This is a genomic window from Archangium sp. (genome assembly GCF_045802675.1).
Lineage (GTDB): Bacteria > Myxococcota > Myxococcia > Myxococcales > Myxococcaceae > Archangium.
Map to the genome: position 1 here is coordinate 1 of NZ_JBJMQO010000046.1, position 57,671 is coordinate 57,671.

At 68.8% G+C, this 57,671-nt stretch carries 42 protein-coding genes and 1 pseudogene (1 of these 43 running past the window's edge); 26 read left to right on the forward strand and 17 right to left on the reverse strand.

Annotation, left to right across the window (positions count from 1 at the left end):
* Positions 1-885: cyanophycinase (locus ACJ8AN_RS13895; protein WP_407755813.1), on the forward strand; the 885-nt coding region annotated here is incomplete at its 5' end.
* On the forward strand, positions 882-1,490 hold the full coding sequence (locus ACJ8AN_RS13900; RefSeq protein ID WP_407755814.1) for a glutathione S-transferase family protein: 609 nt from the start codon (positions 882-884) through the stop codon (positions 1,488-1,490). The genes ACJ8AN_RS13895 and ACJ8AN_RS13900, both read left to right, overlap by 4 nt.
* A gap of 70 nt (positions 1,491-1,560) precedes the next feature.
* On the opposite strand, the gene ACJ8AN_RS13905 is transcribed toward ACJ8AN_RS13900, so the two are convergent.
* Positions 1,561-2,874, reverse strand: coding sequence for a hypothetical protein (locus ACJ8AN_RS13905; RefSeq protein WP_407755815.1), 1,314 nt, complete (start codon positions 2,872-2,874; stop codon positions 1,561-1,563).
* A 239-nt stretch (positions 2,875-3,113) separates the two neighbouring features.
* Here ACJ8AN_RS13905 and ACJ8AN_RS13910 point away from each other — a divergent pair, with 239 nt between their 5' ends.
* On the forward strand, positions 3,114-4,259 hold the full coding sequence (locus ACJ8AN_RS13910) for a nitrous oxide reductase family maturation protein NosD (protein WP_407755816.1): 1,146 nt from the start codon (positions 3,114-3,116) through the stop codon (positions 4,257-4,259).
* A gap of 77 nt (positions 4,260-4,336) precedes the next feature.
* Here ACJ8AN_RS13910 and ACJ8AN_RS13915 read toward each other — a convergent pair whose 3' ends face one another.
* A complete protein-coding gene (locus tag ACJ8AN_RS13915) occupies positions 4,337-5,413 on the reverse strand; it encodes a pectin acetylesterase-family hydrolase (RefSeq protein WP_407755817.1) in 1,077 nt (358 codons plus the stop codon).
* Positions 5,414-6,009: 596 nt separating this feature from the next.
* On the opposite strand from ACJ8AN_RS13915, the gene ACJ8AN_RS13920 reads away from it, so the two are divergent.
* Positions 6,010-6,795 (forward strand): hypothetical protein, encoded by a 786-nt coding sequence (locus ACJ8AN_RS13920; RefSeq protein WP_407755818.1) that lies wholly within the window; start codon positions 6,010-6,012, stop codon positions 6,793-6,795.
* Here ACJ8AN_RS13920 and ACJ8AN_RS13925 read toward each other — a convergent pair.
* Complete coding sequence (locus ACJ8AN_RS13925) at positions 6,758-6,994, reverse strand: hypothetical protein (protein ID WP_407755819.1); 237 nt, start codon at positions 6,992-6,994, stop codon at positions 6,758-6,760. The two genes, ACJ8AN_RS13920 and ACJ8AN_RS13925, sit on opposite strands and share 38 nt — an antisense overlap.
* A 103-nt stretch (positions 6,995-7,097) precedes the next feature.
* Positions 7,098-7,982, reverse strand: a complete 885-nt coding sequence (locus ACJ8AN_RS13930; RefSeq protein WP_407755820.1) for a hypothetical protein — start codon at positions 7,980-7,982, stop codon at positions 7,098-7,100.
* A gap of 86 nt (positions 7,983-8,068) precedes the next feature.
* Here ACJ8AN_RS13930 and ACJ8AN_RS13935 point away from each other — a divergent pair, with 86 nt between their 5' ends.
* Positions 8,069-8,503, forward strand: coding sequence for a hypothetical protein (locus ACJ8AN_RS13935; protein WP_407755821.1), 435 nt, complete (start codon positions 8,069-8,071; stop codon positions 8,501-8,503).
* A 256-nt stretch (positions 8,504-8,759) separates the two neighbouring features.
* On the opposite strand, the gene ACJ8AN_RS13940 is transcribed toward ACJ8AN_RS13935, so the two are convergent.
* A complete protein-coding gene (locus ACJ8AN_RS13940) occupies positions 8,760-10,178 on the reverse strand; it encodes an ATP-dependent nuclease (protein ID WP_407755822.1) in 1,419 nt (472 codons plus the stop codon).
* A 423-nt stretch (positions 10,179-10,601) separates the two neighbouring features.
* Complete coding sequence (uvrA, locus tag ACJ8AN_RS13945) at positions 10,602-13,487, reverse strand: excinuclease ABC subunit UvrA (RefSeq protein ID WP_407755823.1); 2,886 nt, start codon at positions 13,485-13,487, stop codon at positions 10,602-10,604.
* Positions 13,488-13,628: 141 nt separating this feature from the next.
* Here uvrA and ACJ8AN_RS13950 point away from each other — a divergent pair, with 141 nt between their 5' ends.
* The 3 genes from ACJ8AN_RS13950 to ACJ8AN_RS13960 all read left to right on the forward strand — a co-directional run bounded on the left by ACJ8AN_RS13950 (position 13,629) and on the right by ACJ8AN_RS13960 (position 18,798).
* A complete protein-coding gene (locus ACJ8AN_RS13950) occupies positions 13,629-14,525 on the forward strand; it encodes a DMT family transporter (protein WP_407755824.1) in 897 nt (298 codons plus the stop codon).
* Between the two features lie 278 nt (positions 14,526-14,803).
* On the forward strand, positions 14,804-17,770 hold the full coding sequence (locus ACJ8AN_RS13955) for a choice-of-anchor D domain-containing protein (RefSeq protein WP_407755825.1): 2,967 nt from the start codon (positions 14,804-14,806) through the stop codon (positions 17,768-17,770).
* A gap of 119 nt (positions 17,771-17,889) precedes the next feature.
* Positions 17,890-18,798, forward strand: a complete 909-nt coding sequence (locus ACJ8AN_RS13960; protein WP_407755826.1) for a metallophosphoesterase — start codon at positions 17,890-17,892, stop codon at positions 18,796-18,798.
* A gap of 9 nt (positions 18,799-18,807) precedes the next feature.
* Here the strand turns inward: ACJ8AN_RS13960 and ACJ8AN_RS13965 are convergent, their stop codons facing one another.
* Positions 18,808-19,389, reverse strand: coding sequence for a hypothetical protein (locus tag ACJ8AN_RS13965; protein WP_407755827.1), 582 nt, complete (start codon positions 19,387-19,389; stop codon positions 18,808-18,810).
* A gap of 86 nt (positions 19,390-19,475) precedes the next feature.
* Positions 19,476-19,952 (reverse strand): hypothetical protein, encoded by a 477-nt coding sequence (locus tag ACJ8AN_RS13970; RefSeq protein ID WP_407755828.1) that lies wholly within the window; start codon positions 19,950-19,952, stop codon positions 19,476-19,478.
* Between the two features lie 299 nt (positions 19,953-20,251).
* Here ACJ8AN_RS13970 and ACJ8AN_RS13975 point away from each other — a divergent pair, with 299 nt between their 5' ends.
* On the forward strand, positions 20,252-21,052 hold the full coding sequence (locus ACJ8AN_RS13975) for a type VI immunity family protein (RefSeq protein WP_407755829.1): 801 nt from the start codon (positions 20,252-20,254) through the stop codon (positions 21,050-21,052).
* A 15-nt stretch (positions 21,053-21,067) separates the two neighbouring features.
* Here ACJ8AN_RS13975 and ACJ8AN_RS13980 read toward each other — a convergent pair whose 3' ends face one another.
* A complete protein-coding gene (locus tag ACJ8AN_RS13980; protein WP_407755830.1) occupies positions 21,068-21,979 on the reverse strand; it encodes a phosphatase PAP2 family protein in 912 nt (303 codons plus the stop codon).
* Between the two features lie 40 nt (positions 21,980-22,019).
* On the opposite strand from ACJ8AN_RS13980, the gene ACJ8AN_RS13985 reads away from it, so the two are divergent.
* Genes ACJ8AN_RS13985 through ACJ8AN_RS13995 form a run of 3 tightly spaced genes read left to right on the forward strand, consistent with a single transcriptional unit; the run spans position 22,020 to position 28,920 of the window.
* Complete coding sequence (locus ACJ8AN_RS13985) at positions 22,020-25,271, forward strand: PD-(D/E)XK nuclease family protein (protein WP_407755831.1); 3,252 nt, start codon at positions 22,020-22,022, stop codon at positions 25,269-25,271.
* Positions 25,264-26,292 carry a UvrD-helicase domain-containing protein gene (locus ACJ8AN_RS13990; protein ID WP_407755832.1) on the forward strand — a complete coding sequence of 343 codons (1,029 nt, stop codon included), beginning with the start codon at positions 25,264-25,266 and terminating at the stop codon, positions 26,290-26,292. The genes ACJ8AN_RS13985 and ACJ8AN_RS13990 overlap by 8 nt, the downstream gene beginning before the upstream one ends.
* A 39-nt stretch (positions 26,293-26,331) precedes the next feature.
* Positions 26,332-28,920 carry a 3'-5' exonuclease gene (locus tag ACJ8AN_RS13995; protein ID WP_407755833.1) on the forward strand — a complete coding sequence of 863 codons (2,589 nt, stop codon included), beginning with the start codon at positions 26,332-26,334 and terminating at the stop codon, positions 28,918-28,920.
* Positions 28,921-28,929: 9 nt separating this feature from the next.
* On the opposite strand, the gene ACJ8AN_RS14000 is transcribed toward ACJ8AN_RS13995, so the two are convergent.
* Positions 28,930-30,918, reverse strand: coding sequence for a ribonuclease H-like domain-containing protein (locus ACJ8AN_RS14000; RefSeq protein WP_407755834.1), 1,989 nt, complete (start codon positions 30,916-30,918; stop codon positions 28,930-28,932).
* A 177-nt stretch (positions 30,919-31,095) separates the two neighbouring features.
* On the opposite strand from ACJ8AN_RS14000, the gene ACJ8AN_RS14005 reads away from it, so the two are divergent.
* The 4 genes from ACJ8AN_RS14005 to ACJ8AN_RS14020 all read left to right on the forward strand — a co-directional run bounded on the left by ACJ8AN_RS14005 (position 31,096) and on the right by ACJ8AN_RS14020 (position 34,541).
* Positions 31,096-31,827, forward strand: a complete 732-nt coding sequence (locus ACJ8AN_RS14005) for a phospholipase D-like domain-containing protein (RefSeq protein ID WP_407755835.1) — start codon at positions 31,096-31,098, stop codon at positions 31,825-31,827.
* 15 nt (positions 31,828-31,842) lie between these two features.
* Positions 31,843-32,538: an EcsC family protein gene (locus tag ACJ8AN_RS14010; RefSeq protein ID WP_407755836.1), complete on the forward strand. Its 696-nt coding sequence runs from the start codon at positions 31,843-31,845 to the stop codon at positions 32,536-32,538.
* A gap of 120 nt (positions 32,539-32,658) precedes the next feature.
* Positions 32,659-33,969 carry an adenylosuccinate synthase gene (locus tag ACJ8AN_RS14015; protein ID WP_407755837.1) on the forward strand — a complete coding sequence of 437 codons (1,311 nt, stop codon included), beginning with the start codon at positions 32,659-32,661 and terminating at the stop codon, positions 33,967-33,969.
* 209 nt (positions 33,970-34,178) lie between these two features.
* Positions 34,179-34,541, forward strand: a complete 363-nt coding sequence (locus tag ACJ8AN_RS14020; RefSeq protein ID WP_407755889.1) for a PH domain-containing protein — start codon at positions 34,179-34,181, stop codon at positions 34,539-34,541.
* A 3-nt stretch (positions 34,542-34,544) separates the two neighbouring features.
* Here the strand turns inward: ACJ8AN_RS14020 and ACJ8AN_RS14025 are convergent, their stop codons facing one another.
* The gene (locus tag ACJ8AN_RS14025) at positions 34,545-35,435 is read right to left on the reverse strand and encodes an FHA domain-containing protein (protein WP_407755838.1); all 891 of its coding nucleotides are present in this window, start codon (positions 35,433-35,435) and stop codon (positions 34,545-34,547) included.
* A 168-nt stretch (positions 35,436-35,603) separates the two neighbouring features.
* On the opposite strand from ACJ8AN_RS14025, the gene ACJ8AN_RS14030 reads away from it, so the two are divergent.
* On the forward strand, positions 35,604-36,803 hold the full coding sequence (locus ACJ8AN_RS14030; protein WP_407755839.1) for a carbohydrate-binding family 9-like protein: 1,200 nt from the start codon (positions 35,604-35,606) through the stop codon (positions 36,801-36,803).
* Between the two features lie 3 nt (positions 36,804-36,806).
* Here ACJ8AN_RS14030 and ACJ8AN_RS14035 read toward each other — a convergent pair whose 3' ends face one another.
* A complete protein-coding gene (locus ACJ8AN_RS14035; RefSeq protein WP_407755840.1) occupies positions 36,807-37,061 on the reverse strand; it encodes a hypothetical protein in 255 nt (84 codons plus the stop codon).
* Between the two features lie 4 nt (positions 37,062-37,065).
* Positions 37,066-39,579: a DNA internalization-related competence protein ComEC/Rec2 gene (locus tag ACJ8AN_RS14040; protein ID WP_407755841.1), complete on the reverse strand. Its 2,514-nt coding sequence runs from the start codon at positions 39,577-39,579 to the stop codon at positions 37,066-37,068.
* 167 nt (positions 39,580-39,746) lie between these two features.
* Here ACJ8AN_RS14040 and ACJ8AN_RS14045 point away from each other — a divergent pair, with 167 nt between their 5' ends.
* Together ACJ8AN_RS14045 and ACJ8AN_RS14050 are read left to right on the forward strand one after the other, a co-directional pair.
* Positions 39,747-40,241, forward strand: a complete 495-nt coding sequence (locus ACJ8AN_RS14045; protein WP_047859039.1) for a CarD family transcriptional regulator — start codon at positions 39,747-39,749, stop codon at positions 40,239-40,241.
* Positions 40,242-40,298: 57 nt separating this feature from the next.
* Positions 40,299-40,979: a hypothetical protein gene (locus ACJ8AN_RS14050; RefSeq protein ID WP_407755842.1), complete on the forward strand. Its 681-nt coding sequence runs from the start codon at positions 40,299-40,301 to the stop codon at positions 40,977-40,979.
* Between the two features lie 6 nt (positions 40,980-40,985).
* Here the strand turns inward: ACJ8AN_RS14050 and ACJ8AN_RS14055 are convergent, their stop codons facing one another.
* Complete coding sequence (locus ACJ8AN_RS14055; RefSeq protein WP_407755843.1) at positions 40,986-42,377, reverse strand: FHA domain-containing protein; 1,392 nt, start codon at positions 42,375-42,377, stop codon at positions 40,986-40,988.
* A gap of 196 nt (positions 42,378-42,573) precedes the next feature.
* On the opposite strand from ACJ8AN_RS14055, the gene cysS reads away from it, so the two are divergent.
* Complete coding sequence (gene cysS, locus ACJ8AN_RS14060) at positions 42,574-44,061, forward strand: cysteine--tRNA ligase (protein ID WP_407755844.1); 1,488 nt, start codon at positions 42,574-42,576, stop codon at positions 44,059-44,061.
* A gap of 5 nt (positions 44,062-44,066) precedes the next feature.
* On the opposite strand, the gene ACJ8AN_RS14065 is transcribed toward cysS, so the two are convergent.
* Positions 44,067-46,238 carry an ATP-binding protein gene (locus ACJ8AN_RS14065; RefSeq protein ID WP_407755845.1) on the reverse strand — a complete coding sequence of 724 codons (2,172 nt, stop codon included), beginning with the start codon at positions 46,236-46,238 and terminating at the stop codon, positions 44,067-44,069.
* A gap of 114 nt (positions 46,239-46,352) precedes the next feature.
* On the opposite strand from ACJ8AN_RS14065, the gene ACJ8AN_RS14070 reads away from it, so the two are divergent.
* The 6 genes and pseudogenes from ACJ8AN_RS14070 to ACJ8AN_RS14095 all read left to right on the forward strand — a co-directional run bounded on the left by ACJ8AN_RS14070 (position 46,353) and on the right by ACJ8AN_RS14095 (position 55,158).
* Positions 46,353-48,029, forward strand: a complete 1,677-nt coding sequence (locus tag ACJ8AN_RS14070; protein WP_407755846.1) for a M20/M25/M40 family metallo-hydrolase — start codon at positions 46,353-46,355, stop codon at positions 48,027-48,029.
* 79 nt (positions 48,030-48,108) lie between these two features.
* A complete protein-coding gene (uvrB, locus tag ACJ8AN_RS14075; protein ID WP_407755847.1) occupies positions 48,109-50,280 on the forward strand; it encodes an excinuclease ABC subunit UvrB in 2,172 nt (723 codons plus the stop codon).
* Between the two features lie 6 nt (positions 50,281-50,286).
* Positions 50,287-52,224, forward strand: a pseudogene (gene uvrC / locus ACJ8AN_RS14080) (excinuclease ABC subunit UvrC).
* Positions 52,225-52,363: 139 nt separating this feature from the next.
* Positions 52,364-52,882 (forward strand): DUF507 family protein, encoded by a 519-nt coding sequence (locus ACJ8AN_RS14085; protein WP_407755848.1) that lies wholly within the window; start codon positions 52,364-52,366, stop codon positions 52,880-52,882.
* Positions 52,883-52,971: 89 nt separating this feature from the next.
* Positions 52,972-54,744, forward strand: a complete 1,773-nt coding sequence (locus ACJ8AN_RS14090) for a hypothetical protein (protein ID WP_407755849.1) — start codon at positions 52,972-52,974, stop codon at positions 54,742-54,744.
* A 45-nt stretch (positions 54,745-54,789) separates the two neighbouring features.
* Entirely contained in the window at positions 54,790-55,158 is a 369-nt protein-coding gene (locus ACJ8AN_RS14095; protein WP_407755850.1) for a hypothetical protein, read from the forward strand.
* Here ACJ8AN_RS14095 and ACJ8AN_RS14100 read toward each other — a convergent pair.
* Both ACJ8AN_RS14100 and ACJ8AN_RS14105 read right to left on the reverse strand, forming a co-directional pair.
* On the reverse strand, positions 55,148-56,044 hold the full coding sequence (locus tag ACJ8AN_RS14100; protein WP_407755851.1) for a DUF3108 domain-containing protein: 897 nt from the start codon (positions 56,042-56,044) through the stop codon (positions 55,148-55,150). The genes ACJ8AN_RS14095 and ACJ8AN_RS14100 overlap by 11 nt on opposite strands.
* Before the next feature lie 35 nt (positions 56,045-56,079).
* Positions 56,080-57,671, reverse strand: the 3' portion of a protein-coding gene (locus ACJ8AN_RS14105; RefSeq protein WP_407755852.1) for a glycoside hydrolase domain-containing protein. 97 nt of this gene lie beyond the right edge of the window; the window shows 1,592 of its 1,689 coding nt (coding positions 98-1,689); its start codon lies beyond the right edge, outside the window; the stop codon is at positions 56,080-56,082.

Here is a 57,671-nt window from a genome sequence, read left to right on the forward strand (position 1 = left end):
GAAGCGGGTGCGCGCATGGGGCTGATGGACAGGCTGTGGAAGACGGTCGCGGTGCTGGTGCTGGGGGTGTGGTTGGCGGGGTGTGCGGTCCAGCCGCGGGCGCGAGGCGGGCACCTGCTGCTGATCGGCGGAGGCTTCATGCCGCCGGAGGTGACGCAGCGCTTCGTGGAGCTGGCGGGAGGCGGCGAGCGGCCCGTGGTGGTGCTGCCGATGGCGAGCGGTGAGAGCCGGGCAGTGGGTGAGGAGCTCCAGGCGCAGCTGGTGGCCGCGGGGGCGAAGGACGTGCGGGTGGTGCACATCGACGAGCGCCGGGATGCCCTGCAGCCCGAGGTCGTGGAGTTGGTGAGGCACGCGGGCGGCGTCTTCTTCTCGGGGGGAGACCAGAACCGCATCTCCCAGCGGTTGGTGGACACGCCACTGTTGGAGGCCCTGCGCGAGCTGATGGCACGAGGGGGCGTGGTGGCGGGCACCAGCGCGGGCGCGGCCTGCCAGAGCGACGTCATGTTCGTGGGCGAGGGCGATGAGACGGTGCTGCGCGCGGAGAACATCGTCACCACCCGGGGCATCGGGCTCTTGCCAGGTACCATCGTGGACTCGCACTTCGTGGCGAGGCGGCGGCAGGGGCGGCTGATGAGCCTGGTGTTGGAGCACCCGGACCTGCTCGGCCTGGGCATCGACGAGGCGACGGCGGCGTGGGTGAAGCCGGACGGGACGCTCGAGGTGCTGGGGCGGGGGTGGGTGGTGCTCTATGACGCCTCGTACGCGCGGGTGGTGCACACCCAGGACAAGCGGCAGTCCGTCTCGGGGCTGCTGCAGCACGTGCTCGTCGACGGCCAGCGTTTCAATCTCCCCCAGCGGACGGTTCTTCCCTCAGAGACCCGATGAAGCTCTATTACTTCCAGCAGTCCCGTGCCACCCGCGTCCGCTGGATGCTCGAGGAGCTCGGCGTGCCCTACGAGCTGGCGCCGGTGGACATGAGCAAGGGCGAGCACAAGCACCCCGGCTATCTCAAGGTGCACCCGATGGGCTCGCTGCCGGCCATCGAGGACAACGGTGTCCCGATGTTCGAGTCCGCCGCCATCATCATGTACCTGGCGGACAAGTATCCGGAGAAGAGGCTCGCTCCCGCCGTGGGCACTCCCGAGCGCGGCGAGTACTACCAGTGGATCCTCTTCGCCATGACCGAGGCGGAGGCTCCGCTCGTCACCATCGCACAGCACACCCGTTTCCTCCCGGAGGCGGAGCGGTCTGCCGCTGTCATCGAGCGCTCCAGCAAGCGCTTCAAGGCCGTCGCCGCGGTGCTCGAGGAGCGCCTGAAGGGCCGGGAGTACCTCGTCGGCAACAGCTTCACCGCGGCCGACGTCGTGCTCGGCGGCGTGCTCTTCCTGGCCAGCCGGGTCGGTCAGCTCGGTGACGACCTGCCCACGCTGAAGGCCTACTCCGCCCGGATGCTGGCGCGCCCCGCCGCGAAGAAGGGCTACGGCGGATAACCCCGGTTGGCCCGAGGGTCGCTCCCGCGGGGCTGGTGGCGTCTCGAGCTGGCGCGGCCCCGTGGGCACATCAGGGGACGAAGGAAGCCAGGTCCGGGTACAGGGACTGGAACCGGCGCAGGAACTGTTGCTTCCGCGCCGGGGAATATGGCGCCTCTCGGATGGACTGCTGGACCCACTCCCGCTCCTGGGTGGTCGCGGCGAACTGGAGCGCCGCGAACAGCTCCACGGGGCAGTCCATTCGCAGGGTGCGCGGCGCGAGCGGCGGTGACACCGGGCGCGCGGGTACGGAGGCGAGGACGGCGTTGATCGCTGAAACCGCCGCGCGCGCGTAGCGCTCCCCGAGGCGGGCATACTCCGGTGTCCGGAGGAACGCGGGCAGCTCGTTCTCCTCGTGCTGGATGGCCGCGCCGAACGGATGCGCCCCCGCGCTGGCGAGCAGCAGCCGGACGGCCTGCCATGCCCAGCCCGCCCGCAGCATCGGCTCGGCCGAGTCCGAGCTCAGGAACGCATACCGCTGGTGGAGCAGGAAGTCCTCGTCGGGCTCGGGCCTCCATCGCGGGTGCTTCGGACGTTGCGGCGGCTTTCCTCTCTTCGCGCGCCCGGCGTCCACCTTCCGATGCTTCCGCTCCCTCACGTCCTCCTCCGCCTGGAGCCTCGCGTCCATGGCGTGCTTGTCCTCCAGCTCGCGAGCCAGGAAGCGCTCCTCGCGCAGCGACACGGCCGAGCGCAACGCGGGCTCGTCGAGCTCCAGCGTGCGCAGCACCCACTCCGCGCCCGACAGCGAGCCGAGGAACTCCCGGTCGCCCTCCGGAACCTCCGTCCGGAGGTGGCGGGCGAAGTCGGCCGTGGCCTCGCGGAGCTCCGCTTCCGCCACGTCGAGCGCCGGGACCTCGGGCAGGTGGGTGACGGGATGAAGCTGGAAACAGTGCCGCCACAGGCCGGACCCGTGCTGCTCGAAGTACGCCCGCTCCTCCTCGCGGGTGACGCCGAGCGAGTGCGAGTAGCCCTCCACGCGGTCCCCGAGCTCCACCACCACGTCCGGCAGCGGGTCCGGTGATGACCCGGCGTCCTTCCGCCACACGGTGGCGTCGAAGGGGACGAAGGCGCGCAGCCGCGTTGCGCCCCGGGCCCTCAGGTGCTCCACCCAGCCCGCGAACGAGCGGGTGAAGTCGCCGTCCACCGGATAGCCCGGGAAGTACTGGTGCGTCGTGTACGCGAGCAGTCGTGGGAACTCGAGCGGGTCGGGGCACAGCGGCTGACCGGAGAGCCGCTCATTGCCATGGACGACGTACTGGAGCCTCTTGGCGAAGCCGACCCAGTGCGGGCCTCCGCGGCCCGGGACGCGTTCGTAGTAGGAGACGTGCGGCGCGAACGAGCTCATCGCGAGGAACCTCCGCGCGCGAGCGTCGCAGAGGCAGTCCTTCCGAGCCAGCCTCCAGGAGCCCCCAGCCATGAGGAGTGCTCCCGCTTGGGGGGGGCACCTGGCCGGCGTGCGGAGAGGGCGGGCGCCTGGAGAAGCGTCGGCGTGGCGAAACCACCCTCCGCCCCTGGGACGAACTTGGCGTGAGGCCACCGCATCTCCACGATTCCCCGCCGCGCCGACGTGCGACGGGAGGAAATATGTCCAAGAGAGCATTTCAAGCACTGGCCGTGCTGGGGGCGCTGTGGCTTCCACTCACCGTGATGGCCGAGTCCCGGACACGGACGCTCTACGTGGCGAACAACGCCATCGACAGTGCCACCTGTGGAACGAGCAACGCTCCCTGCCGCTCCATCAGCCGTGCGATCGACAATGCTCGCGATGGAGATCGAATCCTCGTCCGTCCCGGGCGCTATGGAGACTTGAACGGCGACGGAGATTTCAACGACCCCGGCGAGGAGGCGGCGGAGCCCGGGTTCGGTTGCAGATGCATGCTCCTGGTCGACAAGCGCCTCGTCATCGAGTCGACGGATGGCGCGGCGGTCACCCTGCTGGACGCTGGCGGTGCTCGGTTGGACGTCGTCAACATCACCGCGAGCCAGGTCGTCTTCGGGGGAAATGACAGGGGCTTCACCCTGACAGGAGCCCGGAAGACTGGCGACGATGACGGTATTGGACTGGATGTCCAGGCAGCTCGTGGCGTGCGAGTGATTGGCAACATCGCCCTGGGCAATCGCAGCTTCGGCTTCAACATCCGGGGAAGCCGTCACACGGTCCGGAACAACATCTCCAGCGACAACGGGCACGGGTTCTCCCTCGCGGCCACCGAGGAAGAGCACCTCATCGTGGGCAATGTCGCCACCTCCAATGGGAATGAGGAGGAGTTCGGTCACGGCTTCCTGATCTCGGGTGAGCGCCAGTCGGTCACGTCGAACAGGTCCATCGGAAATGATGGCGTCGGCTTCTTTCTCTCCACCTCGGACGGCTCGCGCTTCGTCTTCAAGGAGAACGAAGCCCTCGGAAACAGGGGCGTGGGTATCTGGGTGCAGCAAGGCCCTCGGCTCGAGCTCCACGGGAACGACATCTTCGGAAACCTGGGCGAGGCGGTGGGTGGCTTCTTCCCGCCACTTCCCAACTGTGGCCTCGCCAATGACTCCGGCAGCACCGTTGATGCGACCCGTAATTTCTGGGGGGCGCCGACCGGACCCGGCCCGGACCCGGCCGATGATGCGGGGCCGGGATCCATTTGTGACCGGAATGGCACGACGATCGTGACGCCCTTCCAGACCCGGCCGAGCACGCTCAAGGGCGAGCCTCACCTGCTCGGGGATGAGGACAACGGCTGACGCCCCTCGGCGCCGGTTGGGAAGCACCTCGGCTGGCCGAAGTGTCCCAGGAGTTGGCTTCACGGAGATGCGCCGCGCTACGGCTCGAGCGATTGCCAACTCGCGTCGTCCCGGACCATCTGGCCCAGCCAATCGGTGAGCTTCACGCCCTGCGCCGGGTGGGCATCCGGGCTCCCGAGGAAGGTGTGGAACTGGCCCTCCACGACGTAGGCGCGGAAGTTGGGCTGTGGTTCGAGGACGTCCGTCAGTGTGGTGTTCAGCGCGGTCTGGAAGCTGTCGGCGCTGAGCGAGAAGTAACTGCGGATGACCGAGTCCTGGGTCGAGGAGAGCAGCGCGATGCGGTCCTGGGGAAAGCGCTGGGCCAGGTGCTTCATCGCCTGCGACAAGTCATCGCGGCACTCGGGGCAGGTGGGCTCGAGCGCCTTGTCGAGCCGCCACGATTGGTACCACGCCTCCCGGAGGCTGCTCGAGATCGCGTCGCCCTTGAGCGGCGGACCGGAGTCATCGACGAGGTAGCCCTGGGCGTTGGGGAAGGTGGCGCGGAAGAGGTCATGGTCGAAGGCGGCGCCGAACCCGCCGGCGCTGCTCCCGCTCACCACGAGCTTCTCCGGGGAGAAGGTGACGCCGAGCCGCTGGAGGTAGGCGGCGAGGTTGGCGCGGCCGACGTGGTGGTAGGTGCGGGAGGCGCCGGAGCTGCTGTCCTTGTAGTCGATGACATTGTCGCCGGCATGGACATCGCCCGTGCAGTAGGGGACGAAGACCAGGTTCCAATCGGCGAAGGGATTGTTCGGCAGGGCGCGGTTGAGGATGGTGCCGCTCAGTTGGCGGGAGAGCACCTGGAACTGGGCCTTGCCGAAGGGGCCGTGCGAGGCGGTGTTGAGCTGGAAGCAGGTGCTGAAGTCCCAGCAGGCGCCGCCGCCGTTGAGGAACACCAGGAGGTTCTTGCTGTCGCCCTTGTTCACGGCGATGCCCGTCGGCGAGCCGTCGTCGCAGGCCGAGTCGGGAAAGTCGACCCACGTCCAGGTGTTCTTCGGCGTGTCGATGGGCCCGCTGGTGGCCGGGGGCGTGGGGTCGGGCGAGCCGTTGCCGCAGCCAGCGATCGGGGTGGCGGCCAGGGGCAGGAGGAGCAGCGACAAGGCGAGGATTCGGCGCATGGGGGACTCCAGTCGGGAGCGCCAAGTATATGCGTGCCCGCGGGTCCGGCCGGTGCATCGGTGATGTCCGGACGCAAGAGCTTCGCGAACTCCGAAAGACGCTCGGGTTCTCCCAACTTCCCGTCCTTCACAATTTTGGAGAGATGGGTGTCGAGGAAGACGCGGTTGGAGGGGTGCTGCAACGTGTACTCGATGCCAATGGCCTCATGTGCGGCCTTGCCAAGAAATGCGCTCCAGGGCTCCCGGGAGTCCGGTTTGCGGCCTGGAAGCGTGAAGGAGGGTGGCTCCGCATGAGCGACGAGGGCCGCCACGAGCACCAGGAGAAATACCGCCAGCGTCCAGGTGCTCCGCGTTCTGGTTCCATGCTCTCTCCTGGCCAAACGTGCTCCTCCTGGTGCGGTGTGAGGTTGCGGAGGGAACCATGCGGGACTGGCCTGGAAAAGGTGTCAGGAGGGGAGGGCGGGCCGGGAGTGCACCCGGGGGGTAGGAAATCCCGGATGCACCAGGCACCTGCTGGATTCTGGAGTCGGGGCTCGGCTCCATGCGAACAAGAGCCTCGGGCCTCCGGTGGGTGGTGAGGCCAGCGAGGAGCACGCATGGACGAGAAGAAGAAGTCCGAGGGGGAGGCGCGGGAGCAGTTGGGGCCCTACCAACTCGAGGAGCAGATGCCGCAGGAGGATCTCAGCAAGGGGGAACTCTATCGGGCCACGCACGAGAAGAGCGGGGCCACGGCCCTGGTGTTCAAGCCCGCAGCCGAGGAGGACGCCGGGCTGACGGACTGCCGGGTGCGCTTCATCTCCTCGTCCGCGGAGAGCTACATGGCCCTGGAGGCGGAGGACTCCGAGGGGGCCCCCAACAGGAACTCGGTGGAGGCGCTGGTGCTCATGTTCGAGGGAGTGCGCAAGGGAGTGCGGCGCATGGCCCGAGCCTTCGACGATGAGCACGAGTCACGCCGCCGGTGGCGTCTGGGATTGGCGTGGGCGAGTGCCACCATGGTGTGTGTCCTGCTCCTCGCGCTGGTGAGTCGGGTCTCCGTGTCCCCACCGCCGAGTGACCCGGAGCCCCTGGCGAATACTCCGGCGGCGCCCACGAGCGACGAGGTGTCCACGGCAGGTGAGACTCTGGACCAGCCCACCAGTGGGTGGCTCGGCGACACTGCGGATGCTGGGGAATCAGTGGTCACCCGTCCGCTGCCGAAAGGGCCCTTCAAGGGGCAGAAGCGCCCTCCCTGTACTCGCTACACCGAGGTCGAACTCGTCGGCGGCTGCTGGATGACGCACGAACTCAAGGCCCCGTGCCCGGATGATCTCTACGAGCACCAGGGCAAGTGCTACGCGCCCACCTTCAGCGCCAAGCCTCCGCCCCAGTCGGTCGAGCCATGAGTGGAGTGGGTGCCTTCGCTCCTGGCGCCCGGTTTTCGTAGGTGTCGCAGGAGGACGGCTCGGCGTGCCCCTGCTTGTGGATTTCCACGGCCCAGCCGTAGTCCTCCTCGTTCTTGATGACCCTGGCCGTCCAGTCGTTCTTCCGCCAGAACGTGGGCTCCATGACTTCGGGCTCGGCAGGCGTGCGCTCGTCGCTCATGGGCGTTCCTCATACCCTCTGATTGCCATTTATCCTCGCTGCCCACCTTCGAGCACCCCTTTCCCGGCTCGGCCTGCGGGCTTTCAGCCAACCTGACACCCGGTTAGCGGGTCTCCGCCAGGCGGCGCTGCCAGTCGTCGAGCTGCTCCTCGGAGGGCACTTCGTTCTCGAGCAGCTTCGGATTTCGGATGAAGGCGTCCCAGTCCTCGGCTTCCCAGGTGTCAGCGAGGATGGCCTCCAGCCGCCCTTGCAGCTCCTCGTCCGAGGCTTCTCGCTCGACGAGGGCGCTCACCAGATCATCCACCTCGGCGCGGCGCGGCGCGGGCAGGTGGCGCTTGTAGCGCGTGTAGAGCTTCCAGTTGTTCATGTTCCACAACGTGGTGAGGTAGTGCAGGTGAAGTGAGAGCGTGGCCTGCTGACGGGGGCTCAATTTCCTGGGGGCGCCAGGGGAGGGCGCGACCGCGGGCTGGGCCGCAGGGGCGGGGGCCTCCGCCTCGACGAGCTCCAGCCCTGGCGCGAGCTGGCGCAATGCCTCGAGCTCCCACCCCAGCGGGATGGGCGGGACGAAGGCCAGCTTGAGAAGCCGCTCCACCCCGTGCTCCCGGAGCCACTCACGGCGCTGCTTGGGGGGGGCGGCGAGGCGGCGCCGTAGCTCCGCCGCGCTCCGGGCGGAGAGCAGCTTGTGCCCCACCCACTCCTCGAAGAGGCGCTCGTCCTCGGCACCGGGGCCCTCTGCCTCGTAGAGGGGCAGGTACAGCTCCGTCCACTGTCCCTCGGGCCCATTCACCTGCAGCGTCACTGCGGAGTCCTCGTCGAACCAGACGGTGAGGACATGGGCCCGGGCCTGGACGGCAAGCCGCCCGAGGTCCGGCTCACCCACTCCCACCGGGACGAACGAGGCCCAGGAGGGGTTCACCGCGAGCAACGCGGTGCGCACGCCCGTCTCCCCGAGCAGTGTCCGCGCCCGCTTCGCCCCGACCTTGCGCAAATGGAAGGTACGTCCTTGCTCACTCATGAAGACCGGGGTGTAGCGAGCCTCGGGAAGATGTCAAAGGACTCGTTCCAGCCCTGGAGGTGGAGGACTCCGAGGGGGCCCTCGACAGGAACTCGGTGGAGGCGCTGGCGCTCATGTTCGAGGGAGTGCGGCGCATGGCCCGAGCCTTCGACGACGACCACGAGTCACGCCGCCGCTGGCGCCTGGGATTGGCGTGGGCGAGTGCCGCCGCGGTGGGCGTCCTGCTCCTCGCGCTGGTGCGTCTGGCCTTCGTGTCCCCACCGCTAAGAGACTCGGAGCCCATGGCGAACACCCCGTCCGTACTCATGCCCGACGAGGTGCCCACGGCGGGCGAGACTCTGGACCAGCCCACCAGTGGGTGGCTCGGGGACACCACGGACGCTGGGGAATCAGTGGTCGCCCGTCCGCTCCCGAAAGGGCCGTTCAAGGGGCAGAAGCGCCCTCCCTGTACACTCGCTACACCGAGGTCGAACTCGTCGGCGGCTGCTGGATGACGCACGAACTCAAGGCCCCGTGCCCGGATGATCTCTACGAGTATCAGGGCAAGTGCTACGCGCCCACCTTCAGCGCAAAGCTAACGCCCCAATCGCTTGAGCCGTGAGTGGCGTGGGCGCCTTCGCTCTTGGCGCCCGGGTTCGCATGTCCTCCAGTTCGCTCCCTACGAGTCGTTTGACCCCCGAACCGTGGTACGGCACCAAAGTTCGGGCCCGTTTCGGGAAAAAGCGCCTAGCGCTGGATGGGAAAGTGGAATCAGCCCAAAGCCTCTTCCATCGCGTCGACAATCTTCTTGGCGTCTTGGGCGTTTAGGCACTTATCAACCCATACGCTACTCATGGCTCGCCAGATAGCATTTCCACCAAGAGCAAGAGAATCGCCGATCGACTTGAGCCAATTATGATGATCTGGCATGGTCATTGCCAGTTCTGCACTGTCAACAAGTTCTGAATGCGAACGGGATACCTTGAGTGCGATATCAGGCCACCCAATCGCTTTCAGCGCAGCAAAAACAACCCGTTCAGGCGCCTCATCACCTGGAAGCAAAAGGCAGCCGGGTGCCTCTTCTTGATCCCCATCCAAGAAAACCCGAGACGGCCGAGGGAATCGGCCGTTAGCAACCATTGTGCCCAAAGATTTTCCAACAGACGCTGCTCCATACGGTATTATTTCGCTGCGCTTGAGAATGCTGCGGGCGTGCTTTGCCAGCAACTCCTCGATAAGAATTTGAGCTTGCTCATCTTCGACGTAGATATCCAATTCGGGATGGCTCTCTTCGTCCATTTGCGTCATGGCGAAGAATGGGCTTACACCTATAACAACTTGGCGCCCCGACGGGTTGTTCATGATGTAAACTCGAGAGCCTGTTGGAAGTTCATCAAGAACGTACGGCGAATGCGTTGTGACGACTATTTGCAATTCGCTGAGTCGCGCAAGTTCTGCAAGATCCCTGATAAGTCGGCGCTGTGCTCTCGGGTGGAGTGAAGTTTCTATCTCGTCGATCAGGAGTAGTGAGTATTTGGGGACCTCGGTTTTCAAGAGGTCAGCGATGGTCGACTCACCCGCTCCTTGGTGAAAGCCCGAGTATTGCGTACCTCCTTCAACTTGCACTACCGGTACACGCCGCTCCACGTCGGCATCGGTTAGGGAGTGCTTGGCGAGGACATACTTTTTACCGACAATGGTGGAAAAGCGCTCCAGTGTTTCATTGTCGAATGGTGTCGCTTTGACCTCGGTTACATTTCCCTTTGCAATGCGTGCGTAGCCTATTTGAGATGAAATCGGCTGAATGCGCCTGAGGTCCAGATATCTTACTTCCCGTTCACGTCGTTCAGGGTTCCCTCTCCATCGTTCAGTGGGTTTGCGAATACTTCCAGCGATGGATTTGTTACCCTCTCTTACCGAATACTTAATGGCTGCATTTCGGATCTTGTCCCATGCAGTGTCAGGGAAGAAATCTGATGCAAAGTAGGAATACGGGTCGTTCGATTTGTAGACTGATGCGAGCGCTTGGAGAACGGTGCTCTTCCCTGCGCCATTTTCGCCAACGATTGCAACAAATGGAAAATTGAAATCCAATCGCTGACCTGACCAGCCACGGATGCCGTCAATTTCAAGCCACTCAAGACGCTTGGGCCATCCGCCGGTTGTCCACTTCTTCTCCAGCTTTCGCATCTCTTTGCTTTTCGTCAAGCAGCCCTCCGTAGTACGAATTGGGGGACGGAAACTTTCCCCTGCCCCAGTGTAATGGTGCGCCTATGGATCACGCCAGTTGCATGTCGGCGAAACTCGGGCGTGTTGGAGGGCACCAGCGCGCGGTAGCTGAAACTCGGACGCGTTGGAACTGCGCCACGTCGCACGCACCTTCACCTCGGGACGGTGGATCCGCCAGGACGCGACGGCAGTTAATGCTCGGGCCGGTGGAGAGCGCACCCCAGGGCCCGGAATCTGGGGCGCCTGAAGAGGTGTCAAGGACTTTACCGGCATCTTGGCACCGGTGTTCCACCGGAAAAACAAAAGGCCCCGTCTCCGGAAAACTTGGTACCCTGAAGAGTGGAGGTGGCGAAACTGGCCCGCCGCCTCATCATGCTCACACGCTCAGGCTGCGGGGGCGGCCTTCTCGGAGGGCTTGCGGCCCACGCGGTGCTTCCGTGACTTCGTCAGCACGTGCTTGAGGTAGCGCCCGGTGTAGCTCTCCTTCACTTCGGCCACCTGCTCGGGCGTGCCCGTTGCCAGCAATTGGCCTCCGCCCGCGCCGCCCTCGGGGCCCAGGTCGATCACCCAGTCCGCGCTCTTGATGACATCCAGGTTGTGCTCGATGACCAGCACCGTGTTGCCCGCCTCCACCAGCCGGTTGAGCACGTGCAACAGCTTGCGGATGTCCTCGAAGTGCAGGCCCGTGGTGGGCTCGTCGAGGATGTACAGCGTGCGGCCCGTGGCCACTCGCGCCAGCTCGCGCGCCAGTTTGATCCGCTGCGCCTCGCCGCCCGACAGCGTCGGCGAGCTCTGCCCCAGCCGGATGTAGCCCAGGCCCACGTCCTCGAGCGTCTGCAGCACGCGCATGATGTCCTTGTGCGCGCTGAAGTGTTGCATCGCCTCGCGCACGCTCATCTCGAGCACCTCGGCGATGTTCTTCCCCTTGTAGCGCACCCGCAGCGTCGCCTCGTTGAAGCGCTTGCCGTTGCACACCTCGCACGGCACGTACACGTCCGCCAGGAAGTGCATCTCCACCAGCTTCACGCCATCGCCCTCGCACGCCTCGCAGCGTCCGCCCTTGATGTTGAACGAGAAGCGGCCCGGCGTGTACCCGAACGCCCTCGCCTCCGGCGTCATCGCGAACACGTCTCGAATCGCGTCGAACAGCTTCGTGTACGTGGCCGGGTTGCTGCGCGGCGTGCGCCCAATCGGCCGCTGGTCGATGTCGATGACCTTGTCCAGGTGCTCCAGCCCGGTGATGGCCTTGTGCTTGCCCGGCACCTCGCGGCTCTCGTACAGGTGGCGCGCCGCGGCGGGGTAGAGGATTTCATTGATGAGCGTGGACTTGCCCGCTCCCGACACGCCCGTGACGGCCACGAACACCCCAAGGGGAATGTCCACCGTCACGTCCCTGAGGTTGTTCTCCTTCGCGCCCTGGATGACCACCTTCGTCTTGCCGGGCGGGCGACGCTGCTCGGGAATCTCAATCTCCTTGCGGCCGGAGAGGTAGGCGCCCGTGGAGCTCTTCTCGTTCTCCATCACCTGCGCCGGCGTGCCCTCGGCCACCACCTGGCCGCCCAGCTCGCCCGCGCCCGGCCCGAAGTCCACGAGCCAGTCCGCCTCCTCCATCGTCTCCTCGTCGTGCTCCACCACCACGACCGAGTTGCCCAAATCCCTCAGCCGCTTGAGCGTGGCCAGCAGCTTGCCGTTGTCGCGCTGGTGCAGGCCGATGGAGGGCTCGTCGAGGATGTAGATGACGCCCGTGAGCTCGCTGCCCATCTGCGAGGCCAGCCGGATGCGCTGGCTCTCTCCGCCCGACAGCGTGGACGCCGTCCGGTCCAACGTCAGGTACGCCAGGCCCACGTCCTCCAGGAAGCCCAGTCGGCTGCGGATCTCCTTGAGCAGCTCGGTGGCGATCTTCCGCTCCGTCTCCGTGAGCTGCATGTCCTTGAGCCAGCGCAGCGCGTCGCCAATCGTCTGATGGCTCAGCTCCACGATGGAGCGCCCGTGCACCTTCACCGCGCGGCTCTCCGGCTTCAGGCGCGCCCCGTCGCACGTGGGGCACGGCTTGTCGCTGAAGAACTTCTGGTAGTAGGTGCGCATGGCCTCGGACGTGGTCGTCTTGAAGCCGCGCATCAGCTTGTTGACGAGGCCCTCCCACTCCATCTCGTAGCGGCCGCCGTCTCCCCACTGCACCGTGAAGCGCTTGCCCTCGGCGCCGTACATGAGGAGCTTCTTCGCCTTCGCCGTCAGCTTCGCGTACGGCGCGTCCAGGTCGATGTCGAAGGCGTTGGCCAGGCTCTCCACGAAGTCCGCCGTCCAGCCCTCGCCTTTGTTCATGCCGCTCGCCCACGGCTCCACCGCGCCCTCGCGCAGGCTGCGCGACGGGTCCGGGACGATGCGGTCCGGATCCATCTCCGCCTTCGTCCCCAGGCCGTTGCAGTCCGAGCACATGCCCAGCGGGTTGTTGAAGGAGAACGAGGAGGGCGACAGCTCGCCGAAGGACAGGCCGCACGTGTGGCAGGCATTGAGCTCGCTCATGATGCGATCGCTCGCCGGGTTGCCCGTCTCGTCCGTGATGATGAGCATGCCCTTGCCCTCGCGCAGCGCCGTCTCCACGGTGTCCGTGAGCCGGGTGCGGATCTCGGGCTTGAGCACCAGCCGGTCGATGATGAGCGCGATGTCGTGCTTGGACTTCTTGTCCAGCTCGATTTTCTCCTCGAGGCTCTTCACCTTGCCGTCGATGCGCGCGCGCGAGAAGCCGCGCTTGAGCGCCTCGGTGAGGATGTCCTTGTGCTCGCCCTTGCGGTTGGAGACGACGGGGGCGAGCACCTGCACCTTGGTGCCGGTGGGCGACTCCATCAGCGTGTCGACAATCTGCTGGGCGCTCTGCTTGCCCACGCGCTTGCCGCAGTTGGGGCAGTGCTGCACGCCCACCGAGGCGAAGAGCACGCGCAGGTAGTCGTGCACCTCGGTGACGGTGCCCACCGTCGAGCGCGGGTTGTTGCTCGCCGCCTTCTGCTCGATGGAGATGGTGGGGGACAGGCCCCGGATGGTGTCGTACTTGGGCTTCTCCATCTGCCCGAGGAACTGCCGCGCGTAGGCCGAGAGGCTCTCCACGTAGCGGCGCTGGCCCTCGGCGTAGAGGGTGTCGAAGGCGAGCGAGCTCTTCCCGGAGCCGGAGACGCCGGTGAACACCACCAGCTTCTTCTTCGGAATCTCCAGGGAGATGTTCTTGAGGTTGTGCTCCTTGGCTCCTCGGATGGAGATGACGTCGGGCTCGGACATGGGGCGCGGTCTACCACTGAAAGGGCGCGCAGGTAGGGGGTTTGTGGCGCGCGCCGGTGGGATGATTCAGAGGGAACGCGGTTGCAGGGCGTTTCCCTCCACCTCCCGGGAGGGGAGCAGGCAGGGTAGGGTGGGCCCGCCATGCCCCCCATCCCCGAGCGCCTGCGCGGCTCGCCGCTCCTCGTCGTCTCCAGTCTGATGTTCGCCGTGATGGCCCTGTGCGCGAGGACGGTGGCGGGCCGGCTGTCGGTGGGGCAGGTGGTGTGCGCGCGCTTCGCCCTCGGCCTCGTCTTCCTGGCCTTCTACTTCCCGCTCACCGGCACCCGGCCGCACATGGGTCGGCCCGGGCTGTGGGCCCTCCGAGGGATTTTCGGGGGCGGCTCCGTCTACTTCTATTTCATCGCCATCGACCGGCTCGCGGTGGGGCCCGCCACGCTGCTCAACGCCTGCTGGCCCATCTGCGCCGCCATCCTCGGCCTCTTCATCCTCAAGGAGCAGGTGAACGGGTACCTGGCCTCGGGGCTGATGGCCACCACGCTGGGCGCGGGGCTCGTCATCTGGAGCACGGTGCAGGGGGGCCTGGGCCTCACGCTGGGCTCGGGGGCGCTGGCCGGGGCCACCTCGGCGCTCCTCAGTGGCGCGGCCGTCATCGCCCTGCGCGCCCTGCGCGGCGACACGGACGCCGCCTCCATCTTCCTGTCCTTCAACCTCTTCGGGCTGCTGTTCGGCCTGCCCTTCGCCCTGCAGGACTGGCGGCCCCTGAGCGCGGACCTGCTGCTGCCACTGCTCGGCGTGGGCGTGGCCTCGGTGGTGGCGCAGATGGTGTTCACCTACGCCATGGGCTACGTGACGGCCGCGGCCGGCGGCATCACCACGCAGCTCACCCCGGCCTTCTCGTGGCTGCTCGGCGCGCTGCTGCTGGGAGAGCCCGTCCAGCCGCTCTCCATCGTGGGTTCTCTCATCTGCATGGGCGGCGTGCTGTGGGGCACGGGCCTGGTTCCTCGCCTGCTCCTTCCGGCCTCCCGTCCTGCTCCCTAAGCGGTGAATTCCGGGGTGGGGGCATTTCCTCATCCCTTATGGCGGGGTTCCGGTTTTTCCCGTCGGCTGGCGGGCACTTCGGAAATCTTTTCAGGAAGGGTGTGGCACTGGGCAGGCCACTTCCCTCCCGGGTCCAATCCCTTTCCTCGTAGGTCCGCGACTTGTCGCGTCGTTGGGAGACGTTTTTCCCCAGGCCCCGGGGTTGCAGAGGCTCTCACCCCAGGTGTGGCTGGTGATCGATCGAGCAGCGCGAGCGCCGTCGATCTGGGGAGGCTGCAATGTCTGGTTTACGCTGGGTGTGGATGGCGGTGTGCTTGTTGGCCCTGGTCGGGGCGGGCTGCGAGCGGCCGTCGTCGCACCGGGCCCAGTCGGGGCTGGGAGCGTCGCCGGAGAAGCTGGAGTTCGGGCTCTCGGCGGTGGGGGTGACCAAGACGATGAAGGTGCGGCTGTCCAACCGGGGCCGCGCCCCCTTCGTGGTGCACGGCGCCACGGCCACGCTGCCCAACGTGCAGGTGGAGCCCTTCGAGGCCTTCGAGCTGAAGGCGGGCGGTGAGCGCGAGGTGGAGGTGCGCTTCACGCCGGACGTGGAGGGCGCGGTGGCGGGCATGCTGCAGGTGCTCACCGACGCGGACAACGCCGACAAGGACGGCCTGGCGCAGCTGGGCGTGGAGGGCCAGGGCGTGAAGGCGCTGGTGGAAGTGCCCGTGCGCGCCATCGACTTCGGCAACGTGGAGATCGGCCACGTGGAGATTCGCGAGCTCGTGGTGCGCAATCCCTCGCGGGTGGAGAGCCCGGTGCGCCTGGACTTCGACGGGGCGGACTCGGACGAGTACACCTCGAGCGACGCGGGGGCGGAGCTGGTGCTCGAGCCGGGCGAGGAGCGCCGGCTGCAGCTGTCCTTCGCGCCGCAGCGGTTGGGGGCGGCCTCGGCCCAGGCGCGCGTGAGCGTGGCGTGCCCCATGTGCGAGCCCATCGTCGTGACGCTGGCGGGCACGGGCATCGCCACCAAGCTGGAGGTGACGCCGCTGCGGCTGGACTTCGGCCGCGTGGCGCTGGGGGGCACCGCGGAGGATCGCATCACCCTCCGCAACCTGGGCTCCGAGCCCATGACGTTCACCGGGGTGAAGCTGCTGGACAACACGGCCAACGCCTTCCGTGTGGTGAGCGCGCCCACGCTGCCGGGCAACCTGCTCAACGCGGGGGCGGTGGTGGAGGTGCGCGTGTCCTTCTCGCCCACCGTCAGTGGCCCCGTGCGCGAGGCGCGGCTGGAGCTGGACGTGCGGCCCATGGGCACCACCAACCCGGGGCCCAAGGTGTCGCTGATGGGCGAGGGCGGCGCCTCGTGCGTGGTGCTGCAGCCCAAGCCGCTCGACTTCGGCGTGGTGGCCGAGGGCATGAGCGCCACCCGGGACGTCCAGGTGTTCAACCGCTGCCGCGCCGACGTGCTGCTGAGCGAGCTGAAGCTCACCACGAAGAAGGGCGGCTACTTCATGCTGGCCACGGCGCCCTCCAGCCTGCCCATTCCCGCGGGCCAGTCCGTCACCGTGCCCATCACCTATATGCCGCGCGCGGGCGCGGGGGCGGGTGAGGCGGAGCTCGCGGTGAAGATCCTCAACGGGCGCAGCACCTCCACGGAGACGGTGCAGGTGCTGGGCACGGGCAAGGTGTTCTCGCCGTGCCAGTACAAGCTGGAGCCGGCGGCGGTGGAGTTCGGCAGCGTGCCGGTGGGCTCCGAGGTGTCGCTCGCCGCGTCGGTGCGCAACGTGGGCCCCACCGAGTGCTTCGTGGCCGGGATGCAGCTGGCCGAGGGCTCGGATGACGCCTTCAAGGCGGACAAGACGGGCAACAAGGTGCTGTTGCCGGGCCAGCGCGCCCTGCTGCTCGTGCGCTTCAAGCCGGGCGCGGAGGGCAGCTTCTCCGGCATGGCCGAGGGCTGGGTGAACCACCCCTCCGCCGGCCACCTGTTGGTGCCGCTGCACGGCCAGGGCGTGCAGGGGTGCTTCTCGGTGCAGCCCACCAACCTGGACTTCGGCACCACGCGCCTGTCGTGCGGCCCGCGCGAGCGCGAGCTCGTCGTCTACAACAAGTGCCCCGGCCCCACCCTCCTCATGGGCCTGGGCCTCGAGGGGGACGCGGCCGACTTCACGGTGACGCACCCCTTCATGTTCCCGGCGACGCTCCCCGCCAACAGCCAGACCCACATGAAGGTGACGTACGAGCCCACGAGCGACGGGGAGGACACCGCCGCGCTCCGCTTCGACCTGGGCACGGGCTCGCCCTACACCGTGGGCCTGGTGGCCAGGGGCGTGCTCAAGGACGATCAGACGGACCAGTTCATCCAGCAGTCGCAGGCCAAGGTGGACGTGCTGTTCGTCGTGGACAACTCGGGCTCGATGATGGACGAGCAGCAGAACCTGGGCGCCAACTTCTCGGCCTTCCTCACCCACGCGGCCGCCGCGGGCGTGGACTACCACATCGCCGTCACCACCACCGGCCTCGAGCGCTCCTCGGGCGGCTGGGCGGTGTGCCCCGGTGGCGCCGAGGGCGGTGAGAACGGCCGCTTCTTCCCCGTGGACGGCTCCTCGCCGCGCATCATCACCCCGGCCACGCCCTCCGCCGACGCCGTCTTCGTGCGCAACACCAACGTGGGCGTGTGCCACTGGAACGAGCAGGGCCTGGAGGCCATGTACCGCGCCCTGGCGGATCCGCTGGTGTACGGCGTGGATGATCCGCGCACGCCGCTGCCCATGGATGGGAACGCCGGCTTCCTGCGCGAGGACGCCAAGCTGGCCATCGTCGCCATCTCCGACGAGGAGGACTTCTCACCGCAGCCGGAGTCCGCCTACGAGACGTTCCTGCTGGCCCTCAAGGGCGGCGACAAGTCCAAGGTGTCCTTCTCCGCCATCGTCGGGCCCAACGACCTGAGCGCCTGCCCCCGCGCCAGCAGCTCCGGCTCGCGCTACATCCAGCTGGCCCAGAACACCGGCGGCGTGGTGGAGAACATCTGCACGCCCAACTGGGCCGAGTCGCTGGAGCGCATCTCGGAGAACGCCTTCGGGCCCAACCGCTCCTTCCCGCTCAACGAGCGGCCCTCGGACTCCACGCGCATCGTGGTGCGGGTGGACGGCGTGGAGGTGACGACCGGGTGGACGTACGACGCGGCCACCAACACGGTCATCTTCGACTCGGGCTCGGCGCCCCCGCCCGGGGCGACGGTGGAAATCACGTACCCGGTGAGCTGCTAGGACAGGGCCCGGCTGGATGCAAGGGGGCGCTCCGAACGGGCGCCCCTTTTGCTTTTTGACACACTGCGTGGACATCCCCCTCGACAGGGCCCGCGGAGAGGGGCAGGGTGGTGGGCACGATGGCTCCACAATCCCTCCTGGTCGCCGGTGTGGGAGACATCCACGGACGCTTCCATCGGGTGGAGGCGTGGCTGGACGCGCTGGCGGAGGCCCGGGGCCGTCCGGTGGACCTGGTGCTGGCGGTGGGGGACGTGGAGGCCTTCCGGCACGCGGACGACCACCGGCGCAAGACGGCCAAGCGCGCCATGCCCGCCGAGTTCGCCGAGTACGCCGACGGGGTGCGGACGATGAAGCGGCCGCTGTACTTCATCGCCGGCAACAACGAGGACTTCGAGGCCCTGCACGACGCGCCGGAGGGGATGCAGCTGGCGCCCAACGTGCACTACCTGGGGCGGGCGGGGCTCAAGGAGATATTGGGGCTGCGGGTGGGGTTCCTGTCGGGCATCCACGCGCCGCGCTTCTACGAGCAGCCGCTGAAGCGACCGCGCTCGCTCGACACCGCGAAGCAGGCCGGGTACTTCCGCGCACCCGAGGTGGAGACGGTGGCGGCGCTGCGGGACGTGGACCTGCTGCTGGTGCACGAGTGGCCGAGGGGCTTGCCGCAGCGGGCGCAGGAGCGCGAGGTGCCGCCGCCGGGCCGGACGCTGCCCAACTACTGGATTGGCAACCCGATTACCCGGCGGCTGGTGGAGACGGTGCACCCGAAATGGGTGCTGTGCGGGCACTCGCACCGGGCCTTCGCGGTGACGCTCGGGGGGCACGGGGTGAAGCCGCCCACGCGCGTGGCGTGCCTGGACCAGGCGACGCGGCCCGACGAGTCGGTGTTCTGGATGGAGTTCCAGGGCCGCGAGGTGGTGCGCGCCGGCTGGGGCATCTCCGGCAAGGAGTCGTGGGGGGGCGGGCAGCCGTGGGGCCTGGCCTCGCTGCCCGCGCCTCCCGAGCCCGAGCCCGTGGGCACCGGGTACTGAAACGTCTGGCTACCAGCGGTGCCAGGTGAAGAGGCAGTCGATGAGCTGCGCCTCGCCGAGCCCGTAGTTGGCCGAGCGCGGGACGAGCTCCGGCACGGGGGTGAAGAGGGTGTCGTTGGACAGGCGGGTCAAGCCGAGGGTGGACTCGATGAGCCCGGCGAGCCTCGCCTCGTGCGCCTGGAACTCGGGGGGAAAGGGTGGAAAGCGGAGCCAGTAGTCTCCTTCGGGGCGGCTCTTGTCCGTGTGTGAGGCATAAATGGCATACACCGGCGCGAGCTGGCTCAGCAGCCCGACGACGCAGTCGTAACGGGAGCCTCCCGGCATCGAGCCCGGGAGGGAGACCCGAACACTGTTGCAGGGCTCGTGCATGGGCACGGTCGTGTCCCAGACGTTGCAATCGGGGAATGCCTCGACGACCCGTCGGGTGAAGCCTTTCCAGGTGGACGAAGGCTGCTCGTTGGCTTGGAGCAGCCGGGTGAGGCGCTGGCCCTCTTCGGATTCCCTGTATCGAGGATCATCATTGCGGAGGCCAGAGGGGAAGTAGCAGTGAACGAGCTGGGCGAGCGCCTCGGCGAATGATTCCGGCTTCATGAGTGGAGTTTCCTCGAGCCTTTTCGGTGGGAATCGGTTGCCTGCTTCTTTCTACCACTGTGGAAGTGAAGGAGAGGCTTCCGTTTTCAAGGGAACGTCTTCCTGGAGACGCCCTCTCGTTGGAAGCCGGAGACCCGGGCACCAGGGATGGTGCCGGACACTGGATCCGCCAGGATGCTCTGCATGTATTCTCTGAATTTGAAACAGGCCAGAGCAGTCATGTGGCGCTCCCGCAGGACCCGACGTGCTGCCTGGTCCGCTGCCTTGGCTGCCTCCACTTGTGCGAATTCATTCGTCACCCACGTGTCCCCAGACCTTTCCGGAACACCCACCTCGATGTCGCAAGTGGCTGCTGAGGAGAACATGGGGGAAATCCTGCCCAGCAAGATGAGCACCTGGGCGACTTTCCATCCACCTCCTTCTGGTCCGGTGTAAGGCACGACATTCTCAAACTGGAACATGGACGGCGGGATATGGCCGCCGACGCACGCCAGATGGGCTGTGCCGAGGACCGCCAGCAAGAGCAGGACCCTACATCCAGTGAATGATGGCTGAAGTCGCATGGAGCCTCTCTTTCGGCAGACAGTGTATTGGAAGAGGCTGACTTGTCTGATTTAGATGATTTGGGATTTGGTTTTTCTTCTGCCGAAAGAGAGGCTCCATGTCGCTCACGGACGAAAATCACGTTCCGGCCCGCTTGACTGCTAGACGTCTACCAGTGGATGCGCACAAATGCATACGCGGGCGGCGCACATATCCCTGCCTTGCTGGTAGACGTCTACCAGTGAGCGGGCTCTTTCCCGTCCATTCGATTCACGGCTCCAGGCCGTTTTTCGTGAAGTCTTCGGCCCAATATGAGGGGATGGCTCAGGGTGCGCCCCTGACGGAGAAGCGGTGGGAGAGGATTCGCCGCATTCTGCGGAACACGAAGCGTCTGTCCTTTCCTGACGACTTTGGCGAAGCATCCCGGTGGCGAATCGAGAAGCGCGGCTTCGATCTGGGTCTTTTCTTCCTCAGGGGATTCAACAGCCAGAATGGCTACGAACTCGAGTACAAGGCGCGTATCCCATGGCCCGCTTCCGAGAACGGAGGGCTGAGCGTGCTCAGGGCAACGCTGCCCATCGAATATCTCGAGGAGCATGGGCTGGGACGCGTGCGCCAGTTGGCCCTCGACATGGCCTCCCAGCTGCGATTCTCCTCCGGGCACGCGGGCCTGGCCCTTTGTGTCTACGGGCTCGTTCGACTCACGGACCCCGTCTTCCGCGCCGACATCCTGCGCTACCCCGGCATCGACCTCCGGTCTGTCTGGCCTTTCGAGACGTGGATGGGCCTCCGGGTGGATGGCGTCCACTGGCTCAACTTCCTTGGGCCCCCCTTTGTCCAGCAGCTCGGCGGAGCCGGGGCCCTGCGCTCCCGGCTGCACTCCCCCGAGACGACGCTGGTGGAGTTGGACGAGGAGCGCGTGGTCATCTCCCTGGGCGAGCGGCCGGAGGCGGGAGACCTCGCGGCGGGGAAGACGCTTCCCGCGTACCGTGAGCTCGCCCGGGTGCTGGAGCCCTGGCTCGAGTCCTTCGACAAGCTGCCCTTCGCCACCCCCACGATGCCCTGGCTTGGCCACTCCGCGGAGGAAGGCCGGCGCTGGTGGAGACGCTTCCTGGATTGAGAGGCTCTTTCCGGCTCAGAACCGCCCGGAGAACATCACGCCGCCGAGGCTGCCGGATACGTTCATCGACATGCCCGTGGCCTGCGTCTGCGCTGGCCCCTGGCGCCCGTGAAGCAGCAGGGGCACGCCCACGCCGAAGAGCGAGCCCGCCACCGCGCCCGTCAGCACGTCCGTGAGGTAGTGCTTGTCCGCGCCCATGCGCATCAGCCCCACCGAGGCCGCCACGGGCAGGCCCACCGCCCAGATGAGCCAGCGGTTCTTGTACCCGCGCAGCTCCGACACCGTGCCCGCCGCCGTCACCAGCGAGAAGGCCATCGCCGTGTGCCCGCTGTAGAAGGACAGGTTGTTGTCCGTGGGGTGCTCGGTGAGGGGCTTCTGGTCCTCGGGCAGCACGTGGACGAAGGGGCGCTCGCGGCCCACGGAGAACTTCACCACCTGGTTGACCACCTGGCTCACCACGAACGACTCCAGGATGATGGTGGTGTCCTCGGCGAAGTAGCGCGGCGGCGCTCCGCTCCCCGAGGACAGCAGGTACTGCCCTCCCAACACCCCCACCGGCAGCACGATGAAGTCGGCGATGTTGCTCGCCTTGTTCCAGCGGGCCTGGCCCTCCGGGGTGCTCGCCGCGAGGCCTCGGCCCCACCGGTCCACCGCGTTGAGGGTGTCCGTGCCGTCCGCCGAGCGGTCGCACCAGCGGCAGTGGTCCGGGGCGAGCTCGTCCTTCAAGAGGGTCTCGCTGGTGATCCACAGCACGGCACCGGTACCGGTGATGATGCCATCGCGTGGCCAGCTGAAGTTCAGCTCATGGAGCGCGGGGGCATCCGAGGCCTGTTGGGCCCGGGCCGGGGCCTCGGCGAAGGCAGGAGAGGAGGCGACCAGGAAAGCGAACGCTAGAAAACACGGGGCAGTTGGCACGGAGCCGAGCATAAATGCGCCCCTCGCCTCGTTCTACAATCCGCCTCCGCGTATGACCTCTCCCCGACGTACCCTTCAGGTCTTCCCCGACACTGGTCGCCGTCTGGCCGCTTTGCGCGCGGCCCGGAGCGCGGCTGGAGTCGTGCGCGGAGACGCCTTCCTCACCTGGGAGGGCTTCCTGGAGGCGCTCGGCGGCGCGCGTGAGCTGGGGCGGCGCCCGTGCTCACCGCTCGTGGCGCGCACGGTGGTGGGCTCGCTCGCGCAGGGCCTCGGCGACACGCCCTTCGGCGACTTCGTCCACGAGCCCGCCTTCGCCCGCGCCGCGCTCGACGTGCTGTTGGACCTCAAGGCCGGCCGGCTCTCCCCGCGCGACCTGCAGGATGCGCTCGATGTGTTCCCTCCCGAGCGGCGCCACCGCGTCCGCATGCTGGCCCTGCTGCACCACGCCTACGAGCAGAAGATGGCCGAGCTGGGCCTGGCGGACCGCGAGGACGTGGTGCGCGGGGCGCGCGAGGCCCTGGAGCGCAGCGCCTGGCCCGTGGCCTGGGAGGACGTGGGCTCGCTCGTGCTGCACGGCATCTACGACGTGCGGCCCTCGGGGCTGGAGCTGCTGATGGCCCTGGCGGCCGCCTGCGACGCGCGCCGGGTGACGCTGCGGGTGGAGACGCCGGTGGGTGGCTCGCCGGTGGCGGACGCGGCCCTCGCGGCCCTCTTCCGCGCCTTCGAGAACCGCGGCGAGACGCTCCCCCACGTGGACCTCTTCAAGGCGGACGTCACCTTCGAGTCCCGCCCGATGGTGGAGCTCGGCCGCCACCTCTTCTCGCCGCAGGCGAAGAAGGACGTGCTCCAGGGCGCGGTGGAAGGCCTGCGCATGTGGAGCGCCGGAGCGGCTCGTGACGAGGCCCGGCTCATCGCCCGGGACGTGCGCCGGCGGGTGTCGGACGGAGTGCCTCCCGGGAGCATCGCCGTGGCGTGGAGGGAGCTCGGGCCCGAGGTGCGCTGGTTCGCGGACGCGCTCACCGAGCTCGGTGTGCCCGTGCGCCTGCCCTGGGGGGAGCCGCTCGCGCTGGCCGGCCCGGTGCGTCTGGCGTTGGACCTGCCCCTGCTGGTGGAGGATGGCTTCCCCGCCGAGCGCGTGGCCGAGCTGGTCTCCAGCCGCTACGCGCCCGCGCTCTCCCGGGGGGCGCCCGAGGCTCCGGCGACGCTCCTCTCGCTCGCGGCCGTGCGGGATGACCGGCTCGGCGCGATGCGCGGCAAGGGCGCGTATGACCTCCGCCTGGAGTCCCTGGCGAAGCGGCTGGCGCCGTTGCCGGACCAGGTACGCCCCAAGGAGCAGCGGCGCTCCCACGAGGCCCGGGTGCTGCGCGAGCGGTGCCTCCTGCTGCTCGAGTCCTGCCGCCGCATTCCGGAGCAGGGGAAGGCCTCGGAGCTGCTCGCCGCGTGGTGGCAGGTGGTGCAGCGGCTGGGGTTGATGGACTCGGAGGGTGCGCGGGAGACGCCGGCGGACGAGGGCCTCGCGGCGCTCGGGTTGGATGCGCGGGCGCGGGATGATGCGGCGCGGGTGGCGCTCGCGGTGCGGGTGCGGGAGTTGGAGCGGACGCTCGCGGCGGTGGGAGGAGGGCCCCGGCTGCGGCGGCGCACCTTCGGCCGCTGGCTGCAGGACGCGATGCGCGACGTGCACCTGCCCGCGCGAGGGCCCGCGACGGGCGCCGTGGAGGTGCTGGACGTGCGCGAGCTGGAGGGCCGCGGCTTCGCCCATGTCTTCCTCGGGGGCATGGCCGAGGGCCGCTTCCCGGGCCGTGACGAGCCCAACCCGCTGCTGGCCGACGCCGAGCGCATCACCCTCAACAAGCATCTGGGCCGGGACGTCTTCCGCCTCACGGGCGGTGAGTTCGAAGACAGGGCGCCGTGGCGTCTCACCGAGGACCGGCTGCTGTTCGCCAGTGTCCTGGCCAGCGCCGAGGAGACGGTGAGCCTGTCCTTCTCGGTGGAGGGCCCGGGCGGCCAGGAGCAGGCGCCTTCCGCCTTCCTGGAGGAGGTGCGGCGGCTGACGGGGGCCACGTGGGAGACGCGCTCGTTGCCGGCCATCGCGCCGCTCGACGAGGTGCTCACGGAGGCGGAGCTGCGCCAGCGCGTGGTGTTGGAGTCGCTCGCCAATGAGCGGCTGCGCGTCACCGTGCCGGACCCCGCGCGCAACGTGCTCCAGCAGCGCTTCGAGGACGCGCCGTGGCTCGTGGCGGCGAAGGAGCTGGTCCAGGTGGAGATCGAGCGCCTGCACTTCTTCGGCGACACGCGCAAGGGCGCGGGCCGCTACACGGGCGCGGTGGATGACCCCGCTCTGAGCGAGGCCGTGCGCGAGGCCTTCCGCTTCGACAAGGAGCGGCCGCTGTCGGCGTCCGCGCTCGCGCGTTTCGGCAACTGCGGCTTCCAGGGCTTCCTGTCCTACGGGCTCAAGGTGCCCGAGCCGGAGCAGCCGGGCGAGGAGTTCGATCGCCGGGGGCAGGGCGTCTTCTGGCACCGGGTGCTGGAGGAGTTCTTCAAGCGGCTCAAGGAGCGTAAGCTGCTGGGCCGGGGCCTGGACGAGCTGCCGGAGGAGCTGTTGGACGTGGTGCTCGACGAGGTGCGTGCGCACTTCGAGCAGCGCCACTACGTGGGTCACCCGGCGCTGTGGCGGCTGGCGCGCGAGCGGGCGAAGAACATGGTGCGCCGCATCCTCATGGACGAGCGGCGAGGCCTGCCCTTCGAGCGTTTCGAGCCCGAGGGCTTCGAGCTGCGTTTCGGGCCTCGCAACCCGGAGGAGGGCTGGAACGAGGTGACGCTTCAGGTGGGCGAGGAGCTCATCCACTTCGAGGGCACCATCGACCGGTTGGACATGGGCGCTGGCGAGGTGGGCGTCATCGACTACAAGTCCGGCAAGCTGTCGAAGTCGGAGCTGAAGAAGAAGTTGCTCGACTCGGACTTCCAGCTGCCGCTGTACCTGTACGCGGCGCGGGCGAGCGGTCACCGCAACACGAGTCGGGCGGCGTGGTTCTCGCTGCGCACGGGAAAGGTCATCCACCTCTCGGACGTGCTGGAGGAGGACGCGGTCGAGATGGATGCACTGCTGTCCACCGAGCCGGAGGTGCGGGCGAAGATGGCGGCCGACGCGAAGCCCAACCTGGCCAACGCGGTGGAGGCATTGATTCGCACGGTGAGGGCGGGGCAGTTCGCCGTGAGACCCAAGGACTGCGGGAGCTGCGGCTATCGCCCCGTGTGCCGCATTACCGAGCGGCGGCTCGTGGAGGAGGAGGGCTCCTATGAGTGAGACCTCTCCGCTGGCGCTGGAGAAGAACCTCGCCCTGATGGCGGGTGCCGGCGCGGGCAAGACGTACAGCCTGGAGACCATGACGCTGCACCTGCTGACGGGGGCGCGCGAGGGCCAGAAGCCCCTGCGTCCCTCGCGGCTGTGCATGGTGACGTTCACCGACAAGGCCGCCGCGGAGATGCGCAAGCGTGTCCGGGAGCGCCTGGACACGCTCGTCCATTCCGAGCCCAAGGACGTGAAGGAGGACGTGTTGCGCGCCTCGCTCGCGCGGCTGGATCGTCCCATGCCGTCGCAAGACACGTGGCGGGCCCTGCGCGAGGAATTGGGCTCGGCGTCGGTGGGCACCTTCCACTCGATGTGCGGCCAGTTGTTGCGCCGTGCGCCGCCGGGCTCGGGCGTGGACTCGTCCTTCGAGGTGCTCGACGAGCTGGAGGCCCGCACGCTCGTGGTGGACGTGTGCGAGCGCGTGGTGCTGGCCGCACTGGAGGCCGGTGACGCGGGCGTGCGCGAGCTGTGCCAGGAGCTGACCTTCTCGGGCTCGGATTTCACCGAGGGACTGGTGTCCTCGCTGGCCGCCACCTACGGCAAGCTGCGCGAGGAAGGTCTGCGCGCGGCGGATGCCCGCATCTCGGATGCGAACGAGGCCCGTGCCGGACTCCTGGCCCTCGTCGAGCGGTGCCGTCAGTTGTGCGCCACCGTGGCCGAACTGGACGCCAAGGGCGAGTGGCGCGAGCTGCGCGAGGCGCTCGAGCGCGCGCTGGAGGGCCTCACGCCGGAGAACTGCTTCGAGCCCGAGCGCCTGCCCTCGCTCAAGGCGGCCTTCCTCGATGACGGCCGCGACGTGCGCCGGTTGAAGAAGGAGCCGGGCAACTCGATGAAGGAGCTGTACTGGTGCCTCTTCGGGAAGAGCGACGGCTCGGTGATGCGGCTGGAGGACGCGTACGCGGGGTGGCGCACGGCGCCCTTCGAGGCCTCGTTCCGCTCGCTGCTCGCGCAGGTGGAGGCCCGCCACGAGGAGTAGTTCGCCCGGCGCAACGCGCTGGACTTCACCGCGCTGCTGGTGAAGACGCGCGACCTGCTGAGGGACATCCCGGACTTCCGCCGTCAGGTGCAGGAGCGCCTGGGCGCGCTCATGGTGGACGAGTTCCAGGACACCAACCGCCTCCAGCTCGAGCTGGTGCTGCTGCTCGCCGAGAAGCGTGAAGGTGGGCCGCGCCCGCTGCGTCCGGACGAGGACCTGGTGGCCTCGCTGCCTCTGGAGCCCGCGTTCCTGTGCGCGGTGGGTGACCGCAAGCAGTCCATCTACGAGTTCCGCGGCGCCGACGTCTCCGTCTTCGAGGTGCTGGCGAAGAAGATCGAGTCCGAGGGCGGTGTGCGGGACTACCTCCAGCACAACCGGCGCTCGGTGCCGCCGCTGCTCGAGTTCTTCAACCACGCCTTCGCGGGCGTGCTGGTGGCGGGCGAGGGCGGAGCACGGCCCTACGAAGTCGTCTACGAGCCCGAGGAAGATGACCTCCTGCCGGTGCGTCCGGCCCCACTACCCGCCCCGGTGGTGGAGCGGCTCCAACTGGACGACGAGGAACTCTCCACGGGCGAACTGCGCGCGGCGGACGCGGAGTCGGTGGCGAAGCGGCTGAAGGTGATGCTGGCCCCGGGGGCCGAGCCCCTCGTGGCGGTGAGCAAGGAGAGCGCGGAGCGGCGCCCGGTGCGGGGCGGCGACGTGGCCATGCTCTTCCGGACCTTCACGCACCTGGAGGTGTACCGGCAGGCGCTCATCCACCATGGGATTCCCCACCGCGTGCTGCGCGGGCGCGGCTTCTACGGCGCGCAGGAGGTGCTGGACCTGGCCTCGCTGCTGTCGCTGCTGGCGGACTCCGAGGACTCGCTCGCCTTCGCCGCGGTGCTGCGCTCGCCGCTGGTGGGGCTGTCGGATGCCGCGCTCTTCCAGCTCGCCGGGCCCGAGGGCCTGTCGCTGCCCACCGTGGAGCGCGCGGGCTCCTCGGCCCTGGAGAAGCTGCCCGAGGGTGAACGGGTGCGGCTGGAGCGTTTCCTCTCGGCGCTGCCGGCGCTTCGGGGCGAGCGGGACAGGCTCGGCGTGCGGGCCCTGCTGCAGGCCGCGCTGGACATGACGGGCTACCGCGAGGCGCTGGCGGGCACTCCGTACGCGGAGCAGGCGAGCGCCAACGTGGAGAAGCTGCTCGCGCTCGCGGGCCGTCGGGATGAGCGGGGCACGGGTGCATGCGTCACCTTCGCTCGCGAGCTGCAGCGGCTGGCCAACGAGGAGCCCACCGAGGCGCAGGCGGACCTGCTGGAAGCGGGAGACCCTCGCGCGGTGCAGCTGCTCACCATCCACCGCGCCAAGGGCCTGGAGTGGCCGGTGGTGGTGGTGCCCTCGCTCGGGAGCCTGCGGCGCTTCTCCAGTGGGCGGGCCCTCTTCGAGCGCACGCATGGCCTGTGTCTGCGGCCGTGGCTGCCGGACAGCCTCGACAAGTACCGCTCTCCCCGCTACGACACGGTGAAGGACGAGCTGCGGCGGCGCGAGACGGCCGAGTACCGGCGTCTGCTCTACGTCGCGCTCACCCGTGCCCAGGACAGGCTCATCCTCTCTGGAGGCAAGGAGCGCGGCGCGTCCGACTCCTGGTGGTGCCTGCTCGACGAGCGGTTGGAGGAGGACACGCAGCTGCGTGGGCTCGTCGAGGACCTGGACGTGGATACGCTGCCCGCGCCCCCGGAGCTGTCCGAGCCGGAGGACGTGGACGTCTCGGTGCAGGAGGCCCGTGTCGAGGCGGCGTTGCAGCGGGTGCAGGAAGGCGCTCCGCTGGCCGCGCCCGAGGGGGTGTCGGTGGGCACGGAGGCCGTGCAGGACTTCCTCGTGTGCCCGCGCCGCTACCGGTATGTGCACCGGCTCGGGCTGCGAGCGGAGGGCGCCCCGTGGGAGACGCCGCCGCGCGAGTCCTCGCCGTACCTCGATCGCGACGCCTGGGGCGCACCGGCTCCGAGCCCGTCGGACCGGGTGCTGAGGCTGCTGCGGGTGGTGGACTTCCGCCTCGTTGGGACGCCGGCTCCCGAGCGTCGCGCCCGCCTGGAGGCGCTCGTGCGCGAGGTGGGCTGGGACGTGGGGGACGACGGAGTGGGGGAGGCGCTCGCCACCGTGGAGCGCTTCCTCGGCACGGCCTTCGCCCGCCGTCTGGCCACGGCGCCCGCGGCGAGCGTGCACCGCGCGTTGCCCTTCGTGCTGCCGTTGCAGGGGAACGGCACCTCGGCGGCCCTCGAGGGCGAGGTGGATCTCCTCTGGGAGACGCCAGCGGGCGAGGCGCGGGTGGTGCTCTTCAAGCCCGGTAGGCGCTCGCCTCGGGGAGCGGCGGCGCATGCCGATTCCCTGGCGGCGCTGCTGCTGGCCGCGCGGCGGATGGTGCGCGAGGGCGTGCCCGTGGAAGCAGGCGTGGCCTTCCTGGGCGAGGACGTACCGGAGCCGGAGTTCCCCGCGCCCGTCACGGACATGCAGGCCATCGCCGAGCGTCTGCGGGAGGCGGCTCGGGGATTGGTGGAGGCGGACGTCCGGGGCCGCTGGCCGGGCCGGGAGCCTTCGGCTTGCCAGACACTCGGCTGCGGCTACGCCGGACACTGTCATCCCGGCACCAGGGCCTGACGCGGCACCTCACTCCTTCGCCCAACTGGGCTCCCAATCTGAACGAGCCAGGGCAAGCCCGCGTTGCGACCCCTCCCGGAACATGGGGGAGGACGGCGAGACGGGATGCCCCACGGGAGATTCCGCGAACTTCACCATGTCCTCATAGAGACGGCGCAACAGTCTCGGCATGGCGAGCACATCATCCTCGTTGTACTGGAGCGCTGTCTCCCACGAAAACGTCATGTGTCCACGGCGCTCGCGAACGCTCTCCAGGTAGGCCGCGGAGAGCGAATATCCGCCCATGGAATGCCGCATCGCGATGTCCGTTGCCTCCGCGACCTCCTTCAATCCATATCCCGCGCAGGGAGGCACCATCTGACCTTTGATGTAGGTTTGTAGGTCGTATTTCTCACGTGCCTCGAAGCGACTCGCATGCCCGGGGAGAAGGTGCTGGAGCCGGCGCGCGAGATACCTGTGGTCGAAATTCGTGCCGCTGTAGCAGACGAGCGTTGCCTCGGGCTCCGCGTCGATGAAGTCCATGAAGGCTTCGAGGATGGTGTGTTCCTCGCTCGGCTTCTTCGCCAGGAACTGCTCCACTTTCGACGCACCTGCCCGAAGCGCACCAATGAGCCAGACCTGCTTGTCTGACTCCATTTCCATGGGGCCTGAGGGGAGCGTCTCGATATCGTAGTAGATGACCCGTCGTGGAAACGGCCTGGGAATAAAGGGGCACTCCAAAGGGAGGAAGCGCTTCTCCTTGAGCGCCCGCGCATGAAGCAGCCACTTCCGAGCAATCGTGAGCGGTGCTCCACTCGCATCCGCCAGCGTTTCGGCGGACTCTTTCAAGACATCGCGCCACATCCGAATACCGCGACTCTCGAGCCGTGCCGTTCTCTCGGGACCACATTCCACGAGTGCCGTCGTCTTGTAGGTGTGGGGATGGAACCACTCCACCTTTTGCACGCTTCCTTCTGCGATATCGATGATGGCGAGCCGTCCCTTCGCGTCCGGGTTGTCGTGATTGGCGGCATTGATCACCCAGCAGTTCCCGATGCGCTCGACTTGTCCGCCCTGCGAGTGCACATGGCCGCAAACCACGAGACGAACGTCATGCTTGCGCATGAATTCGCGAAGCGCCCGGCTGCCGATCCGGTCCGTACCAAATCGGGCCGCCAGATCGAGCACTCCATGGGGTGGGGCATGGCTCACGACGATGAGGGGCGCGCCTGCCGGGAAACGAGCAGCGCTCTCTTCCAGGTGCTGCGCGGCAACTCGCTCGTCATAGATGATGCTCCCCCTCGGACCTGGAGATGCCTCCAATCCAATGACACCAAATCGTCCGCACCTCAGCGGTCTGCAATGGAGATCACGCACACCCGGAGCACGCAGAATGTAACGGTCCAAGTCGGAGCAATCATTGCCGATGACTCCCGCGAGCCCGAGGCGTGCCTGCCGTGCGAGCCGTTCGAAGGCATTGGGTCGGGCTCCACCCACTCCCAGACAGAAGATGGCATGCCAGCGCTCTTCACGTCGCACGTGGGCGAGCGTGCATTTCTTGAGGAGCGCTTCGCGCAAGGCATGAACCGAGTCCGGCTCTCCAAGGAGCTGGAGCAGGTATCGCCATGGCTGGGACATGGACTCCCACCGGGAAAGTCTCAAGGCGGGCCCTGCGTTCTCACGTTTTCGCCGCAGGCCATGGAACACCCCGTAATTGACCGCAGCCAACGAATCCTGGCCCTCCTCCAGCGGTAAGGTGAGCGTCATCCACCGCCCACAGCGGCCGACGAAGAAGGCCGCCTGTCCTACCTGGGCTTCAGGGAAGATTTGCGCCCAGACAGGATGCTTGGGGTCGTACTCGAGCTCGGTGAGGTATTCCTCGAAAGGAGCATCTCCGAATCGCGCGGTGTCGTCCCCACCGTAGAGCAGCAGGTCCGGTCTTCCTCCAATGACGTCCAGGGCCAATTCGACATCGGATACGGGCTGCGCTCGCCAGTCGCTGAAAGCCACGAGGCGCATCTGACCTCCCGGGGGCTCGAAGAAACGGGCTCCACTCTGCGAGCATGATGCACCAGGACCGCTCGCGGCAGGGTGCTCAGCCATGGAACTCTGTTCAGTGGGCGCGTGTCGCGGAAACCTTCGGTCCGGTTTTTCCTCTTTGGTAGGATGGAACCGCGCATCGTCCGAGGAGGGGGAGTGCACTTCCAACTCATCAACACCGAAGACACCATCAGCCGGCTGCTCTCGCTCATTCGTGAGGCCCAGGAGCGCGTCACCCTCATCAGCCCCTATGTCACGCTCGTTGCCGAGGACCGCGTGGGCAGAGCGGTGCGGGATGCGCTGAGGCGCAAGGTGAGGGTGAGCATCGTCGTCCGGCAGGACGAGCAGACGCCGCTCAAGGAGGCGTGGCTCGAGGCGATGCGGCCTCATGTCGAGGCGGGGCTTCAGTTGCACAGCGTGCCAGGTCTGCACGCCAAGCTCTACCGCTCCGAGTCCACCGTCCTCATCACCTCACTCAATCTGCTCGGCTCCTCCTTCCTCAACACGATCGAAGTGGGGCTCTGGTCGCAGGACGCGCAGGCCCTGCGCGAGGTAGACGCCTTCATCAAGCGCGAAGTCGCGCCCTACGCGCGCCTTGTCTCGCTCGACGCCAAGGCCGTCTCGGCCCCCGCTCCGAGGAAGAGCGAGCCTCGTGCTCGTCCCAAGCCCGAGCCGCAGGAAGAAGAGGACGGCTGCTGCATCCGCTGTGGCGACGACATCCCGTTCGACCCGGATCGGCCCTACTGCAGGGAGTGCTTCGCCGAGTGGGCTGAGTGGGAGAACGCGGATTATGAGGATGAGTTCTGCCACGGCTGCGGGGACTCTTACCCAGCCACCATGGCACGGCCGTTGTGCCGCGACTGCTTCCGGAAATCCGCCAGAGCTTGAACGAGGAGAAGGGACATGGCAGCCGAAGAGAACGACGACTCGAAGTTGCTCAAGTTCATTCAGCGCTGGGCCATCTTGCCGGAGGCCGCCAGGGAGATTGCGTCCAAGTACCGGCGCCAGTCCGAGTCGAAGTTCCCCAAGGACGAGCCCGCTCGCCACCAGGAGCGGGTCGCCGACAAGATCATCACCCGCTACGCGAAGCTCTCCGCCATGTTGGGCGGAGCGACGGCCCTGGTGGGAGTCGTGCCAGGTCTGGGCACTGCGCTCGCCACGCTGGGCGGGGGGCTCGCCGACACGGCTGTGTCCATGAAGTTGCAGGTGGACATGGTCTGCTGTCTTGCCGAGGCCTTTGGCTACGACCTGAACTCGCAGGACGCACGAGACCTCGCCTTCCTGATCGCCGCAGGTGGCGCCATTGAGAAGGCGGGCGAGCAACTCGGGGTGAAGCTCGCCTCCAAGGCCGGGGTTCGGCTGCTGCGTGAGTACCTCAAAGGCGCCGCGCTGCAGGCCGTGAAGGCGTTCTTCAGGCGCATCGGGATCATCTTCACCCGCAAGGCGATGGAGAAGGCCCTCCCCTTCGGGGTGGGAGTCGTCATCGGAGGGAGCGCCAACTACGCCTTGACCCACTACATCGGCGCCCAGGCCAAGGAGTGGTTCGTCCTCGACCGCGAGATGTCCGAAGCGGAACCCGGTGAGGGCCAGACGGCATGAACGGCTGACAGGGGGGCGGGGAGAGGCCGCCAGGAGTGTGGATGCACCCGTGCGTAGCCTTTCACTTCCCCCTCCATCCCGGTGACGGACCGTGGGGAAGCGTGGTAAGCGGCGCCCACTATGCCGAACGTCGTCGTCGTTGGAGCGCAGTGGGGAGATGAGGGGAAGGGCAAGGTCGTGGACCTGCTCACGGAGCACGCCCAGGTGGTCGTGCGCTTCCAGGGGGGCAACAACGCGGGCCATACCCTGGTGGTGGGCGGCCAGAAGACGGTGTTGCACCTGATTCCCTCGGGCATCCTCCATGCCGGGAAGACCTGTGTCATCGGCAACGGGGTGGTGGTGGATCCCGCGGTGCTGGTGAAGGAGCTCGACGCCCTCAAGGAGCGCGGCTTCCTCAAGGACGACTCGCACTTCCTCATCTCGGACAACGCGCACGTCATCTTCCCGTGGCACAAGCTGCTGGACAGCTACCGCGAGAAGGCGCGCGGCGTGAGCGCCATCGGCACCACGGGGCGGGGCATCGGCCCGGCCTACGAGGACAAGGTGGCGCGCCGGGGCATCCGCGTGCGCGACCTGCTCCACCCGGAGCGGCTGCGCAAGCGCATCGACGAGCGGCTCCCGGGCGTGCGCGACGAGCTGCGCGAGCTGTGCCGCGCCGCCAACGAGCAGGCCCCCGAGCTGGACGCGCAGAAGTACCAGGAGGAGTTCTGCGCACTGGGCGAGCGGCTGCGCCCCTACGTGCACGACGTGTCGCTCTACCTCGCGGGCCAGGTGCAGCGCGGGGCGCGCATCCTCTTCGAGGGCGCCCAGGGCACGCTGCTGGACGTGGACCATGGCACCTACCCCTTCGTCACCAGCTCCAACTGCGTGGCGGGCAACGCGGCGGTGGGCTCGGGCCTGGGCCCCACCACCATCGACAAGGTGATGGGCATCAGCAAGGCCTACACCACGCGCGTGGGCGGCGGCCCCTTCCCCACGGAGCTGACGGACGAGACGGGGGACCGGCTGCGCAAGGTGGGTGACGAGTTCGGCGCCACCACGGGCCGTCCGCGCCGCTGCGGCTGGCTGGACGGCGTGGTGCTGCGCTACGCGGTGCGCGTGAATGGCCTGTGGGGCATGGCGCTCACGAAGCTGGACGTGCTCTCCGGCCTCAAGACGCTGCAGATCTGCAACGCCTACGAGCTGGACGGCAAGCGCATCACCGAGCTGCCCGGGGACTACGAGGACCTGGCGCGCGTCAAGCCCGTCTACGAGACGCTGAACGGCTGGGACGAGAAGCTCGCCGGGGTGCGCACCTTCGACGAGCTGCCGGAGAACGCCAAGCGCTACGTGCGCCGCGTGGAGGAGATCTGTGGGGTGCCCGTGGTGTGCATCTCCGTGGGCGCGGACCGCGGCGAGACGGTGCTGCTGCAGAACCCCTTCCGGGGCTGATCGCCCGGGCCGGACAGCCCCGCCCCTGAGGAACTCCGGACAATCGGAGTTCCCAGGAAGTCGTCCTGTGGACTCCTCCCCTGCCTGCTCAGCAGGGGAACGGGTGGCACGGGTCAGACCCCCGCCTTAGCTTTCGAGGCATGAACAGGGGCGATGCGAAGGCTGCTGGAAAGCAGGTGTTCCGCCCACACGCAGTGCTCGCGGCCATCATGGGCGCCGCGACGCTGCTCTGGCTGGGCGTGCTGTTGTACCTCCTCCGCTTCAACGGAGTCCCGGTCCAGACGTTCCTCTCAGCGGTCTTCTTCGTCCTCTTCTTCGGCGTGTCGGTGACGTACTACAGCCGCACGCGAATCGTGGTGGACTCGGGAGGCATGACGTACCGGGGCATGGTGCGCACGCGGCGCTTCACCTTCGACGACATCCGCAAGGTGGAGGTGCTGCCCGGGCCGGTGACGGTGTACGCCGTGCGCGGCAACCGGGGCCTCGTGCACTTCACCAGCCTCTTCGCGCACCACCGCCACCTGGCGCGGCTGCTCATCGAGCGCTCCGGCCTCTCGCCCTTCCGCGCCTGAGGCTCACGCCGCCAGGGCGTAGGTGGCGAGCAGCCCCACCAGGGCCAGCGCCGCCCCGAGGCCGATCAGCCACCACTCCCAGCGCACCCGCGAGCGCTCCGGCACGTTCTCGCCGGAGAGCGTCGCGGGTGTGTCGTTTCCGGCGGGTTGCCCGGCCTGCGTCTCGGCTGGGGCGGCGGTGGGCTCCGGCGCGGGCTCGGGAGGGGTGGGCGGGCTCTCCTTCGGGGGTGGAGGGGGCTCGGCCATGGGGGCCTGGTAGCGCAGCAGCGTGCGGCCCAGCTCGATGACGTCGCCTTCGTGGAGGGGGGCGGGCGTCTCCACCCGCTGGCCGTTGAGGTAGACGCCATTGGGGCTGTCCAGGTCCTCCAGGAGGAAGGTGCCCTCCTGGTGGCGGATGCGCGCGTGGCGGCGCGACACGGCGATGTCCCTCAGGCGCACGGACATCTCGAGGCCCCGGCCGAGCTCGGTGCTCGCCTCGGCGAGCGCGAAGGTGCGGCCCACGTCCGCCCCGGTGAGGCAGAGCAGGGCGGCGGCTCGCGAGGGCGGCGGCTCGCCGGTGTCCATCAGCAGGTGCTTGAGCACGGCCATGGTGCCCACCTGCCGCTCGGTGTCTCCTCCGGATTCCCTCACCTTCAGGCTCATGCCCTCGGGCAGGCCCAGCCCCTCGCCCGGCAGCACGAGCCGAGGCACTCCCGGCGGCACCATCACGCCCCCCACCGTGAAGGTGCGCGTGGCCTCCACCATGAGGCGTTGGTTCTCGATGCGCAGCGTCAACAGGCCCGGGGGGAGCCCCTCCAGCCGCACATGGTCCTCGGCGCCACCGCCCAGCAGGTGGACGCCCTCGGGCAGCTCGAAGGGAGTGGAGGTGCCCAGGTGCTCGAATTCGAAGTGCATGGTGCCGGGCGAGGCAGCAAGCCGGGTGCCGGTGGCGGCGCGCGGAATCGCGGGAGGTTGTCTCCTCCTGGCCGTCCCATCCCCGGGCCGCCGTCCACGTGAGCGGACGGAACGGGAGTCCCTTCTCCGAGACATCGGCCAGAGGGGGGCCTAGGATTCGCGGCCCCGATGCGCCCCGCCTCCCGCCTCCTGACGCTGCTGACGCTCACGCTGCTCGCCACCGCCTGCCGCGACGAGCAGGCCGGCCCGAAGCCCCGCGACAAGGCCCTGCCTCCGCCCACCCAGGCGCGCGTGTTGGATGCAGCGCCGGCGGACCTGACGTATCGCAGTGGGGCCACGTTCGCGGGGGGCTCGGTGCGCTACCTCGGCACGCGCATCACCCCGCCGGTGGCGGTGCCCGGCCAGCAGGTGCAGCTCGCGCACTACTTCGAGGCCCTGCGCCCCATGCCCCAGGGCTGGGAGTTCTTCGTGCACGTGGTGGACCCCGCCACCGGGCAGATGATGATCAACGCCGACCACGCCTTCGCGGGCGGCGCGGCCCCGTTGGGCTCCTGGCCCGTGGGCAAGGTGGTGGAGGACGTGCACACGGTGCCGATGCCTCCGGCGCCGGGCCGCGTGGTGCTCGGTTTCTGGCAGGGCGAGTCGCGCCTCGCGGTGGATGACCCGAACGCGCACCGGGGCGACAACCGGATGTTCGGCCCGGAGCTCGGCGGCTCCCTCCCGGCGCTGCCCGAGTACACCGTGCACCGCGCGGCGAAGGCGCCCGTCATCGACGGCGAGCTCGAGGACGCGGCATGGAAGGCCGCCGCTCCGGTGGTGCTGCGCGGCAGCTTCGATGGCCGCCCGGCCTCGCTGCGCACCGAGGCGCGGCTGACGTACGACGACCAGAACCTCTACGTCGCCTTCGATGTGGAGGACCCGGATATCTGGGGCACCTACCGCAACCGCGACGAGTCCATCTACGAGCAGGAGGTGGTGGAGATCTTCCTCGACGCCAACGCGGACGGGCGCACCTACAACGAGCTCGAGGTGTCTCCGCACAACGTCATCTTCGACGCCTACTTCCCCGCGCGCCGGCAGGGGATGGACCTGAGCTGGGACTCGGGGATGAAGACGGCGGTGAAGGTGCGCGGCACGCTCGACGACCCGGGGGACCGGGACGAGGGCTGGCGCGTGGAGCTGAAGATTCCCTTCGCCCGGCTGGCCGAGGTGCCCCACATTCCGCCGAAGAAGGGCGAGCGCTGGCGCTTCAACCTCTACCGGCTGGAGCACGTGGGGCGGCAGCGGGTGGAAGGGCAGGCCTTCTCGCCCCTGTTCATCGGGGACTTCCACGCGCTGCCGCGCTTCGGGTGGCTCGTCTTCGAGTAGCGGCTACGAGTGGGGAGAAATCTCCCAGTGGGCGTCCGCGACGGAACGCTCGGTGGGGTCTCCGAGGAAGCGCAGGAAGCCGCGCGCCTCGAGGGTGTCGATGAGCTCCTCGGCTTCGTACTGGGAGTAGCCCTTCGTATCCACGAGCATGTCGCGCATGAGCGCCTTGCCGCGCAGGTAGCCCACGGGCTCGCCCGGGGCGAGCATGTGCTTCAAGTCAGCGGTGAGCTGACGCAGATCGAGGTCGTCGGAAATCATCGCCTCAAGGGTGGTGATGGGCGGCCACGGGGGCAACCGGACCCGGGGACAGCGGAGCCTCGGGCGTCAGGAAGGTACTCAGGCGGACATCATGGCCGTCGCTCTCCAGGGTGATGGCGCCGTGCACGTCCGTGCGAAGGCACTCGGTGCCCAGTGTCGGGTAGCGCGCTTCCACCTCCGGGTGGGGAAAGCCGAAGCGGTTGCGGCGGCCCACGCAGAAGACGACGAAGCGGGGCCGCAGCCGCGCGAGGAAGTCCGGCGTGGACGAGGTGCGCGAGCCATGGTGCGGCGCCTTCATTACCGTCACCGGCCCGAGCCTTCCACTGGCGAGCAGCGCGGCCTCGCCGTCGGCCTCCACGTCGCCGGGCAGCAGCACGGTGACGTCGCCATGGCGCACGAGCAGCACCACGCTCTTGTCGTTCACGCCCTCCAGGAGCTCGCGGTCCTCGGGCGGGCCGAGCACCTCCAGGGTCGCCTCCCCCAGCACGTAGGAGGGGTGCCCGAGCTGTACCTCCTCCACCCGCGCGCCGGTGGCCGCGGCGATGAGCTGCTTCGACAGGGCGCCGTCCGTGCTGCCCGCGGAGAGCCAGAGGCGCTCGGTGGGCACCTGCCCCAGCGCGGAGATGAGCCCGAGCGCATGGTCCGGGTGCGGATGCGAGAGGACGGCGAGGTCCAACCTCTCCACCCGTGAGGCGTGCAGGAAGGGGACGACGACGCGCAGCCCCGGGTCCGCGCCACCGGGCACGCCGCCGCCATCGATGAGGGCATGGTGCCCGCCGGAGCTGAGCACCACCGAGTCCCCCTGGCCCACGGAGAGGAAGGTGATGCGCAGGCCGGGCTCGGGGACGAGCCGGGGCACGACGAAGACGAGCGCCAGCCCCAGGGGCGTGAGCAGCCCACCCAGACGCCAGTGCCGCTCGCCGAGGGCCCAGCACGCGAGCCCCGCGCCGTAGAGCAGCGAGGCCGCGAGGCCGAAGGCGGGCAGGTCCAGGGTGGCCAGCGGCACGTGCGCGAAGAAGCGGGTGAGCCATATGAGCACCTGCGAGGCCCACGCACCGCCCCACAGCAGCGGGGTGGCCAGCACGGGCGACACGACATAGAGCGCCGCACCGCCCGCGGCGAAGCCGGTGAGCAGGCCGCACAGGGGCATGCACACGATGTTGGAGACGAGCCCCGCGAGGCTCGCGCGCCCGAAGGTGGCCGACACCAGGGGCAGGCTGGCCAGTGTCGCCGCGGCGCTCGCGCAGAACGTCTCCAGCACCGTCTCGCGGGTGCTCGCGAGCAGGCGCTTGAGGCGGTGTTCCTCTTGCGGATCGGGCGGCGGGATGGGGAGGGCCTCGCGCAGGGCGGGGGTGAGCAGCAGCAGGCTGAAGACGGCGAGGAAGGAGAGCTGCAGCGACAGGTCCACGACGCTCGAGGGCGCCCAGGCGACGAGCAGTGCACCGGCGGCGGCGAGGCAGTTGAGCCCATCGGCCCGCCGCCAGAGGGCGAGCCCCAGCAGCACCACCGTGGCCATCACCGCCGAGCGCACCGCCGGAGGCTGGTTGCCGGTGAAGACGACGTAGGCCCAGACGAAGGGCACCGCGGCGGGGGCGGCCAGGCGGCGGGCATCCACGCGGCGCAGGCCCCGCAGCCGGGCTCCGGCCCACACCATGCCCCGGCGCAGCAGGGCCAGCGTCATGAGCGCGAGCGCCGCCACGTGCAGCCCACTCACGCTGAGTACGTGCGCGAGCCCACTCCGCGAGAAGTCCTCCTCCAGGCCGTCATCGAGCGCGGCGCGCTGTCCGGCGGCCAGGGTGAGGAAGAGGGCCGCGGCCTCGGGCGAGGGGGACACGGCGCGCACCGCCTCCGAGAGCTCCTCCTGCGTGCGCACCAACCGCTGCCGCCAGGGCGGTGCGGGGGAGAGCACCAGCATCCCCGTGCCCTGGAAGCTGCCGCTGAAGACGAGCCCCTGCCGCCGCCGTTTCTCGGAGAAATCCTTTTCTCCGGGGTTCAAGGCGGACTCGAGCGGTTTGAGCCGGGCCTCCACGCGGAGGCGCTGGCCGGGCAGCAGCGGGGGCGTCTCGCCGTGGGCGTAGAGCTGGGCGTGGAAGCGGGCGGGGCTGCCCGTCCCCCGGCCCACGCGGGCCACCGCCAGGAGGACGCGGGTGGAGTCCTCGAAGCGCTCCACTCGCTCCACCTCGCCCTCCAGCACCGCGCCGCCCCCCTCCTCGAGCGACAGGGCCGCCGGCACATCCGCCCCGGCCTCTAGCGAGGCGAGCCCCGCGCCGGTGAGCCCCAGACAGAGGAGCACGCCCAGATGGGCACCAGGCAGGCGGGCGAGCCATAGGCAGGCAGCACCCACGGCTGATGCCGCCATAAGCTGGAATAATCCACCAGAGGCGTTCGTTTTGAGACCCAACCCCGCGCCGAGCATCAAGCTCACAGCAGGGAAGAACAAAGGACGCGCGGTCAGATCGCGCCACGAGTAACGGCCCACCCTCCACCCCCCAACCCCATCCGTCCCGTCATGGTGCATCGCCCTACCGAGCGAGCGCACACACCCAAAGCGCCCCACGCTAGTCGGGAAAATCCGGGCGGGTCAAGGCTTCAATGTTGCTGCAAGGGGTGAATTGTGGTACCTGTGGTGCGCTTTCCAGGGCCGGGTGTCGAGTCGAGCCAAGCCATCCCAAGGAGGCGGTACGAGTGCAGACGAGCTTCAAGACCGGCGATAAGGCTGTCTACCCCGGGCAGGGTGTGGGCGAGGTGATGGGCATCGAGCACACCGAGGTCGCCGGGCAGCGCCAGTCGTTCTATGTGCTGCGCATCCTGGAGAATGGGATGCGGATCATGATCCCAATCAACAAGGTGGGCTCGGTCGGCCTCCGGGAGATCATCAGCGAGGAGGACGTCAAGCAGGTCTACTCCATCCTGAAGGAGAAGGACATCTCGGTGGACTCGACGACGTGGAACCGTCGCTACCGGGAGTACATGGAGAAGATCAAGACGGGTTCCGTGTTCGAGATCGCCGAAGTGCTGCGCGACCTCTATCTGCTGAAGGGAGACAAGGATCTGTCTTTCGGCGAGCGCAAGATGCTGGACACGGCGCGCTCGCTGCTGATCAAGGAGCTGTCGCTGGCCAAGGACTGCACCGAGGAAGAGATCGAGTCGGACCTGAAGAAGATCTTCAACCTCGCCTGAGAGCCCTCGGGTGGAGGTAGAAAGCCCCGGTTCCCCCAGTGGGAGCCGGGGTTTTTCATGTCCAGGGAGCAGCTTCAGGAGGAGCGGGACGAGCGCATCGCGCAGCTGGAGGCGCGGTTGGCGCGGCGTGGGGTGGGGGTGAGGGCGCCGGTGCTGGTGCTGGCGATGGTGGTGGGCGGGGTGCTGCTGGGGATGGTGTGGAAGGACGTGGCGTACTTCTTCTCGCCGCGGACGCCGCTGACGCTGGGCTCGGAGGGGGCGTACCGGTACGAGCTGCTGGAGTCCAACCGCTACGTGCAGTTGCATGGAATCCCCACTTCGCGAGGTGCCTACGGGCGCGAGGGCGAGGGCGTCTACGTGGTGGTGGGGCTGCGCGAGTCGCCGTTCCTGGTGCGCCGGGGAGCGCTGCCCGGGGAGGAGTGGGCGCCGGGCCAGGTGCCGAGACAACCCGACCAGAGGCCCTTCGGAGTCCGGGGGAGGCTGTTGACGGAGGCGGACGCGGAGCGCTACCGCGACGGCTTCCGGCTGCTGAGGGAGATGGGCGAGGTGCAGCCGAAGGACGGCCAGCTCTGGATTGTCGTGGAGGGAGAGCGGCCCGGAGCGGACAAGGGGGTGCTCTGGGTGACGCTCCTGCTGCTGTCCTTCATCGGGGCGAACGGGGCGTTGCTGATCCGGAGCTTCAGAAGTTGCTCGAAAACGCGACCGGCAGGTCCCCCCTGTCCTGATGGAGGGGCTTGAAGGCGCTCAACGTTGGCTGCCCTGCGAGCTCCCGGCCTGCGAGTGCGCCAGCGCCAGCGCCTTGCGAATCCGCGGCGCGAAGGCGCCCCAGCCCTTGGCGAGCTGCTGATCGAGTTCGAGCGCGGCGGAGAGGTGCTGGATGGCGGAAGCGGAGTCCCCGGCCGTCAGGGCGGAGTTGCCCGCGCTCCACTCGGCCTGGAAGCGCGTGAGCGTGGTGGCCAGCTCGTTCAGGTGCGCACGCCGGGCCATCGACAGGGCCGAGTCGACGTTCCCGGACTCGTAGAGGGAGAGGGCCTCGGACTCTGCCTCCGCATCCGGAACCGCGGCCTCGGTGGAAGCCGCCGGAGCGGCGCTGGCGGCGGGCGCGGACGGCCTGGCTACGGTGGCCTTGCGTTGCGGGGGAGCCGGGGCCTTCGGGGCCTCGAGCTTCCCGGGCCCGGCGATGGCCGAAGCACTGAGCGAACGCGCTCCCGTGGCCCCGCGCACCTTCCCGGCTGGAGTCGCGGGAGCCGGAGTGGGCACGGGGGGCGTGGCGACGGGAGGCTCGTCGACGGTGCGGAGGACCTCGGGACGCGCGGCCGGCTCGGGCGGGACAGCCACCTCCTCGGGGACGGGCGCCCCGGGCACCTCGGCCGCCTGCCGGGCCTCGAGCGTCTCCGAGGGTTGGGCGGGCTCGGAGCGCGAGCGTGCCAGCCGCACGGCGCCGAGCGTGAGGAACACGGCCACGAGCGAACCCGTGGCGGCGGCGAGCAGCATGAGGCGGCGGGCGCCCAGGCGCGCCCGGAGCGGGGAGCTGGGCCGGCTGGAGGCGGTGCGAGGGTGCTCGGGGAGGGCGCCCGGCCCGCGCACCCGGAGGAGCGCGTTGCCCAGGGCGAGCTCATCTCCGGAGTGGAGCTCGAGCTCGGAGGCGAGGCGGGTGCGGTTGACGTAGGTGCCGTTCTGGCTGCCCAGGTCCTTCAGGGTGAGGCGGTCGCCGTGGCGGGTGAGCTGGGCGTGGCGGCGGCTGATGGAGGGGTGCTGCAGACGCAGGTCCGAGGTGGACGCCCGGCCGAGCACGAGCACGCCCTGCTTGAGGGGGACGAGCTGGCCGGCGCCGGGGCCTCGCTCGACGTAGAGGAAGGCGGGGGAGTGGCCGGGGTCCTCGTACTCGCCGGAGTCGAAGCGGGGGGCCAGCTCGCGGTCGCGCGGGGGACGGGGAGCGCCACCGGGGCCGCGGCGGGGGGCCCGGCGGGGGCCGGCGGGGAATTGGGGGACGCGCTGGGGGCGGGGGTCATCCGCCTGGAGGGGGACGACCTCGTCGTCGTCGAAGGGGAGCTCGACCTCCGGTTCCGGGCGCGACGCCGTATCCCCCGGAGGCCGGGGCGAGCGGGGCGGGCGCTTGGGATTGGGAGGACTCATGGGGCGCATTCTCCCAGATTCGAGGGCCGGCGGAGATGGGGGCAGGCGGCGGAGGGGGAGGATAGTCCTTTTTCGGCCCTCCGGAGTGCGCACCTAGCATCAGTGTTCTCTCACAGTGTCAGGCATTTGTGGTCCGGACCGTGGGGAAGTCCTAGAGTCCGGCTTTCCATCCCCGGACTGGCGGAGGTTCGCGAACGTGGCCGCAGCATCGATTCGCCTCTTCAACACGATGACGATGCAGAAGGAGCCCCTGGAGCCGGCGGTGCCGGGCAAGCTGGGGGTGTATGTCTGCGGCCCGACGGTCTACAGCTACATCCACATCGGCAACGCGCGGACGTTCACGTCCTTCGACGTGGTGGTGCGCTACCTGCGCTACCGCGGCTTCGACGTGAAGTACGTGCGCAACTACACCGACGTGGATGACAAGATCATCAAGGCCGCCCACGAGACGGGCGAGCAGCCGGTGGAGCTGGCGGCGCGCTTCGTCAAGGTGTTCCAGGAGGACGCGCGGGCGCTGCACCTCTTGGAGCCGGACGTCTCGCCCAGGGTGAGCGACCACCTGGCGGAGATCATCGCCATCATCGGGAAGCTGGTGGCGCGGGGCGTGGCGTACGAGTCCCAGGGGGACGTGTACTTCTCGGTGAGGAAGTACCCGGAGTACGCGAAGCTGTCCAAGCGCAACCTGGACGACCTGTGCGCGGGCGAGCGGGTGCATCCGGGCGAGCAGAAGCACGAGCCGCTGGACTTCGCGCTGTGGAAGGCGGCCAAGCCGGGCGAGCCCGCGTGGGACAGCCCGTGGGGCAAGGGCCGGCCGGGCTGGCACATCGAGTGCTCGGCGATGAGCGCGCGCTACCTCGGGGAGACGTTCGACATCCACGGCGGGGCGTTGGATCTCATCTTCCCCCACCACGAGAACGAGATCGCCCAGAGCGAGGCGGCGAGCGGCAAGACGTTCGCGCGCTACTGGATGCACTGCGGCTTCCTCGACCTCGAGGGGGCGAAGATGTCCAAGTCGCTCGGGAACGTGGTGCGGCTGAGGGACGCGCTGGAGAAGGTGGACCCGGAGGCGCTGCGCTTCTTCTTCCTGTCGACGCACTACCGGCACCCGTTGGCCTTCGCGGACAAGGGCCTGGCGGATGCGGAGCAGCGCATGGAGTACTTCTACGAGACGCTGCGCAAGGTGGACGAGCGCGTGGGCGGGAAGGACTTCGGCCAGGGGGCGCTGTACGGCGAGCCGGCGAAGTTCCTCACCGAGTTCGAGTCGCAGATGGACGACGACTTCAACTCGGCGGGAGCGCTGGGTGCGCTGTCGGGACTGTTCGCGCAGATGAACGAGCTGACGGACAAGCCGCCGGTGAAGGACAAGGCGCAGGTGGGGCGCACGCTGCGGACGTTGCGCGAAACGGTGCGCAAGGTGTCCGGAGTCCTGGGCGTGTTCGAGGACGAGCCGGCGCACTGGCTGTTGCGGCGGCGGGACCGCGCGGTGAAGGAGCGGGGCATCGACGTGGCGAAGGTGGAGCAGCTGCTCCAGGCGCGAGCGGATGCACGCAAGGCGAAGAACTTCGCGGAGGCGGACCGGCTGCGCGAGGAGCTCAAGGCGCTCGGAGTGGAGAGCATGGACGCGGCGGGAGGCACGGTGTGGAAGGTCGCGCCGGCCACGCCCCCCGAGTCACCGGGCGCCTGAACGGCTCACGCGGGTCGAAAGGGAAGCTCGAGCGTGAAGGTGGCGCCGAGCCCCGGCCCCTCGCTCTGAACACGCAAGGACCCCTCCAGCTCCTGGGCCGCCAGCGCGCTGGAGTGCAGGCCAAACCCGTTCCCGTCCTGCCGGGTCGTGAACCCGTACTGGAAGATGCGCGTGTGCAGCTCCGGCGCGATGCCCACGCCGTTGTCCTGGACGACGATGCGGACGCGGCCCTCGGGGGCGCGCTCCAACCTCACGCTCAGGCGCCGCTCGTCCCGCGACACCTCATCCAGCGCGTACCCGGCGTTGCTGATGAGGTTGACGAGGATCATCAGCACCTTGTGCCGGTCGGTGAGCACGGGAGGAAGGGACTCGAGGCTCCGTTCCACCTTCACCCGCTGGCGGCTGAGCCCGGCGCCGTTGATGCGCAGCGCGTCCTCCACGAGGCCCGACAGGAGGACGGGCTCGTGCACCTGGGGAATCCGCGCGTAGCGCTGTTGCACCTTGACGATCTCACCGATGTGCTCGGTGTGGCGGCCCACGTCCTCGAGCAACGAGAGGAGCTCCTGGCGCTCGTCGAGCAGGTTCTGTCCCAGCGTGTGCAGGAAGGGCCGCACGTTGCGGCCGCGAGGGTCCTCGGTGAGGAAGGGGCCGAGGCCGGACGGGTTCTCCTCGAGCAGTTCCGCCACGCGTCCCACCTGCTCGAGCCGCAGCGCGCCGAGGCGCTCCCGGGCGACCTGGGCCGAGGTATAGACGTGGGTGAGCACGTTGCCCACGTTGTGCAGCACGTTGGTGGCGACCTCGGCCATGCCGGCCCGGCGCGCCGTCTGGACGAGCTGCTGCTGAATGTCCTTCAGCTCGTGGGTGCGCTCCTCCACGCGCTGCTCGAGCGTCTCGTTGGCGTGGCGCAGGGACACCTCGCGCCGTTGCACCTCGTCGGCCATGCGGCGGAAGGCGAGGGCGAGCTGCCCCAGCTCATCCTCTCGCGAGGTGTCGAGCTCGACGTGGAAGTCCCCGGAGGCCACGTGGCTGGTGGCCTGGCTGAAGGCCAGCAGGGGGCGGGTGACCTGCCGGCGCAGCACCCAGGACATGATGGCCAGCTCCAGCAGCAGCGACACCACGCCGAGCAGCAACACGACGCGCGCGGCGTGGAAGGCGGGGCGGGACACCTCGCGCTCGGGGAGCACGGTGATGAAGTTCCAGCCCGGGCCCTTGAGCCGCGCCACGGCGAGGTACTCCTGGTGCTCGGGCAGCTCCAGCACGCGCGCGCCGGGGGCGCGGTTCCTCACCCGCTCGAAGATGTTCCAGGTGTGGGCCGCGAGCTCCGGGTCCACGCCCCCGGTCTTCAACCCGGGATGGGCGATGACCTGGCCGTCGTCGCGGAGGATGACGTTGTACGCACCGGGCAGGTGCTCCCCGAGGGTGCGCTTCATCAACTCATCGAGGAGCACGTCATGGCCGATCGTCATGACATGGCGGCCGTCCAGGTCCACCGGCGTGGAGGCCGTCACCAGCCGGCTGTGGCTGACGGGCTCCTCGTAGATGGCGGTCCAGCTCGTCCGCCTTCGTGGGTTGTTCTCCGGCAGGCTGGAGACGACGTACTCCAGCTGGGTGAACACATCATCGGGCCCGGCGTCGTGGGAGTAGGTGGGGCTGGCGGGCCAGAAGATGATGTTGGCGCCCTCGGGCAGCGTGATGAAGGTGTCCGTGAAGCGCGTGAGGAAGGTGGGCCCGTACTGGTTGAGCACGTCGTGGGCGGCGAGGATGCGCCGGCGCAGGTCCGGGTCGAGCCGGATGCGCTTGGGGACATAGACGCCCGCCATCCGCGTACCGTCGAAGCCCTCGAGGCGGGAGCGGACCGAGCCGTCGGGCATGCGCGTGAACAGGCGCTCGAAGCGGGCCTCCACCTCCTCTGGCCGGAGCGCGCGGAGCCGCTCCTGGAGGGCCTTCACGAGGAGGGCATGGTTGTCCTCGGCGAGGACGAAGATGGCGTCCTCGCGCTCGACGCGCTCCGAGACATGCTGCTGCAGCCGCGCGAGCGCCTGGGTGCGCAGGGTGCGGGACATGTGCACGTAGCTGAAGAGCGTGGTCAGCACGATGACCACCGCGATGCGCACGCCCATCTGGATGAGCGTGGCGCGTGCGAGGGGGGCGCGAGGAGCGGACGGATTCTCGGACATGCTTGCGGCGGGCCCGGGGGGGAGGAGGGAGGCCGGCAGAGGTCCAGCGCTCAACCATCCGAGCGAAGATACCCCCTGCAAGGCCGGGCGGCTCATGTTAGGGGCACACCCGCCATGAAGCGAACGCTGGTGCTCCTCGTTTTTCTGCTCGTCCTGCCGCTCCCCGTGCGGGCCCAGCTCACGACGCCGGAGGAAAGGGCCGCTTCTCGCACCCTTCAGGCCGGCAACCTCCGGGCCCACGTCGCCTTCCTGTCCTCGGATCTGCTCGAGGGCCGCGGGCCGGGCACGCGCGGGGACGCGCTGGCGCAGCAGTACCTCGCCACGCAGTTCCAACTCCTCGGCCTGAAGTCCGTGATGCCGGACGGAAGCTACCTCCAGTCCTTCGAGCTGGTGGGCATGACGGGCCACCCGGACACGCTGACCTTCACCAACGCCTCGGGCAAGGTGCAACTGGGTTACTACGACGACTTCATCGCGAGCTCGGGCGTGCAGGCCCCCGAGGCCGTGCTGCAGGACTCGGAGCTGGTGTTCGTGGGCTACGGGATTCAAGCGCCCGAGTACGCGTGGGACGACTTCAAGGGGGCGGACCTGAAGGGCCGCACGCTCCTCATCCTGAACAGCGACCCCGAGGACGATCCGGCGCGCTTCGGAGGCAAGGCGCGGCTGTGGTACGGCCGGTGGGACTACAAGTACGAGCAGGCGGCGAAGGTGGGGGCGGCGGGGGCAATCATCATCCACACCACGCCGAGCGCGGGCTACCCGTGGCAGGTGGTGCAGACCTCCTGGTCGGGCGAGCAATTCGAGCTGCCGGACACGGGCGAGCCGCCGCACCTGCAGGTGAAGGGCTGGACGACGGACGAGGCCACGCGCCGGGTGATGCAGCTGGCGGGGAGGGACCTGGACCTGTTGCGCGCCGCGGCTCAGAAGAGCGACTTCCGCCCGGTGCCCCTGGGGGTGAAGGTGTCCACGCGCTTCGCCAACCAGGTGCGGCGCCGGCCCACGGCGAACGTGCTGGGGCTGCTGCCCGGGAGCGATCCGAAGCTCTCGCGCGAGGTGGTGCTCTACACGGCGCACCATGACCATCTGGGGATCAAAGCGGACGCGAAGCCGGGCGAGGACGCCATCTACAACGGAGCGGTGGACAACGCGTCCGGCGTGGCGGCGATGCTCGAGGTGGCGCGCGTCTTCACCACGCTGCCCAAGGCGCCGCCGCGCTCCATCCTCTTCGCGGCGGTGGCGGCCGAGGAGCAGGGCCTGTTGGGCTCGCAGTACCTCGCCGAGCACCTGCCGGTGAAACCGGGGCGTGTGGCGGCGGACATCAACATCGACGGGCTGAACATCCACGGGCGCACGCGGGACGTGACGGTCATCGGGCTGGGCAAGTCCTCGCTGGACAAGACGCTCACCGCGCTCGTCGAGTCCCAGGGGCGCTTCGTGAAGGCGGACCAGTTGCCGGACCGGGGCTTCTTCTACCGCTCGGACCAGCTCAACTTCGCCCGGCTGGGCATCCCCTCGGCCTACTTCAGCAGCGGCATGGACTTCATCGGCCGGCCGCCGGGGTGGGGCAAGGAGCGCCGCGAGAAGTGGGAGGCCCAGCACTACCACCAGCCCTCGGACGAGCTGGGCCCGGACTGGGACTTCTCCGGGGCGGTGGAGGACGTGCGGCTCTTCTTCCTCCTCGGGGCGCATGTGGCCCGGACGCGCGAGCTGCCCCGCTGGAACAAGGGGGACGAGTTCGAGGCGCCCCGCCTCCAGGCGCTCGAAGCCCTGAGGTCAGAGGGGGCGAGGTAGCGCCCGCTTCGTTTTCCCGCTGGCGGATGGACGATTTGGACCCGGCATCCCCGCACTCCGGGTGTTAAATCCGTGCCCCATGCCTGAGTTCCAGCTCGTCAGCGACTACAAGCCCCAGGGCGACCAACCGCGCGCCATCGGTGAGCTCACCGAGGCCCTGCTGCGCGGGGACCGCTACCAGACGCTGCTCGGCGTCACGGGTTCGGGCAAGACGTTCACCATGGCGAACGTCATCGCCAACGTGAAGCGGCCCACGCTGCTCATCGCGCACAACAAGACCCTGGCCGCCCAGCTCTACGGCGAGTTCAAGTCGCTCTTCCCCAACAACGCCATCGAGTACTTCGTCTCCTACTTCGACTACTACCAGCCCGAGGCGTACATCCCCACCACGGACACGTTCATCGAGAAGGACTCCTCGGTGAACGATGAGATCGAACGGATGCGCCACTCGGCCACGCACTCGCTGCGCACGCGAGATGACGTGCTCATCGTGGCCAGCGTGTCCTGCATCTACGGCCTCGGTACGGCGCGCTCGTACGTGGACATGGCCGTCACCGTGAACGTGGGCGCCGAGCTCGGCCGCGACACCTTCATCCGCAGGCTCGTGGAGAGCCAGTACGAGCGCAACGACCTGGACTTCCACCGCGGGACGTTCCGGGCCCGCGGCGACACCGTGGAAGTGTTCCCCGCCTACGAGGAGGAGCGCGCCGTGCGCGTGAGCTTCTTCGGCGACGAGGTGGAGAAGATCACCGAGTTCGATCCGCTGCGCGGCGCGACGCTCAATGCACTGGACAAGGTCGTCATCTTCCCCGCGAGCCACTACGTCACCGAGGTGGACACGCGCAGGAACGCCCTGCAGACCATCCGCGACGAGCTGAGCGAGCGCCTCCAGGAGTTCAAGCGCGAGGGCAAGCTGCTCGAGGCCCAGCGCCTGGAGCAGCGCACGATGTACGACCTCGAGATGATCGAGCAGGTGGGGTACTGCAACGGCATCGAGAACTACTCGCGGCACTTCTCGGGCCGGCAACCCGGTGAGGCCCCGCCGTGCCTCTTGGACTACTTCCCGCGCAACATGCTGGTGCTCATCGACGAGAGCCACCAGACGGTGCCGCAGGTGGGCGCCATGTACCGGGGGGACCGCGCGCGCAAGGAGACGCTGGTGGGGCACGGCTTCCGCCTGCCCAGCGCCCTGGACAACCGCCCGCTGAAGTTCACCGAGTTCGAGGACATGGTGCAGCAGGCCGTGTTCGTCTCGGCCACGCCCGCCGAGTACGAGCTGCAGAAGTCCAAGGGCGTGGTGGTGGAGCAGATCATCCGCCCCACGGGCCTGACGGACCCCGAGGTGGAGGTCCGCCCCGCGCGCAACCAGGTGGACGACGTGCTGGAGGAGGTTCGCAAGCGCGTGGTGAAGAAGGAGCGCGTGCTCGTCACCACCCTCACCAAGCGCATGGCGGAGGACCTCACCGAGTACCTCACCGACGTGGGCGTGAAGGTGCGCTACCTGCACTCGGACATCGGCGCCATCGAGCGCACCGCCATCATCCGCGACCTGCGCAAGGGCGAGTTCGACGTGCTCGTGGGCATCAACCTGCTGCGCGAGGGCCTCGACATCCCCGAGGTGTCGCTGGTGGCCATCTTCGACGCGGACAAGGAAGGCTTCCTGCGCAGCCACGTGTCCCTCATCCAGACCATCGGCCGCGCCGCCCGTAATCTCAACGGCCGCGTCATCATGTACGCCGAGTCCATTACGGACTCGATGAAGCGGGCCCTCGAGGAGACCAACCGCCGCCGCGAGGTGCAGCGCGCCTACAACGCGCAGCACGGCATTACGCCCAAGGCGGTGAAGAGCCACATCCTCGACCTGTCCGAGCACCTGTACGACGCGGACCCGTCCGCGCTGCCCATGGCGGCCGACTCGGCCAACGACGTGCTGGAGCCCAAGGAGCTCAAGCGCCTCATCGGCGAGTTCACCAAGGACATGCAGCACTACGCCGACGAGATGCAGTTCGAGAAGGCCGCCGAGTTCCGCGACCGCATCGTCCTGCTCAAGGACATGGAGCTGGGGCTCAAGCCGCCCAGCCGCGCGCTGCTCAACGCCCCCATCAAGCCGGCCGATGACAAGAAGCCCGGCACGCCCGGGGCTCGCGGCGGCAAGCGCGGCGCCCCATCACGCGGCAAGGGCGGTGGTGGTGGCGGGGGCGGGGGTCCTCCCCACGGCAAGACGGGCATCGGACCCCGGAGGAGCCGCTAACCCCGTATGGACGCGAAGCTCGAAGCCAAGCTGGACGCACTGCCCACCGAGCCCGGCGTGTACCTGATGAAGGACCGCCGGGGCGAAATCATCTACGTGGGCAAGGCGATCAACCTGCGCAACCGCGTGCGCTCGTACTTCACGCGCACCGGCGACACCCGCGCCTTCGTGTCGCTCCTGGACCAGTTCCTCGGCGACCTCGAGACGGTGCTCGTCCACAACGAGAAGGAAGCGCTCCTCCTCGAGAACGAGCTCATCAAGAAGCACAAGCCGCGCTTCAACGTCCTGCTCAAGGACGACAAGCAGTACATCTCGCTGCGGCTCGACCGTACGCAGGCCTACCCGCGGCTGGAGGTGGTGCGGCGCTACCAGAAGGACGGGGCGCGCTACTTCGGCCCGTACTCCAGCGCGAGCGCCATCCGCGAGACGCTGCGCATCATCAACCGCTACTTCCACCTGCGCACCTGCACGGACCACGTGCTCGCCAACCGCCAGCGGCCCTGTCTGCTGCACCAGATTGGCCGCTGCCCCGCGCCCTGCGTCTACCCCGTCCCCGAGAACGAGTACCGCAAGAGCGTGGACGAGGTGGTGCTGTTCCTCGAGGGCAAGGCGGGAGAGCTGGTGGAGGGCTTGCGCGCGCGCATGAAGCAGGCCTCCAGCGAGCTCAAGTTCGAGGAGGCCGCGCGCGTCCGCGACCAGTTGCTCGCCATCGAGCGCAGCCTCGAGCGCCAGAAGGTGGCCACCACCGACTTCAAGGACCAGGACGTCTTCGCCTTCCACCGCGATGGGGACCGGCTGCTCGTCTAAGTCCTCTACGTGCGCCAGGGCCGGCTCAACGGCGGCCAGGCCTTCCCGCTGGGGAGCCAGGAGTTCCCCGACGAGGAGCTGATCCCCTCCTTCGTCAACCTCTACTACGACCAGGGCAACTTCGTGCCGGAGGAGGTGCTCCTCCCGCTCGACATCGAGGAGCGCGAGGGCATGGAGGCGCTGCTCACCGAGCGCAAGGGCGAGCGCGTGCGCGTGATGGTGCCCAAGCGCGGCGAGAAGCGCGACCTGGTGGACATGGCGCAGAAGAACGCCGAGCAGGCCGTGCTCGAGCGCCGCCGCACCAAGGACGAGACCGAGGCCGTGTTGCGCCGGCTCCAGGAGCGGCTCCACCTGCGCCAGCTGCCTCGCCGCATGGAGTGCTTCGACATCTCGCACTTCCAGGGCTCGAGCATCGTCGCCTCGCAGGTGGCCGCCACCGACGGGGAGATCGACAAGTCGCGCTACCGCCGCTACCGGATCAAGACGCTCGAGAAGCAGGACGACTTCGCCAGCATGCACGAGGTCATCACCCGCCGGCTCAAGCGCGGCCAGGAGGAGGGGGACCTGCCTGATCTGCTGGTCATCGACGGTGGCAAGGGACAGCTCGCCAGCGCGCTCGCCGCCGCCAAGGACCTGGGGATTGAAGGGGTGGACATCATCTCCCTGGCCAAGAGCCGCGACCTGGACGTGCATGACCGGGACGAGGAGAGCGCCCGCAGCCCCGAGCGCGTCTTCATCCCCCACCGCAAGGATCCCATCGTCCTGCGGCAGAACTCGGCCGAGCTCTACCTGCTCGCCCGCCTGCGCGACGAGGCCCACCGCTTCGCGATTACCTTCCAACAGAAGAGCATGCGCAAGGGCAACTTCCACTCCGTCCTGGAGGACATCCCAGGGGTGGGGCAGACGCGCAAGAAGCTGCTGTTGCGCCACTTCGGCTCACTCAAGCGGGTGAAGGAGGCCCCCATCGAGGAGCTCGCCGAGGTGCTCGGGCCCACGGTGGCCGAGCGGGTTCACGCCGCCCTCCACGGGCACCCGGAGGAGGACTCGGAGGATCCCATCCGCGAAGCCTCCCTGGCGGATGCGGGTGCCCTGGTGGACGAAAAGTCAGAAGAAGGGTCGCCACCCGGCTCGCCGTGATTAATTTCCGGTCGAAAGCGGATGCGGGAAAGGCCGCTGAATCCGCGATGTTCCTGGGGTTTTTCATTGCGACTGGGCGCGACGCTGATTTATAGCGGACAGGTCCAGTCGAGACGTCTTCAAGGGGCGAGGGACCGATATGAGGCTCTATCCGAAGGTGATTCCGATCATCTCCCGGGAGGTCGTCCAGAGGCTGATGCAGGACGGGGATATCGAGGTGGAGCCGATGCGCGTGGCTGATGCCGAGATGGACCTTTCCGCCATCATGCGTGAGTACCTGGCCAACGAGGAGCGGGTGAATCAGGCCACGCGCGAGGCTCTGGAGCGCCGCGGCTACGACTACTCCAAGTTCAATCAGGTCAAGCGTGAGATGGCCGACGTCCGTGGCTTCAAGATGGGCGACGAGGGCATCGAATACGTCATCAACCAGATGATCGAGTTCCTCCTCATCAGCCGCAACGTCGAGGAGGTCTATGCCGCCGACAACATTCTGCGGCAGAAGATCCACGTGGTGATGAAGAAGCACCTGGACGTGGACGACGAGATCGACAAGGAGGCCCGCTCGCGCCTGAAGCACCTGCAGGAGGGCACGAGCGCCTTCGACATCGAGTACAACAAGACGGTGGAGCAGATCCGCCGCGCTCGCGGGCTCATCTAGCGGCCTGGGCGGGTGCCTGCCCGCCCGGCTGCTTCGAGCCGCCACCCGACGCCTCCGCTGCCTACCCTCTGCTGGAGGAGGCAGCGTTGATGGTGGGAATCCTCTCCAGCTTGGTGCTCACCGGACTGCTCTCGGCAGGCCCGGTGGGCTTCACCTTCGACGGTCCCGAGGCCACCGCTCGCACGGTGGGGAACGTCGGCTACTTCACTCAGGGCCCGGTGCCCTTCACGGACCTGTTCGAGCGCGGCAGCGGCTCGGCGGAGCTGTCCGTGCAGGACCGCATCGCGGACCCCCGGGCCACCTACGGCGATGCCGGGCGGTTGGTGGCCACCTTCGACATCGCCGGGGACTCGTACCGGGTGGAGTTGGACCGGGCGGGCTTTCCGCCGGGGCCGATGGGGGCGCCCGCCCAGCCCATCGCGGGCGGGGTGGTGCTCAACCAGGACCTGCATGGCGGCGCGCCGCTCGGCTTCTCCAGCATGTCGCGGGAGCGGGCGGCGGTGGCGCTCTGGGGCGTGGGCCGCGTCTGGCGCAACGGCGAGCTGCTGACGGACTCGGCCGTCATCCACGCCTCCGCGCTGGCGTGGGGAGCCCACGCGGACGATGACACCTTCCGGGTGCTCCCCGTGGCCCGTCCGGGAGACACCGAGCTGGACGTGCTGGTGTGGAACCTGCCGCGGGAGCTCGAGCCGCGCGGCTTCATCCAGTTCGACTTCGAGGACGTGGCCATCACCGTGGCTGGCACCGACGTGCCCGCGGTGGCGGTGGTGCCCACGGCCGGGGTGTACGTGGGTGTTGCTCCGCCGAGCTCCCCGGTGCCGGGTGGGGTCTCGCTGGGCGCCGTGCCCAACACCCAGCCGCAGGGCGTCGGGGGCTCCGGCCTGGCGGTGACGACGGGGCCGTCCCAGTTCGGCCAGGGGCAATCCCCATTCGGGACGGGCCTGGGGCAGTTCGGCACGGCGGCCGTGGCGGGGACGCAGCCGTCCGGAGCCACCCCCACGCTCGGGGCCACGGATGGTCTGTCGGACGCGGTGAGGACGGAGCAGCTGGCCCCCCAGGCCGACGTCACGCTGCCGGGGCCCGCGAGCCAGGTGGGAGGAGTCATCGAGCCCTTCCTGCACGCGGGCCGTGTGTCCCTCTCCACGCAGGATGCCAGTCAGCCCGATGTGGTGACGCCCGGCTCCACGACGACGCCCGTCGTCCCGGACACCTTCGTGACGCCGACGAGCCCGGGTCGCGTCGCCCTCAACGCGAACGAGCCCTCGCCGCCCGGTCAGCCCGACGCGCAGCTTCCCACCACGCCGACGACGCCCTTCGTCCCGGATGCCTTCCAGAACCCGGCGCGCGTGAGGAGCGCCAGCGAGCTGCCGACGACGACGGTGGGGGCCTTGGTGCCGCAGACCTCGGCGCCGCAGTCCACCTTCCTGTCCACGAATGGCTCGTTCACCGTGGTGCCGCTGGTGCCCGGAGTGCCTGGGCCGGAGGTCGCCTTCGGGGGCACCCGGGTGACGGCCGGCGTGGTGAGCACGCCGAGCCCGTCGCAGGTGCAGACGCCCGCGGTGCCGCTCGTCGCCACGCCTCAGCCGCTCAACTCGCAGCAGCCGGTGCCGCTCGTCGCCAGCCCACTGCCCCTCAGCGGACAGCCCGCGGTGCCGCTCATCTCCACGCCGCCGCCGCTCAACTCGCAGCCCGTCTCCGCCACACCGCCTGGGGCCACGGCGCCCACGGCGACTCCGGGCGCGTCCACGGTGCCGGGCGTGGTGTCCACTCCCACGACAGCAGCGGCTCCCGCCGGCGCGACGGCGCCTCCGGCGGCGGTTCCCACGACGGCACCTTCGGGAGGCGCGGCGCCCTCGCCCTGAGTGCGAAAAATTGACCCTCTGCTACTGGCCTGTAGCTTGTCGCACATGACGACACCCGCTGCCGCCCTCGTTGCCGCTCCCGCGACGCTGCGCCGCGTGGGAGCCGATCCGCTCCATCTGGCGATGGAGCGCCTCGGCCACGCTCTGCCCGAGCGCACGGACTCCACCGTGCTGCTGGACTTCCTCGAGGATGACCTGCGCGAGGGACTCGAGGCGCTCGAGGACGTGGAGGCCCACTTCACCGACGTGCTCGAGGCGCTCGAGCCGGGCACCCTGTCCCCCCTGGCGCTGATTCAGGCGGGGGAGGATCAGCTGGTGCTGCAGCGGCTGGAGGTGTTGATGGGCGCGGTGACGCGGGTGCGCCGCCGGCTGTCGCAGGCGGCGGGGCTGATGCGTCAGGCCACTACCACTTGAGGCTCTCCTTGCCCTGGGCCTGCTGACCCTTCTCGCCCGGGCGGGAGAACGACGTGAGGGTGGCGCGCACGGCGCCGAGGTCGATGGTGCCCACGGCCGCGAGCGGCAGCCGGCGGTCGTCATCGGTAATCCACACGTGCACCTCGCGCGTCATGGTGGGCTTGTCCAGGCGCACGGCGGTGCCGGTGAGGTGCCAGGCGTCGAACTCGCCCAGGGGCGTGGACACGTGCTCGCGCTTGAGCACCGAGCCCGTCAGCCGCCACATGCGGCGCACACCGTAGACATCGAAGCAGAGGGGCAGGCCCTCCTTCATGGGCAGCTGGCGCATCATGTAGACGGCGCCGGCCACGTCCATGCCCTCGTGCTCGTAGGCGTAGTTGTTGGAGCCCGGGCGGCCGCGCTGCGTGTAGTTCACGCGCACGCTGCGGTCCTTGGGGTTGAAGGCCACGTCCACCGTGCGGTGCTGCTCGTTCTCCGTGGCGTCCTCGGTGTAGCGCGAGGGCCGCAGCGTCTTGGGGTTCAGGTAGCTCACCGCGGTGGCGTCCACCCGGCGCACCTTGGAGAAGAAGGAGTTGGTCTGCACCTTGATCTGCACGGGCAGGGAGTTGTCCTGCTTCTTCTGCACCTGCATGGTCATCTTGCCGGCGGTGGCGCCCATGGCGTCGAGGTCGAACTCGAGCGTCTCGCCCGGAGCGAAGGCCAGAGGGCTGCGCAGGGTGGGCAGGCGCTGCTCGCACCGGGGCACGCCAGCGGCGGGCGGGGTGGGGGCCTGCGCCTGAGCCGGAGCCTTGTGCTCGTCGGGTCCGTCCGCGTCCGGCAACTGAGCCCAGGCAGCGGAGGAGAAGCTGAAGAGAAGGGCTGCGAGGGCTGTGCGCATGACGGTCATCCTTGCACTCCGGGAGAGAGGTCTCCAGGTCACGGTCATTTCGAATGGACGCCCGAACGCTTTGCGTATTCGGACGCCTCCCAGCGCTTTCTCAGCCGCTGGGTCATCTCCCGGCGCACCTGTTCCCACTGCCGGGGATTCGTCTCCACCTCGTAGCCCGAGCGGGCGAGCCGCCGCGCGGCCTCCCGGGCGAAGCTCTGCTCCCCGAGCGTTTCCAGGAGCCGGAGGTACTCGTAGTCCTCGAGCCCGTCGCGGATGTGTTTGAGGCGCAAGGACACCACGGGCTGGTGGCGGGAGAAGCCCGGCCGCTCCGGGGTGGCCGGGTAGAAGAGGGTGCCGTCGCCGTTGCCGCCGAACTCGAAGACGTCCTTCCAGGGGTCCTTCGTGTTGTAGGCGTAGACGGTGTCGAAATAGAGCTCGCCATCCACGCCGGAGAGGAAGGCCAGCGGGCCCATGGCGCGGTTGAGCGGGGCGGGGTGGTCCACCATGTAGGAAGCCCAGCCGCTGTAGGCCTTCTCCGTCGCGGGGTCCTCGGCGGGCCCGCCGGTGCAGCCGTGCGAGTTGCAGCTCTGGTACCACCACACCTTCACGTGGGGATCCAACCGGCCGCGCAGCGTCTGAAGGGAGAGCACGTTGCGGCACGTCTGGGGCCCGGGGCGGGGGAAGAAGCAGTTGAGGGTGGGCGCGAGGATGTCCGCCGAGCCACGCAGCGCGTCATCGAGCGGCGCGGTGACGAGCACCGGCACGTCCTTGCCAGACGAGCGCACCCGGAGCGCCTGGGCGCGCACGAGGGCCACGTCCTCGGGCTTGGGCTCGTCCTTGGCGTAGAAGAAGAGGCGCGTGTGCCAGCCCTTCTCGCGGAAGTGCTCGGCGAAGGCGCGGTAGTACGCGGCCTTCTCCGCGTCGGTGCGGGCCAGCTTGCTGTCGCGCACGTCGGTGGTGGTGAAGCGGGCGCCCGAGGGCAGCACCGTCCCGTCCAGGAAGGGCCCGAGCTCCGCGTCGTACGCGCGGAAGTCCACCACCGGCGTGCCGCCCTCGAAGCGCACGGGCGGCGGCTCCATGCTCATGCCGTGGGCGCTGAGGCGGTGGGACAGCAGCTCGCGCGCGTAGTCGTGCAGCAGCTCACGGGCCTCGGGGGACTCGGGCTTCAACCCGTGTTTCCGGGCGATGCTGTAGAGCGAGATGCCGAAGCTGTTGGGCAGCGACGAGGTGGCCGGCAGGACGAAGGGCTGCACCTCGGCGGTGAAGGGCACGGGCGGGAGCGGCCCGCTCTCGGACTCCAGGCTCAGCGCGCCCTGGTACGTGCCCGGCGCCTGTTTCTCCGGCGCGCACAGCTCCACGTAGAGGACGGTGGGGACGCCCGCGACGCCCGCCGGGGCCTCCACCGGCACGAGCGGATCCGGCCACGGCCCCGTGCCTCCCTGCGAATTGGAGGGCGTCTGGATGTCCAGGAAGGCCTCGCGCCACACCGAGGCCTCCAGCGTCCTGCCTCCGGGCCCGCGCAGCGCCAGCGGCTTCACTTTCAGGCCCGGGACGTCCGGGGGGAGCACCACCTGGGCGGCCTCGCACTCACCGCGCGCGAGGCTCAACCGGGCTTCCTTCTCCCCCTTGAGCGTGACTCCCGGCC

Coding starts and splice junctions, on each gene's coding strand:
- ACJ8AN_RS14050 (WP_407755842.1), top strand. CDS start 40,299: ATGTCCAGGGAGCAGCTTCAGGAGGAGCGGGACGAGCGCATCGCGCAG.
- ACJ8AN_RS14020 (WP_407755889.1), top strand. CDS start 34,179: ATGGGCGCCGCGACGCTGCTCTGGCTGGGCGTGCTGTTGTACCTCCTC.
- ACJ8AN_RS14015 (WP_407755837.1), top strand. CDS start 32,659: ATGCCGAACGTCGTCGTCGTTGGAGCGCAGTGGGGAGATGAGGGGAAG.
- ACJ8AN_RS14055 (WP_407755843.1), bottom strand. CDS start 42,377: ATGAGTCCTCCCAATCCCAAGCGCCCGCCCCGCTCGCCCCGGCCTCCG.
- ACJ8AN_RS13905 (WP_407755815.1), bottom strand. CDS start 2,874: ATGAGCTCGTTCGCGCCGCACGTCTCCTACTACGAACGCGTCCCGGGC.
- ACJ8AN_RS13900 (WP_407755814.1), top strand. CDS start 882: ATGAAGCTCTATTACTTCCAGCAGTCCCGTGCCACCCGCGTCCGCTGG.
- ACJ8AN_RS14000 (WP_407755834.1), bottom strand. CDS start 30,918: ATGCGCCTCGTGGCTTTCAGCGACTGGCGAGCGCAGCCCGTATCCGAT.
- ACJ8AN_RS13920 (WP_407755818.1), top strand. CDS start 6,010: ATGGACGAGAAGAAGAAGTCCGAGGGGGAGGCGCGGGAGCAGTTGGGG.
- ACJ8AN_RS14025 (WP_407755838.1), bottom strand. CDS start 35,435: ATGCACTTCGAATTCGAGCACCTGGGCACCTCCACTCCCTTCGAGCTG.
- ACJ8AN_RS13925 (WP_407755819.1), bottom strand. CDS start 6,994: ATGAGCGACGAGCGCACGCCTGCCGAGCCCGAAGTCATGGAGCCCACG.
- ACJ8AN_RS14035 (WP_407755840.1), bottom strand. CDS start 37,061: ATGATTTCCGACGACCTCGATCTGCGTCAGCTCACCGCTGACTTGAAG.
- ACJ8AN_RS13965 (WP_407755827.1), bottom strand. CDS start 19,389: ATGAAGCCGGAATCATTCGCCGAGGCGCTCGCCCAGCTCGTTCACTGC.
- ACJ8AN_RS14100 (WP_407755851.1), bottom strand. CDS start 56,044: ATGACCGTCATGCGCACAGCCCTCGCAGCCCTTCTCTTCAGCTTCTCC.
- ACJ8AN_RS13915 (WP_407755817.1), bottom strand. CDS start 5,413: ATGCGCCGAATCCTCGCCTTGTCGCTGCTCCTCCTGCCCCTGGCCGCC.
- uvrA (WP_407755823.1), bottom strand. CDS start 13,487: ATGTCCGAGCCCGACGTCATCTCCATCCGAGGAGCCAAGGAGCACAAC.
- ACJ8AN_RS13980 (WP_407755830.1), bottom strand. CDS start 21,979: ATGCTCGGCTCCGTGCCAACTGCCCCGTGTTTTCTAGCGTTCGCTTTC.
- ACJ8AN_RS14085 (WP_407755848.1), top strand. CDS start 52,364: ATGAGGCTCTATCCGAAGGTGATTCCGATCATCTCCCGGGAGGTCGTC.
- ACJ8AN_RS13940 (WP_407755822.1), bottom strand. CDS start 10,178: ATGCGAAAGCTGGAGAAGAAGTGGACAACCGGCGGATGGCCCAAGCGT.
- ACJ8AN_RS14095 (WP_407755850.1), top strand. CDS start 54,790: ATGACGACACCCGCTGCCGCCCTCGTTGCCGCTCCCGCGACGCTGCGC.
- ACJ8AN_RS14070 (WP_407755846.1), top strand. CDS start 46,353: ATGAAGCGAACGCTGGTGCTCCTCGTTTTTCTGCTCGTCCTGCCGCTC.
- ACJ8AN_RS14010 (WP_407755836.1), top strand. CDS start 31,843: ATGGCAGCCGAAGAGAACGACGACTCGAAGTTGCTCAAGTTCATTCAG.
- ACJ8AN_RS14090 (WP_407755849.1), top strand. CDS start 52,972: ATGGTGGGAATCCTCTCCAGCTTGGTGCTCACCGGACTGCTCTCGGCA.
- ACJ8AN_RS13975 (WP_407755829.1), top strand. CDS start 20,252: ATGGCTCAGGGTGCGCCCCTGACGGAGAAGCGGTGGGAGAGGATTCGC.
- ACJ8AN_RS13970 (WP_407755828.1), bottom strand. CDS start 19,952: ATGCGACTTCAGCCATCATTCACTGGATGTAGGGTCCTGCTCTTGCTG.
- ACJ8AN_RS13950 (WP_407755824.1), top strand. CDS start 13,629: ATGCCCCCCATCCCCGAGCGCCTGCGCGGCTCGCCGCTCCTCGTCGTC.
- ACJ8AN_RS13910 (WP_407755816.1), top strand. CDS start 3,114: ATGTCCAAGAGAGCATTTCAAGCACTGGCCGTGCTGGGGGCGCTGTGG.
- ACJ8AN_RS14040 (WP_407755841.1), bottom strand. CDS start 39,579: ATGCACCATGACGGGACGGATGGGGTTGGGGGGTGGAGGGTGGGCCGT.
- ACJ8AN_RS14065 (WP_407755845.1), bottom strand. CDS start 46,238: ATGTCCGAGAATCCGTCCGCTCCTCGCGCCCCCCTCGCACGCGCCACG.
- uvrB (WP_407755847.1), top strand. CDS start 48,109: ATGCCTGAGTTCCAGCTCGTCAGCGACTACAAGCCCCAGGGCGACCAA.
- ACJ8AN_RS13960 (WP_407755826.1), top strand. CDS start 17,890: ATGGCTCCACAATCCCTCCTGGTCGCCGGTGTGGGAGACATCCACGGA.
- ACJ8AN_RS14030 (WP_407755839.1), top strand. CDS start 35,604: ATGCGCCCCGCCTCCCGCCTCCTGACGCTGCTGACGCTCACGCTGCTC.
- ACJ8AN_RS13990 (WP_407755832.1), top strand. CDS start 25,264: ATGAGTGAGACCTCTCCGCTGGCGCTGGAGAAGAACCTCGCCCTGATG.
- ACJ8AN_RS13985 (WP_407755831.1), top strand. CDS start 22,020: ATGACCTCTCCCCGACGTACCCTTCAGGTCTTCCCCGACACTGGTCGC.
- ACJ8AN_RS13955 (WP_407755825.1), top strand. CDS start 14,804: ATGTCTGGTTTACGCTGGGTGTGGATGGCGGTGTGCTTGTTGGCCCTG.